The sequence below is a fragment of the Corynebacterium yonathiae genome (assembly GCF_027570195.1).
Taxonomy (GTDB): Bacteria; Actinomycetota; Actinomycetes; order Mycobacteriales; family Mycobacteriaceae; genus Corynebacterium; species Corynebacterium yonathiae.
The window spans coordinates 1-56342 of the sequence record NZ_JAKMUZ010000015.1 but is presented as its reverse complement, the minus strand read 5'-3'; the positions used below and the strand labels follow the sequence as shown (position 1 = coordinate 56342).

Genomic DNA, 56342 nt, shown 5'->3' with positions numbered 1-56342 from the left:
TTTGGGCGAATTTTCCAACCCAACGTCGAGTCAGCTGACCCAGAACGAAGGGAGCCAGCAACAGGAGGCCAATTTCTCCAAATACGGACGTGTCAATGTGGACCCCTCCCCCGGTTCCCATGAGAAGCATAACGAGTGCAGGGGTGATAAATACTCCAACCAAGTTAGAGGTGGACGCTGACACGATTGCGCCTGCAACGTTTCCCTTCGCGATGGAAGTGAAAGCAACCGAAGATTGCACGGTGGAAGGTACAAGTGTGAGAAATAAGATCCCCAGGTACATGTCGTGCGAAATGAATGCGGTAAGTGGCCGCAGCGCTATTCCTATGAGCGGGTAGATCACAAAAGTAAAAGCCAGGATTGTTAGATGTAGGCGCCAATGCTTCAGCCCATTGAGGGCCTCTTGCGTGGAGAGCCTAGCGCCGTACAAAAAGAAAAGTAACGCGATAGCAACGTTTGTTAGCTGGCCAAATACCGTGGCAAAGTCCCCACGGGCTGGTGCAATGACCGCAAGGGTGACCGCCAAGATGATGAGCACTATGAGGGGGTCGGGCTTCTTTAAACTCTGCAGCATTCTAAAAGTTTAAACCCGGCCCCTCCTTCTTCTCGGGAAATACTCGGGGCAAAAATATACCCTCTGTAGTTTCACGTGAAACCACAGAGGGAGGAATGCGCACTAGGCCGTAGTGACATTAGAGCCGTCTTGTTTAACTTCGTATTCTTCCAGGGGATCGCGGCCTGGTCCGGAGATTACGCTTCCATCGCTGAGGTCATAGGAGGTGTTATGTGCGGTGCAGGTGGCCGTCATGCCATCGATCTTGGTGATCGGATTGTGCTGGTGCGGACAGGTCTGGGAATAGGCCTTGAACTCACCTTCTTTCGGCTGAGTAAAAATGACGCCATCTACAATCTTTGCGGATCCGACCGGAATTTCCGTAGCTGCGATTTCCGCGGACGGAGAAGAACCACAGGCCGCTACGTAGGCACCTGCAAAGGTGGTAGCGGTACCAAGCAAGAAGATTCGGCGAGAGCACTTAGTCATGCCCCTAGTCTAGCCGGTCATGCGGGTCCATTGGGCGTCAGCTGTGTGGCCAATCGAATCCAAAGTTTCACGTGAAACACAGAAAGTTAGCTAATCAGATAGCCCTCCCATGTTTCAGGGAGACCACTAGGCGTAGGGGTGAGTTCATAGGTGCCAGATTCAATGCCTAAATCATCAACGATGCTATGTGCTGACTGCCCCTCCGCTACCGGTGTGGGTGTCGCCTCTTTGTGGCCTTGCTCGTTGTAAGCGCCAATGACAAAGGTCGAAGCGGCGATGGCTGCGAGGGCGGTGCTTTTCTTCATATGGATCATTTTGCCTAGCGTAGGTCTTTGATGCTCTTTACTCTCTAGGTTCCCCGGAAGCTTTACGCAATCTCCATCGTTATTAGCAGTAACGCGAATAGCGCGGTAAGTCAATTATTCGCAGAGCCTAGGGTTGCATGGTTCAATATGTTAAAAGGGGTGACGCGATATCGTAAGTGACTGAACAAGAAGATGTAATAAGCCTGACCCATAACGTCACTGTTACTATCGGAAAACATTCAGTGGTCTACGCAAGCGAAGGGGCATAGCTACAAAAATTCCCCCGCTGGATGGGCGTGATTCTTCTCCAGAGGGGGTGGTGGTGCAGCAGACGTTGCTATCTGTCAGATTCTCGTGCGGCGTGACGGAGTGCGTTGACATCGACCTGGGGTGCAGAAGCCGCGGCGGCCTCTTCCCCACCGCAACCCTCGGAACCACAATTGCAGGAATCCCCACAACCTTCTTCATTAGCGTGTGCCTGTTCGTAGAGGAACGCGGCACGAGAGCCGAGGTTGGAACCTACAGAAAGGGCGAGAACTGCCGCCACAAAGGTAAGAGCAGGAAGGAGCCACATCCAGCCCTCTGCGCTAAGTGCAACGATGCCACCGAAGACTAGGCAAACGCCGCTGAGGATCCAGAATGGACCAGCGATGCGGTGGGCGTTATCCCATGCTTCGCGAGATTTGCGGATCTCTTGAAGTCGCAAGCCAATGTAGTTGTTTCCGGGGAGGCGTTTGGTTGCGGCCATGGTACCCACAACGATGAGGAGGACGGCGAGGATTAAGAAGATGATTCCCACTGCGATCATGTACTCAGTTTAACCCTGTAGCGCTGAGATAAAAATTGTGCCTAGGCCGAGTGTTCTGTGGCTGTGTGCGCTCAGGTAGTATGCATTTAAGGTCGGTTGATAGATATTGAATCGACCCCTGTCTCCGCACTGCGTTGTTTCGCCTCGGTCGGCTAGTCCTAGAGGTGGAGCACCTGATCTGATTGTAAGTATATGAATCTCAAGAAACTTTCGGAATCTTTGCTGTTCCGCATTATCGTTGCCATCATCCTTGGCGTGGTGGTCAGCCGATTCGCTCCAGAATGGTTTGGTCGCGTATTCGCCACTTTCAATGGACTATTTAGCAACTTTCTCAACTTCTTTATCCCGGTTCTTATTTTCGCGCTGATCGCTCCGTCCATTGCGGGGCTTGGGCGTGGTGCCGGTAAGTGGCTGGGGGTTACAGCGGGGATATCCTATGGCTCCACTATTGTCGCCGGTCTTCTTGCCTACGTGCTTGCCCACTGGCTCTACCCCACCATGCTTAGCGGTCAGAATCTGATTACTAATGTCTCCGATATTGATGAGGGTGCACTTTCTCCCTACTTCGAGGTGGAGATGGCACCGCCTTTTGAGGTTATGACTGCCCTCTTGTTGTCGTTCTGCATCGGTGTAGCGATGACTACAGTGAAGTCCGATACCTTGTACGCTGTCACCAAGGAATTGGAGAACGTCGTAGTCAAGGTAATCTGGGGCTTTGTTGTGCCGATTTTGCCCTTCTACATCTTTGGCATGTTCTTGGGATTGGGCATGAATGGCAATCTGGGCTCGGTACTTTCGGCCTTTGCCAAGGTTTTGATTTTGGCGGTTGTTATGACCCTGGTCTACCTGGTCTTGCAATACATCATTGCTGGTGCGATTACCGGGAAGAATCCCTTCAAGGCTCTTCGCAATATGCTGCCGGCTTATTTCACGGCTTTGGGAACCTCCTCGTCTGCCGCGACTATTCCGGTGTCTTTGGAGTCCACGCTAAAGAATGGAATTTCCAAGCCGGTAGCTAGCTTTGTCATCCCGCTGTGCGCGACCATTCACTTGTCCGGTTCGATGATTAAGCTGACGCTCTATGCCTTTGCGATCGTGTATATGGCAAACCTCGATATTAGTACCGGTACCGGACTTGGTTTCATCTTCTTGTTGGGAATCATGATGATTGCGGCTCCGGGCGTTCCGGGTGGTGCCGTGATGGTGGCGGCCGGCCTATTGGCAGACATGATGGGCTTTGATGATGGCATGGTGGCGCTCATGATCGCCGCCTACATTGCCATCGACTCGGTCGGCACTGCCGCCAATGTCACCGGCGACGGCGCCATTGCAATGATCGTAGACAAATTCGCAGGGGAAAAGAATGGACCCTCCGAAGAGGAATCTGCAAAAGCAACCGTGTAGAGGCTCTCTAAACCAAACCCCTCGTCAGCTGCCGCGAGCAGACGAGGGGTTTGATTCGTTGTGGGACTATTTTCGGGTCGCCGCCTTCATGCGGGTGACAAACTCAGCGAGTTCTTTGTGCAGCGCAGGGTCCATGGGAGCGCGGCTTGAATTCCCTTCAATCTGGGTGCTCTCTGCAGCCGTTTCACGTGAAACGTGGCGATCGATGATCTTAGTAATGGCTGAGCCAGTAATAGCGCCCTCAGCACCGGCTGCCACCGCATCGCGTACATGCTCGGGTGCTGAAATGCCGAAGCCGAGCAGTACCGGAGGACCATCGAATCTTTTGATGTTTGCTACGACTTCTTCAAGCCCGAGCGTCTCAGATTCCCTCTCCGTACCTGTCACGCCATCGCGCGAAATGGCGTAGATATAGCCGCGCGAGTGGTGAGCAACGCCCTCGAGAGTGCTTGCGGAAGCGCGAGCCGGGGCGATGAAGATTGGATCGATGCCAGCCTTTTCTGCTGCAGCGATAAATGGAGCACCTTCGCGTACGGGGACGTCGGGAAGCAAGATGCTATCCGCACCTGCTTCCGCGAACTCGGAATAGAAGCGGTTGAAGCCGCGCGTGAAAGCCACGTTGCCGTAAATCAACATGCCGATGGGAAGCTCAGGGAATTCTGAGCGAATCGCCCGTACCTGTTCTAGGGCGGAATCTACGGTGGCGCCGGCCGCAAGCGCCCTCAGGTGAGACGCCTGAATGGTTGGCCCATCGGCCACGGGATCAGAAAATGGAACGCCTAGTTCTAATGCGTCAGCACCGGCCGCGACAACGGTGCGCACTATGTCCAGCGCGTCCTCTGGGGTTGGATCGCCCAACATGAGGAAGGGGACGAACGCGCCCTCTCCCCTTTCGTGGAGTGACCGGAATAGGTTCTCGTATCGGTTGCTCATTAGTGCTCCTCCTGCAGCTTAAATTCTGGATGGGCCTCAAGTGTGTGGCGAACATGGTCGATATCTTTGTCGCCACGGCCCGAAAGAGAGACCAAAATGGTTATATCTTCGTCGTTCCGCTTCAATGCGTAAGCAAGGGCATGGGAAGATTCAAGGGCGGGGATGATGCCTTCCCGCTGGGAAAGTAGTTGGAATGCTTCTAATGCCTCGGCGTCCGTAATGCCAACGTATTTTGCCCGTCCGCTGGAGTGTAGGTAAGCATGCTGTGGGCCCACGCCCGGGTAGTCGAGTCCGGCGGAAATGGAATATGATTCTTCCACTTGACCGTCCGTGTTCCGCATGAGGTAGCTTCGTGCGCCGTGGAGGATGCCTACAGTTCCGTTGTTGATGGTGGCGCCGTGCTTGCCAGAGTCCAGTCCTTCACCGCCAGGCTCAGCACCGACAAGTTCCACCTGTTCTTCCTCTATGAAGTCCGCGAACATGCCGATTGCATTGGAACCGCCTCCGACGCAGGCCACCACTACATCCGGAAGACCACCGGTGTGCTCAAGCATCTGCTGCTTAGCTTCCTTGGAAATCACCTTATGAAACTCCCGGACAATCGTGGGGAAAGGATGGGGTCCCGCCGCAGTGCCAAGGAGATAGTGGGATTCATGGAATGTAGCGGTCCAATCGCGGAGCGCTTCATTCACCGCGTCCTTAAGTGTTCCGGATCCGGTATCAACGGCTACGACTTTCGCGTTCATCAGCTCCATACGGAAGACATTGGGTTGCTGTCTCGCGACGTCTTTTGCTCCCATATAGATCACGCACTCGAGCCCCAAGAGAGCACAAGCGAGTGCGGTGGCGGTGCCGTGCTGGCCCGCTCCCGTCTCCGCAATGATGCGAGTCTTTCCCATACGTTTAGCCAAGAGGGCTTGTCCGAGGACTTGGTTCGTCTTATGCGCACCACCGTGTACGAGGTCCTCACGCTTGAGAAAGATTCTTGCCTTGCCGCCTATGTTTTTTGCCTCCGTGAGTGGTGTAGGGCGGCCAAGGTAGTCACGCAAAAGACCGCTGAGCTCTTCGCGAAAAGATGGGTCATTCTGTGCTTCTACAAAAGCCTTCTCAAGTTGGTCGAGGGCGGGAATCAGGGATTCAGGGACGAACTGTCCACCGAATTCACCAAAGTATGCTGGAAGGAGTGTTTCACGTGAAACGGTCATGATCGTGTTCTTTCTATGGGTGTGTATAGCGTCGGATGATGTTGAAAGCTTGGGACACAAGCGAGGCATCCTTTCGGCCGGGTGCGTACTCAAGGCCCGAGTTGAGGTCAAGACCCATGGTGCCTATCGACAGCGCTTCTTCGAGGTTGTCCAACCGGAGTCCGCCGGCGAGGAAGGACTTATCTTTAACCTCAGGGGGAATGGTGTTCCACTCGAACGCGGTTCCTGACCCGCCACTTCCGGAGTCCAGGACTAGTGCGTCTGCTTCTGGGGAAAGGTCAGTCGCCAATGCTGCAAATTCGGGGTCGAGCATATCGACGGCACGCCAGAGGGGTAATCCACCCACGATCCCGCGGACCGCGTGTAGGAATGCTCGCTCCGCTTCCCCACTTCCTTGGAATGGGGCGTGGAGCTGAAGGGCCTTGAGCCCGGGGATTTTGGCTAGGCTCCGGAGTTCTTCGATATCCGAAGAGCGGGTCACGCCAACGTAGTCCAGGCCAGGCTCCGCGGCGATGATCTCTCTCGCGGTTTCACGTGAAACACCACGCGGCGAATCCTGCGCGAAGATAAGTCCTCCATAACGGGCCCCTGCGGCGCGCGCCGCTTGCGCAGCGGAGGCAGACGTCAGACCGCATACTTTATTGGTGCCGTAGACAAGGTCGCGAGCTGCCCGATCGATATCCTCTTGGCGGCTGAGTTGTGAGCCTACAAGGAATGCGTGCACGTGGGAGCCCAGCCGGCGGACGGTGGCGTTGTCGCGGATTCCAGACTCCGATACGATAGTCTTTCCTTCTGAAATATGGGAAGCGAGATGATTGGTGCGCCCTAGGTCGATGCTGAGATCGTGGAGGTTGCGGTTATTGATACCGATGATATCCGCACCTAACTGTAAGGCCCGTTGGACTTCTTTCTCTGTGATGGCTTCAGTCAGGACGTCCAGCTCGAGTTCATCAGCCAGCGCCTTGAGTTCAACGTAGGTGTCATCATCAACGATAGACATCATGAGCAAGATGGCATCAGCGCCGTAGTGGCGTGCGGCGTAAACCTGAATGGGATCAATAATGAAGTCTTTGCACAGCACCGGCAGATGGGTAGATAGCGCGACGGTTTGCAGATGGTCATAGTCGCCGCCAAAGCGCTCAGGCTCGCAAAGCACTGAAATGGCGGAGGCATAGAGTGAGTAGGTGCGGGCGATATCGCCCGGACGGTAGTCCGCGCGAATCAACCCGAGAGATGGTGACGCAGACTTACATTCCATGATGAAACGATTGGTGCCATCGAGTGCTTTGACAAGCGAGCGCTCCGAGGGTGGCACGCTAGCGAGGTCCACATGGGACAACCTTTCACGAATGACCGGCAGATGAGTGCGGCGCTGGGCGACGATCTCTTGGAGCACGGTAGGTAATTTCTTCACCGTCATCAGCCCTCCTCCCCTACTGCATAGTTGGCGTTTTCGTGAATATCGAGCCACTCGTCGACAGCGCCGCCATTTATAAGATCCTTAGCGTGAGCGACTCCTATCGCGATACTCTCGGTAGTCCCGTTGAGGTAAAACATGGCTCCGGCAGTGGCGGCAATGGCATCCACATGGGCGGGCTTACCTCGGCCGGAAAATACCGCGCGGAGAGCTAGGGCATTTGCAGCGCCATCGCCGCCGGCCAGCTCCGCCAGCTCATGGCGCTCAATGCCGAGATCCTCAGGGGTGAGCTGGTAGTTGAAAATTTCACTGTTCCTGAGCTCCCAAGCCTGCGTCGTGCCATGAGTGGCAATCTCATCCGTGCCGGCACCATGGACGACTAAGGCGCGCTCGCGGCCAAGTTCTCGGAAGACCTCCGCAATGAGCTGGCCTTGATCTGGGTTTGCAATGCCCATGATTTGGAGCGATGGGCGTCCTGGAGACAAGAGGGGTCCGAGGGTATTGAATATGGTGGGGATGCCCAGTGCCTTGCGCACCGGTTGCACGTGGGCGATAGCTGGGTTGTAGGCCGGGGCGAACAGGAACGTAAAGTTAGAGGCTTCAAATTGGCGGACCGCTCGGGCGGCATCTAGGTCGAGCGGGATATTAAGGGCTTCGAGAACATCCGCAGATCCAGACTTGGAAGAGACCGAGCGGTTGCCGTGCTTGATCATCTTCACTCCCCCGGCAGCGGCGACGAGCGAGGCACCCGTAGTTATATTGATGGTATTTGCGCCATCGCCGCCAGTACCGGCGGAATCCATGAGACCCTTTCCAGTGATGGGGAATGGATAGCCCACCTTCAAAAAGGCCTTGGCAGCGCCGGCAACGTCTGGGAAGGTTTCGCCACGGGCGCGTATATGGGTGAGCAATGCTGCGATATGAATATCGTCGTAGGCGCCCACGGCCAAGGGGGTAAATACCTCCGTGGCTTCTTCGATGTTTGGGTCTGGGTTGCTGAGAAAGGCTTGCAAGGTTCGCAGGGCCGGTTGATTCATTTTAGTCCTCTTTCTCCATAGTGGGGCGGGAAGATAATTGGTGAATGCAGCGTGCAAGCATGATGGGGCCAGTGGGTGTGAGAATGGACTCTGGGTGGAATTGCACACCTAGGGCCCTCCCGTCGAGCGTCTCTGCGGCCATGGCTACCTCACCAATATCTGAGGAGGTGTGCGCCAGGCAACGCATTCCGCGCGGGAGATCCGTACAGCCGAGCGAGTGGTAGCGCGCGACCGGTATTTGTGTGCCGAGATGACCCGGTTGACCAGGTTCGGTATCGATGGCAAGGCCGTGGAAGACGGGATGCTGAGCCCCGGCTGGCGTGAGAGTCATCGGAACGGATTTCCCGTGTACCGGGCCGCAGGGCGCAACTACCCCACCGTGGTATTCAAGAAGCGCCTGGAAGCCGAGGCAGACGCCGAGAATGGGAGTGGTGCCCAGGGCGGCGTCGATAAGCTCCATCATGCAGCCGGCTTCTCGTGGATGGCCGGGGCCGGGGGAAAGCACGATAATGTCGGGCCGAGCCCCCAATACCTCCTCCACCGCAACGGTATTGCGAAATACGGTGGTATCGAACTCGGCTAGGGCATCGACGAGGTTATAAACAAAGGAATCGTAGTTATCCAGAAGGACAATGTGTGGCGAACTCATCGTTGTACCTCCAATTCGGCACCGTGAGCCACGGCAATGGCATTGAGCACGGCGTAGGCCTTATGTACCGTTTCATCGGCCTCGGCCTGTGGGACGGAATCTTTGACAACACCAGCACCGGCTTGCACCACTGCGGTGCCATCTTGGACGTAGGCGGAGCGGATGACGATGCAGTTATCCATGGCACCATCGCCGCGCAAGTAACCCACTGCCCCGCCGTAGGATCCGCGCCGTGTACCTTCCGTTCGACGCACTAGTTCGGTGGCACGAAGCTTGGGCGCGCCCGTCAGGGTGCCCATGTTCATACAGGCACGATAGGCATCGAGCGCATCGAAATCTGGGTGGAGCGTCGCTGTGACTCGGGAGACCAAATGCATAACACGGGAGTAGCGATCCACCTGCAATAGCTCTGCCACTTGGCGGCTACGAGGAACGGCTACCCGTGCGAGATCATTGCGTGCTAGGTCCACCAGCATCGTGTGCTCCGCAATTTCCTTTTGGTCGGTACGCATTTCTAGTTCATTGCGGATATCAAGTTCATGGTTGATACTGCCGTCCCGGCGCAGACCGCGCGGCCGAGTGCCAGCGATGGGATAGAGCTGCACTTGCCTATCTTCCGGCGTAAACCTGAGGTTGGATTCTGGCGAGGCGCCAAATAGTTCATAGCCGTCACCACGAACGTAAAACATGTAGGGCGAAGGGTTGGTCTCTCGTAGCGCCCGGTAGGCCGCGAGGGCGTTCGGACATTCCAGGGTGAAAGAACGCGCGGGCACTACCTGATAGATATCACCGGCATGGATATTGCGTTGGAGCTTTTCAACGCCCGCGCGAAACGCTGCGTCATCCGTATCAGCCACCGCACGGATCTTGTCTTTCTGTGGTGCGGTGGGGCGTGGAGCCTCTTGCCGCGCCGCTAGGGAATCTAGTTCCGCGTTAAGGCGGCTTTGGTCTATATCCCAGCCTTCTATGCGTGCAGTCCCCTGAAGGTGGTTTACCTCAAGGACCGTTTGGGCAATCAGGAACTCATAGTCCGGGTAGGTATTTGCCCCCGTTTTGACCTCGGGCAGATCTTCGAAGGTGGCCAGGTAATCATAAGCGAATCCGCCTCCTAGGAATGGCAATAACGGAGAGGAATAGGTGGCCTCCAGTTGCAGGAAACGCAGAATGTCAGCGGTAGATTCGGCAAGGAGTCGCTTCCGCTCGTCGGGTTGGGCGGAAGGGGAAAACTCGAATACAGCGGTAGTAGTTTCACGTGAAACTACGCGCTGGCGGAACCGATCGCAGAGGGAAGGAAGGAGAGTCTCCCCCGCTTTTGTGAGGACCTGTACCTCGACCCTGTGGCCGTGGCACGTGACTTTGAGTGCTGCCCTTAGGATAGCGAGGCAGTTGAGGCTTTTCTTAGTCTCAATGTCTGCGCTCTCGAGCAACAGGGAGTCGTGCGATTGCGCGAGGCCGTCAAAAATGGCGGCCGCATCATTACCGTAGGGTATGTCGCGGGTAGCGGTGTATGGCATTGCAGTGCCCTTTCGGTGGGTATGGGGAATGGGGAAACGAAAGTTGAGCTTCCACGAGCAGAGGCACCAAAACGCCAAAAGGCCCGCAGAATGCGAGCCTAAAAATTGGTTGCGAAGAATGGCCCGCGGGTTAAGCGAGCCACCACCAAGTAGTAGTCATGTTCTTCATGTCAGCTACTCTAACCCAGATTTCTATAAAGCGGAAGATATTTCCGAAAAATATTCTCGCGGCGCAAGCTGGCTTTCTAAGAACGCAATTGGTATTCGCACCTGAGGGAAACGAGTGCGGTACTGTTGGATCCATTAAGAAAGAGAAGAAAGGTGATGTAAATGACTTCAAATCCGAGCGAGGTATTGGCAAAGGTTCCTACCAAACTTCTGATTGGGGGCGAGTGGCGAAAGGCATCGTCCGGTGAAACTTTCACGGTGGAAAATCCCGCAACCGGAGAGACCATAGCCACGCTAGAATCTGCAAACTCCGCAGACGCGGTAGCCGCCCTTGACGCTGCTTGTGCGGTGCAAGATGAGTGGGCACGAACCACGCCGCGCGAGCGGGCCAATATCCTCCGCCGGGCCTTCGAGCTGGTGCACGAGCGGGCCGATGAGTTCGCGACGCTGATGACCCTTGAAATGGGAAAGCCCCTTGCCGAATCTCAAGGTGAGGTCACCTATGGCGCTGAGTATCTGCGATGGTTTAGTGAGGAGGCAACGCGTGACTATGGTCGCTACTCCCCCGTTCCGGAGGGCACTTTGCGTATGGTCACACGCCGCAAGCCGGTCGGGCCATGCTTGCTGATTACCCCGTGGAACTTTCCCCTCGCGATGGCAACGCGCAAGGTGGCCCCTGCCGTTGCGGCAGGCTGCACCATGGTCCTGAAACCGGCCAAGCTTACCCCGCTGACTTCGCAGTACTTCGCGCAAACCATGCTCGATGCTGGCCTGCCCAAGGGTGTGCTCAATGTGGTCTCTGGAAGTTCTGCCTCGGCCATTTCGGAGCCTCTGCTTGCCGACGCCCGCCTGCGCAAGCTCTCCTTCACCGGCTCCACCCCGGTGGGAAAGACGCTACTAAAGGGCGCCGCGGATAATGTGCTGCGCACCTCCATGGAGCTGGGCGGTAATGCCCCGTTCATCGTCTTTGAGGATGCGGATATCGATCAAGCTGTAGCGGGAGCCATGGCTGCGAAGATGCGCAATATTGGTGAGGCCTGCACCGCAGCCAACCGTTTCCTAGTGCACGAGTCCGTGGCGGAGGAGTTTACGCAAAAGTTGGCGGCGGAGTTTAATAAGCTCGTCGTGGGCAATGGTTTGGACGAAGGCGTTACATGCGGTCCCCTCGTTGAAGCTAAAGCGCTCGACAATATTGCTGCCCTAGTGGATGACGCAGTGGAAAAGGCCGCCACCGTTATCACCGGTGGCAAACGTGGCGAGGGCGAGGGGCACTTTTATGCCCCCACGATCCTGAGCAATGTTTCACGTGAAACCCGCGTGGCCCAGGAGGAAATCTTCGGCCCAGTTGCGCCCATCCTTACCTTCACCGAGGAGGCGGAAGCCCTAGAGCTAGCAAACGAGACGGAATATGGTCTTGCGTCCTATGTGTTTACGGAAGACTCCGACCGCCTGTGGCGCGTGGCCGACGGCCTCGAATTCGGCCTGATGGGATTCAACGCCGGCGTCATCTCCAACGCCGCTGCCCCATTCGGTGGCGTCAAGCAATCCGGTTTGGGCCGCGAAGGTGGCGCTGAGGGTATTGAGGAATATACCTCAGTTCAATACCTGGGTATCCGCGACCCTTATGCCAATGTCTAGAAGCGCTAGCATTTGACCAAGACGCAAAGGTTGGCTGGGTCCCCTTTGGGACTCGGCCGAGGTCTCATAATATAAACAATGTCAAACACGTGGCATATTTCCCTACCCGAGGCTGTTTAGCCTGCACAAAGCCTCGTTATTACTTCCATTGGAGTACAAAAAGCGGTGCCGAAGAGGGTCAAGAGAGTCTTTTGATTAACCTTTTGAAACCTGCAGAGCGTATAGTTCCTCTCCGTAAAATTTAATTTGTATTTCCTTCATCTGCGAAGCGTGGCCTAATGGCCCGCTCGTGGAGAGGGAATTTTCTTTTTGTTATTTGGAGTGAGTACATGACGTCTACAGAATCTGCAGCGGATAAGCCGCAGCTGATTACGCCCACGTTCGTTCTCGCGTGGGTGGCTAATTTCTGTCAGTTTTTGGTCTTCTACCTGTCCGTGACCACCATGGCCCTCTACGCAGTAGAGAGCTTCGGGGCATCGGATACCGTGGGTGGTTTTGCGTCCAGTGCCTTCGTTTTGGGTGCGACGTGTATGCGCGTCTTTTCTGGCTGGCTCGTGGACCGAGTAGGTCACAAGAAGGCCGCCTTGACCTCCCTAGTCTTCGTCACAGTTGTTGCTGTGGCGTATTTTTTTGCGCAGAACGTTGCCGTTCTCATCGTCGTCCGTTTCCTGCACGGCACGGGGTACGCTTTGACCTCCACCGCGCTTATGGCAGTGGCGCAATCCGTCATTCCGCACGAGCGCCGCGCGGAGGGTACCGGTTACTTCGCCCTCGGCACTACCTTGGCAACGGCCTTCGGCCCAGCCCTTGGCCTGTTCCTGGCAAATAACATCGGCTACAACACGCTTTTCGCTGTAGCGCTAGGCGCTAATGTCGTGTCTTTGGTCCTGGCCTTGGTGCTGCGCTACCCAGCTGAGGTTTCCGCCGAGAAGCCGGCCTTTACTTTGCGCAATGCCGTGCACCCCAACGTGGTTCCCATCGGCCTGTTTATGTTGTTGGTCGGAATCGCCTACTCCGGTGTGGTTACCTATCTCAACGCTTATGCGCGCAAGGAAGACCTTGCGACTGGCGCAGGTCTGTTCTTTATTGGTTATGCGGTAACCATGCTTATCATGCGCTTTGTTTTGGGCCGCATCCAAGACCATAAGGGCGATAACGCCGTGATGTACCTCGGCCTTGCAGCCTTTATTATCGCTCTGCTCCTCATGGGCTTCCCCACCAACGACGTCATGCTGGTGGTTGCAGGCGCCTGCACCGGCTTGGGTTTCGGCACCCTGAGCCCCGCATGCCAGGCCATCTCTGTGCGCTCGGTACCCACCGCACAGATGGGCGCGGGTATCTCCACCATGTTCCTCCTGATGGACCTAGGCATTGGCCTGGCTCCGTTCGGCCTAGGCCCCATTGTCGAAGCAACCGGCTTTGACACCATGTACCTCATCCTTGCGGCCCTCGTAGTCATCGCAGCCATCTACTACTTCTTTGTGCACGGTCGCTTCCCCAAGGCCAAGGGGCACCATCTACACTTCGACGAAGGTAAGTAACACGGCACTCCCCTCTTAGCCTGAAGCATTAAAAGCGCACCAGCCATCGAGGCTGGTGTGCTTTCGCATTAGGTAGACCGTGAGGTTCTAGTTTAAGAGTCTCGAGGCCGGCGATGGCGCTAAGCGCAGGGACGGAAAACTCGCCGAAAAAGAGTTTAGGGTGTACGGCTAGGTGCGAAGCTTATTTTGCTGGTGAGCGGGCAAGCAGTCGGCCTCGATAACGCGCCGTGCAAGGATACGGTCACCCATCTTGGCGGCAAAGGCCATGCGCATGGTGATCTCGTGGTTGGGTGGCGCATCCAAATCGATGCTGTCGCCGGGGCGAATGCGGCCAGGGGAAATGATGCGCAAGTAGGTGCCGCAATCGCCGCGCGCGGTCCAACGCTTGAGCCAGCCGCGCTCCCCTAACCATCCGGCGAAGGTGGCACAAGGCTGGCGGGGCACGGATACCTCAAGTACAGCGGTGCCGATTTGGAGGCGTTGGTTGATGAGTAGAGCGGACAGATCGACACCCTGTGTGGTGAGGTTCTCGCCAAAGCAACCGGAAGCCAGCGGGCGGGAAAGCTCGGATTGCCAGTAATCCAATTCTTCGCGGGCGTAGGCATAGACGGCTTTATCATTGCCGCCATGATGTTGGGTATCGCCAATTATATCGCCGTAGACGCCAGAGCCATCTCCATAATTGGGGCCGGGGGCTGCCAGCTCGATAAAATCCTGAGGTTTCTTGTCGATGCCTGAGAACTCATGCCGCCCGCTCGGATCCGGCCGGCGGACGGCGACATTGGTGGAAATGACCTGCATGCCTGTCACACTAGCTGAGTGTGAGCGCCTCCGCGGTGAGAATATCGCGATAAAACAGCTGCGGAGCGAGGGAGACGGCCTCGGCTAGCTGCGGGAGGGCGCCGTCAAGCGTGGCGGCGAAAGCGGGGTCAGCCAGCTTGCCATTGGCTACACCGCGCGCCGTAATGGCAAAGACATAGGAGATAAACGGCATCCAAGCGGAATCGCCGAGCTCCGAATTGCCATCACCAAAGGCATCCAGCGCTAGCAAAGTGTGCAGGACAGACTTATCCACACCCAGTTGTTGCAGTGTCACGCGCAGCTGCATGGCGGTGCTCCGCAGGTTGGAGATGGTGCCCAGGCGGGTGAGTGCGAGGTCGTTGGCAAAGCACTCGCGTAGTGCTGCGACTCGGTGAGCATCATCGCAGAGCTGATCGCTGTCTGTCGATGGCGTGGGTGCCTCACCCGTGGCACTCATCAGCAGCATTGGGCGGGTGACATCGTCGACGCCGGTGGACGGCACCTGCGCGAGCGAGGTGGAGCCGTGGGCTGCGACGTAGTCATGCGCGGCGTCGGCAAGCGCTGCTAGTAGTGAGGAAGGCTCGCCGGCTGGCTCTTCGCGGCGGAAATCGCGGGAGACCAATCCGGTGCGGACAAAGGCGCGTATGCGCTGGCCCGGCTCAAAGTCCGCGGTCATAAGGGCATCCACGCTGGCGCGCGGATCGGCTTCGATCTCCTTGATGATTCCCTCGAAGGTGTCCTTGGCCTTGGGAGCTAGGCGGCGCATAGCCGCGTAGGTGGGCCACATGCCCTCAGTGTTTTCGGTTTCACCATCTTGGAAGATGATGAGCGCGCTTGCCGGTGGGTACTGCGGCGCGGCTAAGTCGCTGGCCGGTTCGTCCTCTCGGAAATCCACGATGAGGTGGCCGGCATCCAGCAGCTCCTCGGGCAGCTCAAAGCCTTCTTCGGTGGGCTCAAGCGGTTGCGGTTCCCCCGCAGGATTGCCCAGCGGCCAAGCCCAAGCCAGTAGCTCAACCTCTTCTTCGTGCGGCTGCTCGGGGACGAGGATGCCATCCTCGATGGTGGCGCGGGAGACCAACGGCGCCTTACGCACGGTGGCGATGGCGGCATAGATGAGATCGCTGGCTGCAGTGGCTTCATATTCCATGACGCGACGCTCAAAGCTACGCTTTTGGTGCGCTGCGCGCTCCTTTTCCGGCAGACCCTCGAGGTACTCCTCATAGGAGAGCGTGGACCACAAGAGATAAAGCTCCAGCGAGGTCTTTTTCGTCAGCGCAGACTTCAGCGCGCGGTTCGGCACGGAGAGGCTGGTAGCCGCCTCGGTAGAGCCATTGGCCGTGACAAGGTCCTTAATCTTCTGGTTTTTGTCAATGACCACGAATTTTGCTAGCGGCAAAGGCTCTGGCGAGTGGATGGTAAAAAGCGCATCGGCATCGAGCTGATCTGCCAGGATGACCTGCTTATCCAGGTAGTCCACGGGCTCGGCCGCGGTGCGCTTGACGCGGGTACGAATCGTTGCCGGTTCCACCTGGAAGGTCAGCTCATAGCCGGCCTCGCTGCCGATGGTCTCCTCGCGCACGCTCTCGTCCTCACCGAAGACACGCTGGCCTTTTTCCATCTGGATGGATTTACCCGGCGCAGAGGCTAAGGCATAGCTAAAGGGCGAAAGGTTGCCCAAGGCATCAATAAAGCGGAAGTTAGTCCCGCGTGGGCCTTCGTTCTTAGCTCGCATGTGGAGTGATTCCGCAAAATTGAGATACTGGATATCTACCAGTTCCTCGTCCTTGTACAGGGTGAAGCGGTAGCGGCCTACCCAAGGATCTTCGAAGGCGTCTGCCGGGAGCACCTCGTGGATGCCCTCCGGTAGCTCGTCTTCCAGCACGGCCTCTTCTTCCCCACCCATGGGGACATAGGTCAGCTCCATGCTGAGCTCGGTATTGGCGATGACGCGAGGTGACTGGGTATAGACCAGCTCACCATCCAGCCCGTGGGCATTGGGCAGCGACTTGACGGCCATATCCCAGGCAAAGTCAGGGCTGCCAGACACCTTGATGGTGGCGGGCTCTTGTTGCGGTGCCTCCACCGTGAAGGACTGACTCACCTCTAGCGGGAAGATGGACCAACCTTCCCAGGCGCCGTGTGAGCGAGCCTCGCCGGCCTTAGCCTTGGTGAATTCCGTGCCAGCAGGGGCGATGAAGGTATATGAGCCCTTAGGTATCGCTGCGGTGGTATCGAGCGGCCGATGGGTGGAATCCAGCACTAAGCCGCCATTGGCCACGCCAGCGAATTCCAAGGTGTGCTCTTCAAAGGAGACGCTCAGGTGGCTAAAGGGGTGGGGCATGCTGATCCACAGCCCGGGCTCCTCGCCCTCCACGTAGTAGAACTTACGAGTGTCCTCGCTGTCGTCGAGCAGCTGAGCGGACACGGACCACTGGGGATCCTCTGGCTCATAACCTGCGGTTAAGGCTGGTAGGTACAGCTCCAAAGTGTGGGTAGCTGGGGAGAGGCGCAGGTGCGGAATCCCCTGAAATACCGCTGCGTCTGCAAAAGATGAAAGCTGGCTGCGAAACTTCTCCTGGCTCATTTACCCCAGCCTAGATCATTTTCATGCAGATCTGCATTTTGGCTGCGAGCGGGGGAAATGACCCGAAAGCCGGGGGTGAGTCTGGCGGAGATTTTGGGTGCGCGTGCCCAGTAGGACGCGGAATGCGCAGCGAACTACACCGCACCGGCACGCGGCTATTACACTGTGTGACTATGACTACCCAGAGCGATTCCACTTCGTACCGCTATACCCCGGAGCTGGCGAACCAGATCGAGAAGACTTGGCAGCAGTACTGGAAAGATAATGGCACCTTCAACGCCCCGAATCCGGTAGGCGAGCTCGCCACCGAGGCGGGCGAGCTGCCTAAGGAAAAGCTCAATGTGCAGGATATGTTCCCCTACCCCTCCGGTGCAGGCCTGCACGTCGGACATCCATTGGGTTATATCGCTACCGATACCTATGCGCGCTATAACCGTATGCTGGGCAAGAACGTGCTGCATACCTTGGGCTACGATGCCTTCGGCCTGCCGGCCGAGCAGTACGCCATCCAGACCGGTACTCACCCACGGACTACCACCGAGGCGAATATTGAAAACATGCGCCGCCAGCTGAGCATGCTCGGCCTGGGTCATGATCCGCGCCGCTCCGTAGAATCTACGGATCCGGAGTTTTTCAAGTGGACGCAGTGGATTTTCCTACAGATTTATAACTCTTGGTTCGACGAGGAGCAGCAGAAGGCCCGCCCCATTGCGGAGCTCATCAAGGAACTAGAAGCCAATAAGCGCACCACTAAGGACGGCCGCTACTACGAGGACCTCACCGCAGAGGAGAAGGCCGCAGCTATTGATGAATTCCGTTTGGTCTACCTGTCTAATTCCACGGTGAATTGGTGCCCGGGTTTGGGTACCGTGCTGGCAAACGAGGAAGTCACTGCGGAGGGCAAGTCCGAGCGCGGTAACTTCCCTGTCTTCCGCAAGAACCTGTCCCAGTGGATGATGCGCATTACCGCCTACTCCGACCGTCTGCTCGATGATCTGGAACTTTTGGATTGGCCGGAGAAGGTCAAGTCCATGCAGCGCAACTGGATTGGCCGTTCCCGCGGCGCAGAGGTGTCCTTCCCTGCCGAGGGCTACGAAATCGAGGTCTTCACCACCCGCCCCGATACGCTTTTCGGCGCCGAGTACGTGGTGCTGGCCCCAGAGCATGAGCTTGTCGACGCCCTCCTCTCCCCCATCCCTTATGACGATGACATAGACGAGCGTTGGACCTACGGTCACGATGATCCCAAGGAGGCCGTGGAGTCCTACCGCACCGATATTGCCGCCAAGTCTGATCTAGAGCGCCAAGAGAACAAGGAAAAGACCGGTGTCTTCCTCGGGACTTATGCCACCAACCCGGTCTCCGGCAAGAAGGTCCCGATCTTTATCGCGGACTATGTGCTAACCGGTTATGGCACCGGCGCGATCATGGCAGTTCCGGCGCACGATACCCGCGACTATGAGTTTGCTCAGGCCTTCGGCCTTCCCATTACGGAAGTTGTCTCGGGCGGAAACGTAGAGGAAAAGGCCTGGACCGAGGACGGCGCCCTGGTTAATTCTGCCAATGACAAGGGGCTAGATCTCAACGGACTGAACAAGTCCGAGGCCATTGCCAAGGCCATTGAATGGCTGGAAAAGGACGGATCAGGCCGCGAGAAGGTGCAGTACAAGCTGCGCGACTGGCTCTTCGCCCGCCAGCGCTATTGGGGAGAGCCCTTCCCCATTGTCTATGACAAGGATGGCTCTGCTCATGCCCTGCCAGAATCTATGCTGCCGGTAGAGCTGCCGGAGGTAGAGGACTATAAGCCCGTTTCCTTCGATCCGGAGGATAAGGATTCCGAGCCACAACCGCCGCTGGCCAAGGTACGCGACTGGGTCGAGGTAGAACTTGACCTGGGTGACGGTCCGAAGACCTACTTCCGCGACACCAACGTTATGCCACAGTGGGCAGGTTCTTCCTGGTACCAGCTGCGTTACATCGATCCCCGCAATGATGAGGCATTCTGCGATATCGAAAACGAGTGCTATTGGACGGGCCCGCGCCCAGAGCAGCATGGCCCGCAGGACACAGGTGGCGTCGACCTCTACGTCGGCGGTGTTGAGCACGCCGTGCTGCACCTGCTTTATTCCCGCTTCTGGCACAAAGTGCTCTTTGACTTGGGGTTTGTCAGCTCCCAGGAGCCTTATCGCCGTCTGTACAACCAGGGGTATATCCAGGCCTATGCCTATACTGATTCCCGCGGTGTATATGTGCCGGCCGCTGAGGTAGAGGAAAAGGACGGCAAGTTCTACTACAACGGCGAAGAGGTCAATCAGGAGTACGGCAAGATGGGCAAGTCCCTCAAGAATGCCGTGGCTCCGGACGATATTTGCCGCGACTTTGGTGCCGATACCCTGCGTGTGTATGAAATGTCCATGGGCCCGTTGGATACCTCCCGCCCGTGGGCTACCAAGGACGTTGTCGGCTCCCAACGCTTCCTGCAGCGTCTCTGGCGTCTCGCCGTCAACGAGGACACCGGAGAACTGGCCACTACCGACGCAGATTTGAGCGAGGAGGATCTCAAGCAGCTACACCGCACCATCGCGGGCGTGCGCGATGATTACGAGAACCTGCGGCTTAATACCGTGGTGGCCAAGCTCATCGAGTACGTCAACTACCTGACCAAGACCTATCGCACTGAGGCCCCGCGCGCCGCTGTTGAGCCAATTGCACAGTTGGTCTCCCCCATCGCCCCGCATATCGCAGAGGAGCTGTGGCAGCGCTTTGGACACAATGAGACCATCACGTACCAGCCCTTCCCCACTTTTGAGGAAAAGTACCTGGTAGATGATGAAATCGAGGTACCGGTCCAGATCAACGGCAAGGTCAAAGCCCGCATCAATATTGCCGCCGACGCGGACCAGGATGCGGTCTTCGAGGTTGCCCTCGCCGATGCCAAGATTGCCGAACTGACCAGCGGAAAGAACGTAGTGAAGAAGATCTACGTGCCGGGCCGCATGGTCAACCTCGTGGTCAAGTAGTTACTCGGCCCAAAACTCCGTGGCGCACAGCGCAATGCCGTGCGCCCGGATGCCCTGGCCGGCCTCCATCTTCTCGCCCACAATGAGCGGGAGGCCGTCGAGGTCGCATGTCCAAAATTCCCCCATGCCCAGCTGATTGCAGTGCTTGGCGACGCCCCCAATAGTCCCCGCTACTTCTACCTGCGGGTTCACCATGCTGGGTTTAAAATTCCGGTAAAAGCGCTCGGTAGCAGGTGAAGCCAAAGAAAACTCCTCCGGGTCCCCTACCTTGTAGTTTAAAGCCACCACCGCCGGCTGCAGCTTTCCTTGGAGCTTTTCTCCTCCAACTGGGTTGCCTGCCGGCAGGGCAAAGGGCGCATCCACCAACGCCGCAAACCGCAGATCGCCGGTCTCCACAATGCCGATATAGGGCGTTGCTCTATATATCGTCCCTGGAGTTTCTTCCCCGCTTCGATACGAAGGCACTGCGGCCCACTCCCCTTCGTACTCCATAGCCGTGACCGCCATGCCGGAGGGATCGGCGTGGAATAGAACTCGATCAAATCCGGGCGCTTCCCACATTTCGCGGTCTGTAGGTAGCTCCGTGATGAGCTCCTCCAGGTCCATAAAGTCGAAACCGCACGTGCCAAATAGCTTATCCATGTCCGCCATTTTAAACGCTTGTCATGTCTGCGCCGGTGCGCCGACTGCAATCGGGGGTTAATCTTCACCCAGAAACCTTGCTTCACTATTTAATTTTCCCTTGGATACTATGGCACCTTTTATGGTCGAAGAGACCTGTGGATAAGTGTGCAAAAGGAAAATAACTATAGTTTTGAATACAAATGGGTGGGTTAATAAAAACATGGTCGAGGTATACACACATCATTTTGAAGTATTAGGGGTTGTTGGATCAACTGAAAGAGACCCAATGAGTTGCTAGATCAACTGTGCTGTATAAACTACTAAATAGAGACCAACTGAAGGGGTAAATCGATGCGTGTGGACCAGAGTGTGGCATGGGGCGATTTTGTTGCTATGCAGCAAGCGCTCCATGCACAACTATCCGCACAGATGCAGAATGGATCGAATTTGAGCGAAGCAGACTACGCGGTATTGGCCGTGCTGCATCGCCGCCGTAGAATCCATACGCGACCACATGAATTGGCGGCGGAACTCCAGTGGGAAAAGTCCCGCCTGCATCGTCAGTTAGTGCGCATGGAGTCCCGAAAATTAATTTCCAGGCGCGAAGCTCCAGAGCTAGGAACTCGCGCTATTGAAGTCACAGTGACGGAAAGGGGAAGCACTGCTTTCAGTACGGCAATCGCGCGCCACACCGCCGCGATTGATGAGATCGTGGTGTCCACCCTTAGTGATGAAGACCTACAAACTTTGGGCAGGATTTCGCGTAAGCTACTGCGCGGGCTAGCTACCAAAGAGGTGGCGTCGGAAAGCTAGGCCTTAGCACGTACCCGCGCATGCAAAAAGGGCACCCGCCAAAATGGCGGGTGCCGTAAAAGATTGACTAGGGGTGGCCTAGGAAATCTTGAGGACGGTGCGTCCGTGGTGGGTTCCTTCGAGGAGGGTTTTGGATTCCTCAACTACGTCAGACAGTGGAATCGTATTGGTTAGGGACTTGAGGATGGATAGGTCCAATTTCTGAGCCAGCAGCTGCCAAGCGTTTTGGCGGTAGTGCAGTGGGGCGTCTACGGAGTTAACGCCTGCTAAGTGCACATTGCGCAGAATGAATGGCAAAACGGTGGTGGGCAGGTCCGGGCCTGCAGCCATACCGGTGGAGGCGACGGTGCCGCCCCAGACGATCCGAGCCAAAACATTAGCCAAAACGTGGGATCCGGAGGTATCAATCGCACCGGCGTAGGTAGCCTTTTGCAGAGGCTTTCCGGCCTCGGCAAACTCAGCGCGGTCCACAACAGTGTGGGCGCCGAGCTCGTGGAGATATTGGGAGTAGTCGTCCGGGCGGCCGGTCATGGCGTGGACCTCGTAGCCGGCATTGGACAGCAGGTTCACAGCAATGGAACCAACGCCACCGGTGGCACCGGTGACCAAGACGGGGCCTTCGGGAAGCTCGCGCAGAGAATTGACGCACAGCGCGGCGGTGTAGCCCGCGGTGCCGACGGCAGCAGCCTGCTCTGCAGTGAAGTCGGCGGGGAGCGCGACAGTAGCCTGCGAATTGACGCGCTGCTTCGGAGTGTAGCCACCGTGGCGGAATTCACCCAGACCATCACCGAAGGAAGCTACCAAAGTGCCAACCGGAAGACGCTCAACGCTGGATTCGGCAACGGTGCCGACTACGTCGATGCCTGGTACCAGTGGACTAGTGCGCATGACGCCGCGGTCACCAGCAATGGCCATGGCATCCTTGTAGTTCAGAGAAGAATAAGAAACATCAACGGTAAGGTCGCCCTCGCCAAGGAACTCTCCTTCTTCAAAGGAGGTCCTTACGGATTTATCTTCGTTGCGAGTAACAAGTAGCGTGCTCATGCTCACCATCGTACGTGAGTTGTGATGCAGAGTTTTAACAGTGAATCTCCCGGGAATCTTTCAGGCTCGCTTGTTAACTTGAACAACATGACGATGACCACGGCATCCACCCGCATCTCGCGCCAGATTGGTGCGCCGGGCGCGCCCGCCAAACGCACGCTGTGGCGCAACGCTGCCTTAGCTTGCGTGGTCGTTTTAATAGCTATCGCCGTAGCTACGGTGGGTAAGCCGTTTATTGAAATCCCCGGCCTGATTGATGCCTCTGCGCATGCCCGCCGCAGTTTAGATCTGCAGATGTTCAACGGCTTTAATAACCCTCATCCGTGGTGGGGCCCCTAGACTAATACCTTTGGCAATATTGCGCTGTTTATACCTCTCGGCGCGTGCTTGGTGGTGATGGGGCAAAATTCGCGGCACGTCCGCTTCGGCCGGGGAGGAACCATCCTCTCCGCAGTGGGGCTCAGCTTGGGTATCGAAATTACCCAGTACCTATTTTCGCTAGGGTTTAGTGACATCGACGATGTGGTTTTTAATACTGTCGGCGCGTCTCTGGGGGCGTTTCTAACTAGCCGCTGTAGTGCAAAGGCACAGCTGCGAGCTGTGCGCGTCATTGGCTGGGCTGCGGCGCTAAGCTTGGCTGCTCTCGCTGCCGCCGTAGTGGCCGGTGTGATTGTCTAACTTCCTAGAGTGACGCGGTGGCCAAAGTTAAACATATCGAGGGAATCTCCCTCCTCGAGGCACTCAAACATTCCGAGAGGAGCGGTCGGAACTATGCCGGTGACCTGCGAAACCCCGTAATCGTTGATTAGTGTCGGCGCCAGCGGGGTAGAGGGGCCGAGAACCACATTGAAAGACTCGCGGGAGAGTTCGAGCAGACGGGGAGCCGTTTTATTTACGAAAGCGGAGCCGGTAATGAAGACATAATCGCACTCGGGCAGGATATATTCGGCAGCGGAGTCGGGGTAGTCGCCCTCATTCAGTGAGCGCTCTAACATATAAAAATCGCCCGCCTGACTGAGCTCCTTGGGTGCGAAAGGGAAGTGGCCGATGACTGCCACCTTTTTACCAGCGACGGCATCGCGGAAGGGATCGAAGATATGGGGCCAGGGGGCGTCGGCAAGCGCAAAGCCATACTCATCGGCCACAGAAGGCGTGGCGTAATAAGAATTAAGCGCGGCCATGCCGAAGGAAGCCTCCGAGAAATTCCAACTCTTAGCCAGTTGCGCGATGGCGCGAAGGGGGACCCCGGAGTATTCAGCACGCATCTGAGCTGGGCGAGAGGAAGCGGACATGGTCATGGCAATGCCGCAGCTGGGGCTTTCGGTGTAGATGCGGGTCCACCGTGGGCTTTGGGCAGCGCGGGAGACCACTATGTCACGGGGAATGGCGTCGATGAGGTCATCGTAGAGATCCCAGGCAGACATGTATAAACCAGCTTTCCCTAGTTGCTTCGCACTCTTTGTGTGAAGGCAGTGTAGTCGAATTAGCTTGGACTAACCTATAGCTTTAGTCACATATATTCGCTACGGCGTGTGCTGTCTGCTTGGCAAAAGGGCTTACACCTGTAATAGTTGCGGAGCCGGGTCCGGTCCAGGTGCCGTAGCCCACGAGGAATAGGCCGTCGACGGTGGGGGAGGTGCCGTCAAGAAGCCCGCGGATAGGCCGGAGGGCAGGCCGGAAGCCGGTACACCAGATGAGGTGGTCTGTGTTGACCTCATCGAGGGAAGAAAACATTGGAGTGGCCTGCAAGAGACCGGAATCCCGCGCCCTCAGAACCGGCGGGACCATCACAATATCGCCCAGGTTCGAATCCGCGCCGGGATCTGGTTCGCCGTGCAGCATTGCGTTGAGCCGGGCGCGATTGCGCTGAAACAGGACTCGACCATCAACATCATCGGGCATCCACCGCGGGGAGCTGCGGGTATACCAGGTGGTTTCCACACCGGAGAGAAGAAGCTCCGCCGCGATTTGGGCACCGGAATTGGCCGCGCCCACGACCGCCACGGTAGATCCGGCAAAGTCCGTGGGGCCTGGATAGAAGGCGGAATGCCATTGCCTTCCGCCAAAAGTACCGGGGTAGTAGGGGATAAAGGGAGCGGACCACGTGCCCGTGGCTGCCACGACTGTGCGCGCGGTCAGCTGCTCTTTACCGGCAAAGACATGGAAACAAGCGCCGTCATGGGTAACTTCATCTACCGTGACTGGCCGGCGGATGGGCAGTTCATAACGCTGCTCATAGCGGGCAAAATAATCAATAACGTGGCTGGCCGGCGGAAAGCTCTCGTGATGGGGCATGGGCCATCCGGGCAGGTTGGAGGAGGCGGAATTGCTAAAGAGCGTAAGTGAGGGCCAGGTATGGCGCCACGCTGCGCCGGGGCCGGATTCAGCATCCAGAAGGACAAAATCTAGGCCCTTTTTGCGCAAGTAATAGCCCACCGCAAGACCCGCCTGGCCGGCACCGATGACTATGCAGTCCAACATCAAATAAGCTTTCTCTCTCGCGCCACGGTCACTGCGGCGGTGCGGGTTTCCACGCCCAATTTTTGGAAAATGTGGATGAGGTGGGTCTTGACCGTGGCCTCGGAAATGAAAAGCTGCTTGGCTAGTTCCTTATTGGAGGAACCGCTAGATAACGCCCGCAGGATTTCCAACTCGCGCGCGGAGAGCGATTCTTGCGGCTGGCCCACACGCTGGGCGAGGAGATCCACCACCTCCGGTGCTAGGGTGCGGCGGTGCGCGGCGGTATTGAGGACGGCTTCGTGCAACGCCTGCTCAGGGGAGTCCTTGAGTAGGTAGCCCAGCGCGCCGGCTTCCACGGCGGCGAGGATATCAGCCTGCGTGTCATAGGTGGTCAAGATGAGCACGGGCGGGCCGCCGGCGTCTACTACGCGTTTGGTGGCTGCTATGCCGTCCATGCCGGGCATCTGGATATCGCAGACCACAGCGTCTACCTGCGGGGCATCCGCAGTAAAAAGCTTATCCACATCCGCGCCGGTAGAGCCTTCCATGACTACCTCGACATCGGAGAAGGTATTGAGGATGGCGCGCAGGCCGGCGCGGACAACTGGGTGGTCATCGATCAGCATGACATTAACCATTGTTTCGCTCCTCCAGCGGGATACGGACGGCCAAGGCGGTGCCCTCGCCTGATTCTAGGTTCATGGTGCCACCCACGCCCTCGACGCGGCCACGCAGGCCGGAAAGCCCGAAGCCATGATCCGCGCTCTCGGGTCCCGGCGAGGCGGATAGTCCGCGTCCATTATCAACGACGTCCAAGGTCACCGCATCTTCGAAGAGGCCGAGTGTGACCACCGCGCGCGAGGCGTGAGCGTGTTTGATCACGTTATTGAGACCCTCTTGTGCGGCTCGAATAATGACCTCTTTAATCCGGGCAGGCACCTTGCCGCTGCCGGAAACCACCAGTTCAAAGGTGGTGTCTTTTCCTAAGGCCTTCACGCGGCTGCGCATCTGGGACAGCAGGGAATTGAGCTGGGTTTCTAGTCGTTCATCGGGCCCGGCGAGCTCACGGACGAAGCGGCGGGCCTCGGCCAGATTCTCGCTGGCAACTTCCTCGATGACTGCCAGCTGTTCTTCCTTAGTTTCTGGATCAGTGGTGCCACGGGCCGCACGGGAGAGCAGCAAGATAGAACTGAGGCCTTGTGCGACGGTGTCATGAATCTCGCGGGAGAGCCGCTCACGCTCCTCCAGACGGCCGGCTTGGTGTTCGCTTGCGGCCAGCTCGGCTTGGGTTTCGCGCAGCTGCTTGGCGATGTCCCTGTGGTGCGCCGCCTCCGCCTGCAGCCGCCGCTGGATGAAAAAAACCGCGGTTGCAAAGGCGGTACCGATAAGCGGTCCTACAGCCGCAGCGATGGACCAGCCCTCGGGATGTAACCAGGCGGGGATGAAAGCGGCCGCCGCCCACAGTATGGCGATGGAGACCAACCCAGGCACAGTGGGCAAGGCGCGCAGAAAGACAAAAATAAGTGGGAACTCCAGCCACATGAAATCCTGCGCGTGGACCATCAAGCCCAGCCACAGGAGGCAAAGTCCACCCAGCCACAGCCACGTGGGCAACCAGCGTTGCGCGGCGTATACCACGGCGAGTACAACGGCTAAGCCAATAACGCGGGCATCGAGCCGGTTATCCACATATGCGCGCGCTACGCCGAAGACCAGCAGAAACGTGAACATGGCGTGCAAACCATAGACCCATAATTTTTGTCCTTTAAACACAACCACCCAGGATATCCGTGCAAGGGTGGACAGTGAATCAACCACTTGGTTGACCACAGGTTCAGCGAGCTGGCCGATTACTTCTGACCTGCATAAAGCGAACATAGAAGTATGTTCCTAGCAATCAGAGAAATCACCACAGCGCGCGGCCGCTTCGCGCTCATTGGCGGCACGGTTGCGCTCATTACCCTTTTGCTCGTGATGCTCTCCGGCCTGACGGAGGGCCTGTCCAAGCAAAATACTTCCGCTTTGGAGTCCCTGGAAAAGGAGTACCCATATATTTCCTTCTCCACCGATGACCCCTCCTTTAGCGAATCCGAGATGCACGCTGGCGATATCGCCAGCGACGGTATCCCCCTAGGCGCGGCGCAGACCAAGCTGGAGGGTCACGGCGGCGTTGCTGTCCTCAGCTTACCGGCCGGCACCCAGGTTCCGGGCACCGATAAGACCATTCCGGAGCAGGGCGTGCTCCTGTCAGATTCCATTGATGCGGCCGATACCGTCACCCTAGGTGGCGCCGACTTCTCGGTGGAGGGCACCGTCCCGGAGACTATGTACTCCCACTCTGAGGTGGTGTGGGCCTCTACGGAGTCCTGGCAGCAGATTAGCCACGCCCCGAAAGGCATCATCGGCACCGCTGCACTGTATAAATACGAGGTTCCCGGATCCGTCAAAGTGTCCAAGTCCTTCGCCGGCCTGGCGGCCTATCAGTCTGAGCGCGGCTCGCTGCTTACCATGCAGGGCTTCTTGTACGGCATCTCCGCGCTGGTCACCGTCGCTTTCTTGACCGTTTGGACCATCCAGCGCACCCGTGACCTGTCCATCTTGCGCGCGCTCGGCGCCACCGTGCGCTACCTGTTGCGCGATGCCCTGGCGCAAGCCGCCATCATCCTGGCTGCCGGCACCATTGCGGGTGCCGTCGTTGGTTGGGGGCTCGGCGCGCTTGCCTCCGGCACCGTACCCTTCGATGTTTCCCCACGCACCATCGTTGTTCCCGCGATTGGCATTTGGGCCCTCGGCATGGCCGGCGCCCTTGTTGCTACCCGCCGCGTAGCTAAAGCCAACCCACTCGATGCTCTTGGAGGAAATGCTTAACATGTCCACCATTCTTGATATTCGCAATGCCACCGTGACCTACCAGGACGGCGAGACAACCACTACCGCGCTTGCCGACGCCTCCCTTAAGGCCGAGTCCAATACCCTGACCGCCATCGTGGGCGAGTCCGGTTCTGGTAAATCCACGCTACTATCCGTAGCCGCTGGGCTTATCACCCCGGATTCCGGTTCCGTACAGGTGGATGGCACCCGGTCCATCATCTTTCAGCAGGCCAACTTGCTGTCCGCGCTCAATGTGCGCGACCAACTATTGATTATGGATCACATCGCTGGCAGCAAGCTGCGCCCACAGCGCGCCGATGAGCTATTGGATTTTGTGGGCCTGGCAGGTATGGGAAACCGCCGCATGGGCCAGATGTCAGGCGGCCAGCGCCAGCGCGTCAATATTGCCCGTGCGCTCATGGAGCAGCCAGACCTGCTGCTGGCGGATGAGCCTACCTCTGCGCTCGATTCTCACCTTTCTCAGGAGATCATCCGCCTTTTGCGCGATGTCACCCAGGAGATGAATACCGCTACCGTGCTGGTGACCCACGACCGATCCCTGCTGACCTTCGCTGACCGCGTGGTTGAGGTCAAAGACGGTCACGTTTCCGAGCAGGAAAAAGTTTCCGCGCTCAGCTAACGCCGCATCACCAGCAACCGTGCGATTGCATGGGGCACCGCCGCGGCAATCTGGGAGGCAGAGCAAATCCCGAAGCCGTCCGGGGTGTGGGCGGCAATAGCGGCAGCGTGTTGGTGTATGGCTGCGGCGTGCAAGATCTCCGTAATGATCTCCTTCGCATCCACCTCAGCGATATTCAGCTGGGCTAGCGTGGCGCCAAGGATGCCAGAAAGTACGTCACCGGAGCCGGCGGTAGCTGCATAGGAGTGCCCCGCGTTCATGCCATAAATTTCCTGACCGGGGGCCGTGACCGTGGTGATCCGGCCCTTGTGCAGGATAAAACAGTCGAGCGCTAAGGCAAGCTCCTGCAGGCGAATGCCTAAGCCCTCCGAAAGATGGAGTGCGCGGCCAAGCGTAGCCGTATATAGCCGCTCAAATTCCCCGGCATGTGGGGTAAGGACCGCGCAAGGATGATCGCGCACAAGTTCGCGCAGATCCTCATTTGTGGCGAGAACCGTGAGCGCATCCGCATCGATAACTGTAGGCAGCTTGCGGGCCAACACACCCCGCAATTCCGCTGCCGCTTCCGGCCCGGTTCCTCGCCCTGGGCCTACTACCCAGGCTTGGGCGTGGACCTTTTCTTCAGCGCTTGCATGGGGCACTACCTCTGGCAGGCTTGCGACCACAGAGTCATTACCCACGACGCGGACCATGGAAGGCGTGGCGCGCACCGCGCCCGTGGCGGCGAGTATGCCTGCGCCGGGAAAGGTACTGCTGCCAGCGCATACCGCGGTAACCCCGCCGGTGTACTTGGTGCTTTTTGCCCCCGGCGTCGGATCCAGGATTGGCCCCGTGCAGCCCACCGGCTTTGGGGCGGAAACCTGGCCTTGGTCACCCGTGAGTACCGGCTCGGGTGGCCACTGATAGGGCAAGGGGATGGTGGGTTCATTGGCGATATGGCCCACCGGTTCTGCGGTGGCAGACAGCTCTTCCGCAAAGGAGCGCGGGGCGCCAGGCAGGAGCAGATCGCAGAGCACCACCTCGCCGCATTCCGGGGCAAAGACGTGTCCGGCACGGGCCCAGCCAAAGCTAATGGTCACGTCCGCTTCCACCGCATCGGTCGCAGCCACACCAGTATCGGCGTTAATCCCGGAGGGAATATCCACCGCTAGGACTGGAATTGCACGCTTTTTGGCTTCGGCATAGGCGCTGAGCGGGGCACCGGAAAGGCCGCGGGTGGAGGCGAGGCCGGCGACGGCGTCGATAAGCAGATCGGCATCCCCCAGACTGTGCACAATGGTCCCACCGGCCGCGGTAAACGCCTGCAGTGCGGTTTCGTGGGCGCTATTCGCGGCGAGGATGGCCTCCACTGAATAACCGTCCTTAGCCAGGAAAGCGCCAGCGTAGAGGCCATCGCCGCCATTGCCACCCGGACCGGCGAGGATCGTCACACGCCGCTGGTGGCCCAGCATGGCTGCGGCCGTGGCTGCTACGCCGCGCGCGGCCAGGCGCATGAGCTCATCGTCGTAGTTTTGTTGAGCTAGAAGGGAATGCTCCGCCGCGCGGACGGCAGCAACGCTATAGGCATGTCGCATGCCCGCCAGGATAGGCCTTTAAAGCGCAGGTTGACAGGTCGGACACCAAAATAGGTTGCGCCCCTCCATGACTCTTTCGGCCACCGGGGTGCCGCACACATAGCAGGGCAGGCCGGCGCGGCGATAGACGTAGACCTCCCCGCCATGGTCGTCTTTGCGTGGTTCGCGCCCCATGGCCTCGGGAGAATGTTCGGGCCGCACCGTATCGATGCGGCCGTGCTCCACCCCGTACTCCATCAGATCCACCAGGTCGGCCCACGTGGCGTCAAAGGTTTCACGGGAAACGTCTCGGCCCGGCAGGAAAGGGGAGAGGCCATGGCGAAAGAGGGTTTCCGCGCGGTAAATATTGCCCACGCCGGCATAGAGGTGCTGGTCCATCATGAGCGAGCCGATGCTGCGCCGCGACCTGTGCACCTTGGCCCATAAAGCCTCCACATCGGCGTCCGCGCGCAGCGGGTCTTGGCCCACCTTGCCCAATTGTGCGCGGTAGTCCTCCTCAGTAAGGAGGCGGCAAAACTGGGGTCCGCGCAGGTTGGCGGCCTCTGTGCCATTATCAATGCGCACCCGAATCTGTCCGCCGGTTTCCTCGCGGGGCTCGAAGCGCAGCTTGCCGATGAGCCCTAAGTGAATATAGAGAATATGCCGTGGATTCTGGGCGGTGAAGTGTACAAAAAGGTGCTTACCGTAGGTCTCGGCCAGCTCGATGCGCTCGCCATCGAGAAGCTCGGCCTCCGCAGCGAAGCGTCCCTGCGGGCTGGTCACCCTTAGCGGCATGTCGCGATAATCCGCGTTGAATTTATTGGCTAGGCGATGGATGACGTGACCTTCAGGCATAGAATTCAGTCTAACCGGGAAGAATTTTCGGCCAAACCTGGCGCTAACCAGCTCACTTATTCGGGAGGTGACAATAGCGTAAACTCGAAATGCGGAATGATTTAACTCAGGGGAAGGCTTTCAAATCATGACGCACAAAATCGGCTTTGACCGCGAGAAATACATCGAGCTGCAGTCAAAGCACATCCACGCCCGCCGCGAGGAAATTGGCGGAAAACTCTACTTGGAGATGGGCGGCAAACTTTTTGACGATATGCATGCCTCCCGCGTGCTGCCCGGCTTCACCCCGGACAATAAAATAGCGATGCTGGAGCGCATCAAAGAGGACGTAGAGATCCTCATTTGCATCAACGCGAAGGACATCTCCCGCCAGAAGGTGCGCGCTGACCTAGGCATCCTTTATGAAGATGACCTGCTGCGTCTTGTGGATGTATTCCGCAGCCGCGGATTCTTGGTGGAAAACATCGTCATGACCCAGCTGGAGGAGGGTAACTCCCAGGCCGAGGCCTTCATTGAAAAGGCAGAACGCCTTGGCCTCAAGGTGGCCCGCCACCGCGTTATCCCTGGTTACCCCACCAATACAGACCTTATCGTGTCCGAAGAGGGCTTTGGCCGCAATGAATTCGCGGAAACCTCCCGCGATCTTGTCGTTGTCACCGCGCCGGGACCTGGTTCCGGCAAGCTGGCCACCGCGCTCTCGCAGGTTTACCACGAGCACCAGCGCGGCAATAATGCCGGCTACGCCAAGTTTGAAACTTTCCCTATCTGGAATCTTCCCCTCGAACACCCCGTGAATTTGGCCTATGAGGCCGCCACGGTGGATCTCAACGATTCCAATATTATTGACCACTTCCACCTATCCGCCCATGGTGAATCCACCGTGAACTATAACCGCGATGTGGAAGCATTCCCGCTGCTGCGCACGTTGTTGGAAAAGCTCACCGGCGCCACTCCTTACCAGTCTCCGACGGACATGGGAGTGAATATGGCTGGGTTCTGCATTACTGACGACGCCGTGTGCTGCGCTGCCGCCCAGCAAGAAATCATCCGCCGCTACTTTAAAGCGCAGGTGGAAGAGGCTCGCGCTGGCCTGGGTACCGAACAATCTGAGCGTGCCGCAGTCATCATGGCTAAGGCCGGCATCAAGGTAGAAGATCGCCCCGTGGTGGCTCCTGCTCGCCAGCGTGCGGAAGAAACGGGTGAGCCAGCCTCTGCTATGCAGCTGCACGACGGCACCATGATCACCGGCCGTACCGCGCCCCTGTTGGGTTGCTCGGCTGCGATGTTGCTGAATGCACTGAAACATTTGGCAGGCATCGATGACGATATCCACTTGCTTTCCCCCGAATCTATCGAGCCGATTCAAACGCTTAAGACCAAGCACCTAGGTTCCAAGAATCCACGCCTGCATACCGACGAGGTACTCATCGCTCTGTCCGTGTCTGCAGCGAAGGATGACAATGCTCGCAAGGCACTGGAACAGATCAAGGAGCTTGCCGGGTGCGACGTCCACACCACCACCATCTTGGGTTCGGTGGATGAGGGAATCTTCCGCAACCTTGGCGTGCTCGTGACCTCTGATCCCGTCTTTGCCCGCAAGAAAGCGCTGTATCAAAAGCGCTAGGTTCTGCGTATTAGAGGGTCGGCCCTTTCAGCCCCGTGCTGGAGGGGCCGCAGTCTTATAAAGAAGAACTACAAGATTGGGGATCTATCCTGCTGCAGGCCTAAGATTGGGGCGTGACTATTGGCAAAGTTCTCCTGTATTACTGCTTTACCCCCATCGAAGATCCCACTGCAATCATGCTGTGGCAGCGCACCCTGTGCGAGTCCCTGGGGCTCAAGGGGCGCATCCTCATCTCCGAGCATGGCATCAACGGCACCGTTGGCGGCGATATGGAAGCCTGCAAGCGCTACGTTCGCCAGACCAAGGAATACCCAGGCTTTAAGCGCATGCAGTTCAAGTGGTCCGAGGGCGGAGCGGATGACTTCCCACGCCTTTCGGTCAAGGTGCGCGATGAAATTGTGGCCTTTGGCGCGCCGGGTGAGCTGAAGGTGGATGAAAATGGTGTCGTCGGTGGCGGTGTGCACCTCAAACCAGAAGAAGTCAATAAGCTGGTAGAAGAACGTGGCGAGGAAGTCGTCTTCTTTGATGGACGCAACGCCATGGAGGCAGAGATTGGCAAGTTTAAAAATGCCGTCGTGCCCGATGTGAAAACCACGCATGACTTCATCGAGGAAATTGAGTCCGGCAAGTACGACTGGATGAAAGATAAGCCGGTGGTGTCCTATTGCACCGGCGGTATTCGCTGCGAGATCCTGTCTTCGTTGATGAAGAATCGTGGTTTCAAAGAGGTCTACCAGATTGATGGCGGCATCGTGCGCTATGGCGAAAAGTACGGCAATGATGGCCTGTGGGAAGGCTCAATGTACGTCTTTGATAAGCGCATGCACCATGAGTTTGGCCAAGGGCTCCAGGACCCAGGTTTTATCCAGCTGGGCCATTGCGTGCACTGTGGCAAAGGCACGAATACCTTCCACAACTGCATCAATGAAGATACCTGCCGCCAGCAGGTGCTCATCTGTGATGACTGCATCCAGCATGTAGAAACGCAGCACTGCGGCCGGCCAGATTGCGCCGAGGTAGCAGCGCAGCTAGCCAAGCAGGAGAGCTAATCGCGCGCCGTTTCCTTGTGGAAGCAGCTCCACCACCACTGTTGCCACGTGGCGGTGTGCGGGTTGCCGGGCGGATAGATGATGCCGGTAGGTGTGTGTAGTTCGGTCACCGGGCTGATGCCGTGCAGCGAGTTGAGGAACCACACGGGGCATTCGGCGGCGAGCTCCAGGGTGAGCGGGCGTGTTTCGGTCCGTATGCCTAGGGCCGCGGCGCGCCGGGTGACCTGGTGCAGCGTGATGCTGGGCAGCGCAGTCCCGGTGGGGAGGACAAGAGTCTCCCCGTCCCAGGCGACGAGCGCGCCGGTGGTGGTCTCCACCATGGCACCGGAGGAATCCACGATGGCGGTGTCATCGGTGCCGTCTACCTGGTATTTGGTGCGGTAGTGTGCCAGCGCTGGGAAATCGGGGCCCTTGACTAAAGGTTGTGAGCGCGGGTCGGGTGCCAGCGCATAGGTTAGCCGGGTGACTGGGCGCGCTGGGGGAGCAGGGCGAATATCAAGGCGCAGTTCTCCGGCGGTTAGCGAGATGCGGGGAAAAAGATCGCCAGGGGCGAAGCGCTGCCGCATCGCGGGCACGAACCCGGCGGGAAGCGGCCCCGCCACCGACTCGAAGCGCTGGAGGTGAAGGCGAAGGGCGTTTGAGTAGGTGTCGCCAAGCATCCGCCAAGAATCCGCAACGTCAAAGGGGCCGGGATGGGGTTGGCCGGGAATAAAGCTGCCTTCGTGCCAGAGATGGGTGTTCATTGCCATGCCCTCAACACGGACTGCGCCTTGAGGTTGCGCTCTTCTAGCTCGGCGGCGGGTTCCGAATCCAAAACGATGGCCCCGCCGGCCCCGATAGTGACCTCACCGTCCGCGCGTACGGCCGTGCGGATGACAACGCTGAGGTCGGCTTGCCCATCGAAGCCTAGATAGCCCACCACGCCGGAGTAGACCCCGCGAGGGCCGGTCTCGAGCTGATCGATGATTTCGCAGGTGCGCAGCTTCGGCGCACCCGTCATCGAGCCGGGAGGAAAGGCAGCGCGGAGGGCATCGACCGCAGTGGCATTGGCGCGCAGCTGTCCGGTAATGGTGGATACCAATTGATGAACCGTGGCATAGCTTTCTACCTGCATCAACTTCGGTACGCGCACACTTCCGGGCTCGCATACCCGGGAAAGGTCATTGCGCAGCAGGTCGACGATCATGAGGTTTTCGGCGCGTGTTTTCGGGTCCGTGGTCAGCAACGCGGGATCTTGGTCGGCGGAGATAGTGCCCTTAATTGGTTTGGCCTCCACCTCCCGGCCGCGCACGGTGAGGAAGCGCTCAGGCGAGGCGCTGCAGACTTCCACGCCGTCGAAGACGAGGTGCGCGGCATAGGGGGCGGGATTGTGCGAGCGCAGTTGGGAATAGAGCTCCCCCTCGGCCGCGGCCGAGTAGGTATCGGTTAGGCAGATCTCGTAGCTCTCGCCGGCGTGTAGGAACCCTTGGGCGCGCTTAATCCGCTCCAGGTAGCCGGGGCTGTGCCAGGAGCCCGCGCTTAGCGACGCCCCGCTGCCCTCCCCGGCGTCCTGTGGCCCATCTGCTTCCAAGGCGGCTTCTAAGCGGTCAAGCAGGTGATCAGCGCCGTCGCCAGCCAGGCAGCACAGATGCGCGGTTTCTTGCTGGTGGTCATAGACGATAAAGGACTGCGGCCGCACAAAATAAGCATCTGGGTAAGGGGAGCGGTGGCTGAGCTCAATGGGCAGGGTCAATTGGGCGCACTCATAGCCCAGGTAGCCGATAAGCCCGCCGCTAAAGGGGAGGTCCGGTGCATCGATGATACGGGTGGCGAGCTCGCGATCGAGGAGGGTGAGGATATCGGGGGCGTCACCAAGCCGATAGCGGAAAGAGCGACTCAACGCGCCAGCAGTATCGCCGAGGATGGAGTAGCGCCCGCGCGGATCCGCGGAGTCGAGGAAGAAAGCATCTTCTCCCTCGGCGCGCAGGGTGGCAAAGACCCGCGGGCAGTCCACCGCGCCGGGCACCTCGCGGTGGAGCAGGCGGAACCCACCCAGGAAGTTGCGCATAATATCCCGGCCGTGCTGGGTGAGCACCGACTCCGGGTGGAATTGCACGCCCCAGTGCGGCAAACCATCGACCTTGAGCGCTTGAATGATGCCATCCTCGCTGCGCGCATGAACAGTGAATCCGGGTGCCTCTTCTAGGTGCAGCGAGTGGTAGCGCACTACCTCGAAGTTTTGCGGAATTCCGGCAAAGATCCCCTTGCCCGAGTGGCTAAGGGTGGAGACAAAACCGTGGCGCGGTTGCGGCGCGCGAGACACCTGGGCGCCGGCCAACAGGCCCAGCCCTTGGTGGCCAAGGCATACGCCCAGCACCGGTATCTTGGCCGCTGCTGCGGCAGCGATGATGGCTCGGGCAGTGCCGAAGTCCTCCTCCCGTTCAGGCGTTCCTGGCCCAGGAGAGATGACCACGTGAGAAAATTCGCCAGCACGCACGCGCTCGGCCAGACCTTCTGCCTCGCCGGCAGCAATAACGAGTGGGTGGCGGCCGTCTACCTCTGCAATGAGGTGAGCCAGGTTGAAGGTATAAGAATCGTAGTTATCAAGCAGGAGGATCATAGGGAGGGGGTTCTATGCGGCAGCCGAGTCCATGAGAAATAGCTGGATATCGGTGATGGTCCACAGCATGAAATTGCAGGCCATCACCCAGAAAATGGCCATCCAACTGCGCCAGCGCAGATAGCGGTGTAGCTTGCGCACCATGATGATGGCGCAGCCAATCATGCCGCAGAAGGGGATGATCGGGGTAGTAAGGCTAAAGAAGGTACGTTGTCCATCGGTGCAGAGCCACGTGGCGCTGCCATCCTCGCATAAGGGACCCCCGGCAAGCCTAGTGATGAGAGCTACCGCAAAACCATAAAGCGCCGACAAAACAAGGACGCCGAGCATGTACCAGACGGCCTGCCGGGTGGAGCGGCGGTTGGCAGCGGCAACCTCCAAGGGATCTGGCTCATCGGCCAGCTCATCAAAGCTCCGCGGTTCCGGGCGGCGCAGATTGGCGTAGTCCGCATCAGAAGTGAGATCGTTTTCGGGATGCTCGGGTCGCAGGCTCATGCCCCAATCTTAACCGCAGGATGGGTGGACCAAGATGGGCACCCGAATATGTGGCAGTAGCTCTGTAGCAGTAGAGCCCAAGAATACGCGGGCGATGGGGCCTTGCGGGGTGGAGGCCATAAGCATGAGATCGCCCTTTTTCCACTTGAGCGAATCTACCGCACCGCCCCAGCCCGCGCCGGACCCAATTTCAGAGGTGACATCCAGCTCGGGGAATTTCTCCTGAATGCAATCGCGGGCGCGGTCCAGCATGGCAAGGGAATCCTCGAGCCATTCCGCCGCCAGCTCGAGCGCCATATCGTGCTTATCCTTAGAAGGGGTATTGAGCAGTCCCTTTGCCGAAAAGGCCAGCAGGCGCAGCGGCAGGTTCCAGCGATTGGCCAGCTCGGCCGCGGCGAGCATCTCATGATCCTCGCGCGGGCTGCGTTCGGTGATGGCGAAGTTAAAGCGGGTGACACCGTGCTTGGACAGCTTTACCTTGCGAGGCACCAAGCCCAACGGCTGAGGAGAATAATGCAGCAAGGTATCGGCCGTAGAGCCGGCGAAGAAACGCCCCTTGGGTGCGGCCTGGTTAGGCCCCAAAATGATGAGGTCTGCCTCGAATTTCTTGGCCATTTCCGTCAGTAGCTGGGGGCGCGAAGGGCCGTCGACCAATAGGGAGGGTTTCTCATCCCAGCAGCTACGCGGCACGCCGGCCTTATCGAGGGCGGCACGGGTAGCGGCGGCACAGGCCTCCTGTTGTCCTTTAAACCATTTTTTATATTTTCCACCGAGCTTGCTAAGGGACGTAGTAGTCCACGGCTGGAACACAGTAGAAATGACTCGCACTTGGGTATCGGCGGTACGGGAAAGCCACGCGGCGCAGTCCAGTGCCTCGGTGCCGGAGGAGGAAGGACTCCAAGAAATGAGAATGCGAAGAGGTTTATCGGCCGAGCCCTTGTTCAAGGCTGGGAAATGCCCATCGGAAGATTCAGTTACCATACTGTACGAACTAGTGAGAGATTACGGTTTTCGCTTCTCTCAATTATCACGTTAAGCCCAAGAAAAATGAAATCACTGCGGGCGAAACTAGTGCTGTTCGCCGTTCATTGTGGGGCGATAGACATCAGCCAGCTTGGAGATGACGGTGGCAACCTCGTTAGCGGTGTCCAAATCCTTCGGCTCTAGCCACCGCATGATCTCAGCCAAGGCCGAGGCGCGCTGTTGCGAGACGATGGCGAGTTCGGATTCGCCCAATTGCGTCAGTGCTACTAGGACGCCGCGGCGGTCTTCTTCATCGCGGTGGCGTTCCACGTAGCCGCGGCGCTCTAGCTGATAGAGCGCATTGGAGGCGGTGGGCATGCGGATAAGCTCTGCCTGCGCGATGGTGGAGACGCGGGATGGGCCGCGCATACGCAGCTGGTTCATGATGGAGACCTGGGAGGTGGTCAAAGAAGAGCCCTCCGCCGTGCGCTGGAAAATAAGGATGAGCTTATTGAGCGCCGGTTGGATTGAACGCGCGACCTCGACAGCATCCTCGTATGTAGACGGGGATTGAGTGAGGTCCTTCTCCTCATGTTGCTGCGTCATAGAAAACGATTGTATAGCTCGTTTTCCCTGCGCGGTAGTTCGGTGGCTAAAAATTAGCTTCCGGCAATAAAATCTTCTAGCTCTGCGCGTGCCACGTCATCGGCCTTTTGGACCGGTGGGGACTTCATCAGGTAGGACGAGGCGGGAAGCACTGGGCCGGCAACCCCGCGGTCGAGAGCAATCTTGGCGGCGCGCACCGCATCGATGATGATGCCCGCAGAGTTAGGGGAGTCCCAGACCTCCAGCTTGTATTCCAAGTTCAGCGGTACTTCGCCGAAGGCGGAGCCTTCTAAGCGGACATAGGCCCACTTGCGATCATCGAGCCATTCCACGTAATCGGAGGGGCCGATGTGTACATTGCGGTCCTCGCGCTTGCCGGCGATGGGGGAGTTGTGCAGATTCGAGGTTACGGCCTGGGTCTTGGAAATCTTCTTGGATTCGAGGCGCTCGCGTTCGAGCATATTTTTAAAGTCCATGTTGCCGCCCACATTGAGCTGCATGGTGCGCTCCAAGCGCACGCCGCGGTCTTCGAAGAGCTTCGCCATGACGCGGTGGGTAATGGTGGCGCCCACCTGAGACTTAATATCATCGCCCACGATGGGCAGGCCGGCGTCCTCGAATTTTTTCGCCCATTCCGGATCAGAGGCAATAAAGACCGGAAGGGCGTTGACAAAGGCGCAACCGGCATCGATGGCCGCTTGGGCGTAGAACTTATCGGCTTCCTCAGAGCCCACCGGCAGGTAGGAAACTACGACATCGGCGCCGGATTCGCGGAGTATAGCGGGGACGTCGGCAAGCGGGGCTTCTGATTCCGCGATGGATTCTTGGTAGTAACGCCCCAAGCCATCCAGGGTAGGCCCGCGCTGCACGGTAACGCCCAGCTCCGGGACTTCCGTAATGGAGATGGTGCAATTGCGGGAGCTGCGCGTGGCCTCCGCAAGGTCCTTGCCCACCTTGTCCGCATCCACGTCAAAAGCGGCGACGAATTCCAAATCGCCTACGTGGTACGGGCCAAACTGGGTATGCATCAATCCGGGAATGTCTGCATCGGCCGCGGCGTTGCGATAAAACTCCACGCCCTCAATAAGGGACGTGGCGCAGTTGCCGACGCCCACGATGGCGACCTTTACTTTTTCGGACACGGTCTACTCCTTTAACTCCATGAGTTGTGGCTGTCAGTGACTGCGTAAGAGTAAGCCAAAAATTATGCCCTACGGTGGCATAACACCATGTGGATCGATCAAGAAGAGGTAATTAGGATAAGCCGGGTGAGTTCTATTGCCTATAAGCATGTGCTCTCCCACGAGTGGGAGCGCGCCCACCATCTCCGCGAATTTCGCGCCGGGCAGCTCACCCGGGAGGATGTGTGCGATGCCGATTTTTTGCTGCGTGCCGCAGCCGAGCACCACGGGCGCACAATGGACAAGGAATGCCCCGTCTGCGGCGAGCCTTTGCGGCTCACACGCTGGGTCTATGGCGAAAATCTCGGCCGCCGCGCGGGGAGCGCCCGCAGTGACAAAGAAATAGCGGAGTTCGTGGCCGAGGGCTTGGAGTTTACGGTGCACGAGGTAGAGGTATGCCGCCAGTGCCGATGGAACCATTTGTTGCGTTCTGCTACTGCATTTAACGCGTGTTAGTTTCCGGCGCACCGCCTTAGGCAGTAAGCTGCAATTATTTAGTTTGTGATCAGGGATGAATGAGGACACGAATCAGTGACCGAAAAGGAATCTACCGGCAAGTCCACTAAGGTGGCGCGCCCCAGCAAAAAGCAGGCGAAGAAGAAGCACCGCATTTGGCCGTGGGTCGTTTTGGCCTTCCTTCTGGTCTTTGTGGCACTGCCCGCAGGACTTTTTGCCTACGCATACTCGCAATACTCCGTTCCGGAGCCGAAGGACCTAGCAAATAACCAGGTCTCTACCATCTATGCAGGCGATAACCAGACCCAGCTCGCCCGCTTGGTGCCGCCGGAAGGCAACCGTACCCACGTGAAGCTGGATGAAATCCCGGACTACGTGCAGGACTCCGTGCTTGCCGCGGAGGACCGCGATTTTTGGGATAACTCTGGTTTCTCCTTTACCGGCCTTGGCCGCGCCGTGGTGGGTAAGGTAACGGGTAACGAAGATGCTGGTGGCGGTTCCACCATCACCCAGCAGTATGTAAAGAACACGCTGGTAGGAAACGAATACTCCTACGTGCGAAAGCTTCGCGAGCTCATTTACTCGGTGAAGATGACCAATGAGTGGGATAAGAAGGACATTCTTAACGCCTACCTCAACACCGTCTACTTCGGCCGCAATGCTTATGGCATTCAGGCAGCCTCCAACGCCTACTTTGATAAGGACGCCAAGGACCTCTCGCCGGAGGAAGGCGCCATGCTCGCCGGCCTTATTCAGTCCCCGTCCGGCCTTGACCCGCGTGTGAATCAGGAGGGCTCCGAGGATCGGTGGAATTACGTCCTCGATGGCCTTGTGGACATGGGTGACCTCACCCAGGAACAGCGCGATGGCATGGTCTTCCCAGAGACCCGTGACCCAGCTGAGTACTCCGCTTATACTGAGGCCCCAGGCGCTAATGGCCACATCAAGGATCAGGTCATCCGCGAGTTGGAAAAGGTAGGCATCACCGAAAATGAGGTGTCCACCGGCGGTCTGCGCATCACCACCACCATCGATATGAATGTGCAGAACAACACCATCCAGGCAGTCGATGACCAGATGGCTCCGCTGCAGGACGATGCTCGTGCGGCTTCCGTCACCATCGACCCGAAGACCGGTGCGGTCCGTGGGTACTTCGGTGGCCACGATTCCAATGGCTGGGACTACGCCAACTCCCCGCTACAGACCGGTTCTACCTTCAAGATCATGACCCTTGCTGCCGCGTTGCAGCAGGGTATTAGCCTAGATACCAATTACTCTTCTGCCCCGTACCAGCTGCCGGGCTCTGACGTTGTTAATAACGTGGGCGGTGGCTGCGGCGTGTGCAACCTGCGCGAGGCTACCAAGCAGTCACTGAATACCTCCTTCCTCCGCCTGCAGGCGGACCTCAAGCACGGCACGCAGGACACCGCCGATATGGCGCACGCCCTTGGCGTGGCTAAGTCCCTGCCGGGCATTGAAAAGACGCTGACGGAAAAGGGCAAGCAGCCATTCGAGGGCATCGCCCTGGGCCAGTACCAGTCCCGCCCGCTCGATATGGCTACCGCGATGTCCACTCTGGCTAACCAGGGCGTGTGGCATAACCCGCACTTTGTACAGCGCGTAGAAAACGCCGCCGGCGACGTGCTGTACGAGCACCCTGAAGATGAAGGCGAGCGCCGCGTATCGTCCAATGTGGCCAATAACGTCATTGAAGCTATGGAGCCAGTGGCTGCCTGGTCCAATGGTGCCCTTGCCGGTGGCCGCGTTTCTGCCGCTAAGACTGGTACCACCCAGATGGGCGATACCGGCAATAACAAGGATGCCTGGATGGTTGGTGCCACCCCGCAGTTGGCTACCGCCGTGTGGGTAGGTACCGCGGATAATACCTCCGCCATCTTCGATCAATACGGCGGCATCATGTACGGCGCCGGCGCGCCGACCAAGATTTGGAAGGCCGTACTGGATAACTCCCTGGCCAACTCCGAGTTCCAGAACTTCCCGGCCGCCTACCCAATAGGCTTCGGCAATACGGGCGCCGGAACGGCCGCCCCGGCCTACGACCCAAGCTGGGATAGCGGTACTGGAGATACGCAGTACTATGAGACCCCGGCTGAGGAAGCGGCTCCGGAGGAGGAGACCAAGCCGGCTCAGCCAGAGAAGAAGCCAGAGAGCCCGAAGCCAGCCCCGAACCCGCAGCGCGGTAATAACGGCAATAATGGCAACAGCGGCAACAGCGGAAACGGCAATAAGGCACCGGCCCAGCCCGAGACCCCGTCGTTGGATGACCTCATCGGCCCCGATGGTGACCTAGCAGACCTTCTAGGGTAGGCGGCAGTGATAGTGAATCCGCACCAGCGCATTCCCGCCTCTTCAGAACCTATGGCCCGCGGGGTAATTGAATTCCTCGGCGGGCCAATGGGCCGTTTTGCCGGTGTTCGGCGTACTCAATGGTGGACCCCGCTGCGCGCCATCATCGCCGTCGGGTGGGTATTTCTGGCTTGCGGATTCCTTTCCAAAGCCAATTGTGCCGGCGGTACCCGCGGTGATGACGGGAGCATTAGCCTAAATTGGGCGGGCAACCGCCAATACACCTCTTTTTGTTATAACGACATCATCCCGCTCTACGGAGGCCGTGGTTTAGATGAAGGTGGCTTTCCCTATGCCTTTTCATGGCAGGAGGGTGACCTGACTCGTTATATGGAATACCCGGTCCTCGCAGGCTTATTCCAAGGATTGATGGGGTGGATTGCCCGCAATACCTATTCGCTCGTGGAGTCGGCCGGCATTCCTGAGGCTGGATGGTATTTCGGCCTGACCGCCTTGGTCATGTCCTGCATCTGGGTAGGCGTGCTTTATATGGTCTACCTGTTGGTGGGCAACCGCACGTGGGACACCATCCTGGTAGCGGCCAGCCCCCTTATTATTATCCACGCCTTTAGCAACTGGGATATCCCCTCCATCGCCTTCGCCGTGGGCGCGCTTCTGGCCGCCGCGCGCAAGCGGCCGGTGCTAGCGGGTGTCCTTATCGGCCTTGGCACCTCCTTCAAGCTGTGGCCGCTCTACCTCTTGGGGGCATTCCTCGTCTTGGCGGTGCGCAATCGCCGCTGGCCGCAATTTTTCCAAACCTTACTTGGCGCGGCCGTTGCTTGGATTGCGGTCAACGTGCCGGTGGCAATGAAATACCCGGATGCGTGGCGCGAATTTTTCCGTCTCAACCAAGAGCGCGGTGCGGAGTGGACCACCATCTATTCGGTGCTCAGCCGCAATACTGGCATAAGTTTTAGCACAGATTTTCTCAATACCTTCAGTTTGGTGGCGTTTTTGGCTCTTTGCGCAGCGATTGCGGTGCTAGGTCTGCGCAGCGCGCGGACGCCGCGCATGGCAGAGCTGGTCTACCTCATCGTGGCTGCCTTTTTATTGGTCAATAAGGTGTGGTCGCCGCAGTATTCGCTGTGGCTAGTAGTCCCCGCAGCACTTGCCCTACCGCGCTGGCGTTTGGTCTTTAGCTGGGCGCTTGTCGACGCCCTTGTATGGCCCCTACTCATGTGGCACATGTTGGGCACGGATAATAAGGGCATTCCGCATGAGCTGCTTGACCTCGCTATTATCGCCCGCGACGTCCTCATTATCACCATGGCCGTCCTCATCATTCGCCAGATGTGCGGTAAGACCACGGACAAGGTGCGCGATGCGCACGGCGGCCGTGACCCACTGGCAGGAGCATTCGCATGATCGTTACATATATCGGGATGGCCTCCATCTTCTTGGGCTTTCTCTGCGTAATGGGAGCTTTTTGGCTCTTTCATAACCGCGAGGATCGGCGCGGTCCCATTACCTTGGGGATTCTGGCCATCCTTTTCCTGACTATCATTCCGGCTACGGCGGCTGTGTTTTTCGCCGCAACCACCACTGGTTAGATTTCTCTTCGCCGGTCACTTGCGGTACTGTAGTGGGGTTGCTTGACGCAACGTACCCTCCTGCTGCATCCGCAAAGGTGATGCAGCCGAAAACTACTAGACCATAGGAGGTGATGAGGTCCGTGCGTCACTACGAAGTCATGATCATTCTGGATCCTAATCAGGATGAGCGCACCGTAACCCCGTCCCTGGATAAGTTCCTCGAAATCGTCCGCCAGGATGGCGGCAAGGTTGAGAACCTTGATGTATGGGGCAAGCGTCGTCTTGCATACCCCATCAACAAGAAGGAAGAGGGCATTTATGCCGTCGTCAACCTGGAGTGCGAGCACACTTCGGTTGCCGAGCTCGACCGCCGTCTGAACCTGAACGACACCATCCTGCGTACCAAGGTTCTGCGCACCGACAGCAAGTAGCGGATACTGGGATCAAGCACAATCCACGTAACCGATAAGGAGTAAAGACATGGCACAGGGAGATACCAATATTACGGTGGTGGGCAACATCGTTGCTGACCCCGAGCTGCGCTTCACCCCAGCGGGTGCGGCAGTAGCTAACTTCCGCGTCGCCTCCACCCCTCGTCGCTATAACTCGCAGACGAATCAGTGGGAAGACGGCGAAGCTATGTTCCTGACCTGCAACGTATGGCGTCAGGCGGCGGAAAACGTCGCTGAGACCATGTCCAAGGGCATGCGCGTCATCGTGACCGGCCGCTTGAAGCAGCGTTCCTTCCAGACCCGTGAGGGCGATAACCGCACCGTATTCGAGATTGACGTCGACGAAGTTGGCCCATCTCTGCGTTACGCCACCGCTCAGGTAAACCGCAACCCTCGTGAGGGCGGCAATAACTTTGGAGGCGGCCAGCAGCGCTCGAATAACAATAATCAGGGTGGTTTTGGAGGCGGCCAGCAACAACAGCAGCCGCAGCAGAACCAGGCTCCTTCTGAAGATCCGTGGAACTCCGCACCACCTGCCGGTGGATTCGGAGGCGCTGATTCTGAACCTCCGTTCTAAGTCTGTCACCCGCAACTATTCAACTAACTCAATTGAAAGGCAGGGATCATGAAGCTGATCCTCACCGCTGCCGTTGAGAACCTCGGCGCCGCTGGCGAAATTGTTGAGGTTAAGGACGGCTACGGACGTAACTACCTGCTTCCTCGTGGCCTGGCCATCGTGGCTACCCGCGGTGCAGAGAAGCAGATTGAGGGCATCAAGCGCGCCCAGGAAGCTCGCGAGATTCGCGACCTGGATCACGCACGTGAGGTCCGCAACCAGCTCGAGCAGCTAACGGATGTCAAGGTAGAGGTCAAGACCTCCGAATCCGGTAAGCTCTTCGGTTCCGTTCAAGCAGAAGACATTGTCAACGCCGTCTCCAAGGCCGGTGGCCCCAAGCTGGATAAGCGCATCGTTGTGCTTCCTAAGGGTCTGGTCAAGAAGACCGGCAACTACCAGGTCGAGCTGAAGCTGCACGCTGATGTTATCGGCAAGGTGAACTTCTCGGTCGTTGCTGCCTAACTAGGCGCACGACGGTCCATAAAGACCCAAAGACAACAGCAACGCTTTAGGCCTCAAGTTCCTGCTATGTGAGGTGGCAGGTTCTTGAGGCCTCTAGCGCGTTTTCACCCCCTTGTGGATAACTGTGGAATTCTGTGGATAACTCCGGCGCGCATTAACTTCGTGTTTACGTGCAGGTCGCATAATTAACTCGCAGGTCAGCGGCCTTATCCACGATTGATGTGCCTATTTTCACACCCTCTAAAACGTGCCCTGAGCAGGCATTTTAATTTATGCAGGTCACGAAGTTTTTGAGTTATCCACAAGTGTGTGCAGGGAAAATGTGGGAGATGATTATAGCGACCAGCAGTTTCCACAACCGCCTGTGGATAACTCTGGAAGTTATACCCAGGGGGTGGCGTCTGGGAGCTAGACTAAACTGAAATTCCGTCAGGCTCGCACGCTCGAATAGCTACAAGGGGGAAGAGATGACCAACGCCAGTTTTGACGATGAACACCTGCCACCGGAGCCGCCGCCGGAGGAGGAACCGGCCCCACGCCGTCGCTTTCAGCAGGAAGAGCCAAAGCGCTATGGAGAATTCCGCCAGCCACCAGCAGACCGAGAAGCGGAGCAAGGTGTTCTTGGCGCAATGCTGCTTAGCCCCCATACGGTAATGGAAGTCATCGAAGAGCTGGAGCCAGAAGATTTCTACTATCCGGCTCATACGCTGATTTACCGTGCCATGCTGGATCTTTATTCCGAGGGCAAGGACGTCGATGCCGTCATTTTGGCCTCCCAGCTGGACCGCTTCAATAACCTTGAGCGCGTTGGCGGTGCGCCGTACCTGCACACGCTCTTGGCCACGGTGCCCACAGCAGCGAACGCTCGCTACTACGCCGAAATCGTGGCGGAGAAGGCCGTGTTGCGCAAGCTGGTTGATGCCGGTACCCGCGTAGTACAGCTTGGATTTTCTGGCACTGAGGACGCAGAGATCGAGTCCGTCCTGGACCGCGCCCAGCAGGAAGTCTTTGCCGTCGCCCAGCGCAAAACTGCAGAGGACTACCGAGTCTTGGGTGACCTTATTGACCCCACCATTGATGAGCTGGCCGCTTTGCAACAGGCCGGCGGCGTGGAGCTGGGCGTGCCAACTGGGTTCATTGATCTAGATAAGCTGACTAACGGTTTGCATGCAGGGCAGATGGTCATCGTCGCCGCTCGCCCTGGTGTGGGTAAATCGACTCTAGCCATGGATTTCATGCGTTCCTGTTCTTTGCAGCACGGTAAGTCTTCGGTGATTTTCTCTCTCGAGATGTCAGCCTCAGAGATTGTTATGCGCCTACTCTCGGCGGAATCAGAGGTGAAGTTGGCCGATATGCGCGGTGGACGTGTATCCACTGAGGATTGGGCGAAGATAGATGAGACTCTCAACCGGGTTCAAGATGCCCCGCTGTTTATTGATGATTCGCCGAACCTTACCATGATGGAGATCCGCTCCAAAGCCCGCCGCCTAAAGCAGCAGCACGGGCTGGATCTTATTGTTTTGGACTATCTACAGCTGATGTCTTCCGGCAAGAAGGTCGAATCCCGTCAGCAAGAGGTCTCTGAGTTCTCCCGTCAGCTCAAGCTTCTGGCCAAGGAGCTTGAGGTCCCTCTCATTGCGATTTCGCAGTTGAACCGTGGTCCCGAGGCGCGTACAGACAAAAAGCCGCAGCTTGCTGACCTGCGTGAGTCCGGCTCTTTGGAGCAGGACGCCGATATGGTCATGCTGCTGTATCGCCCAGACTCCCAGGATCGCGATAATGAGCGCGCCGGTGAGGCGGATATTATCTTAGCCAAGCATCGTGGTGGCCCCATTGACACTGTCCAAGTGGCGCACCAGCTGCACTACTCCAAGTTCGTCAATATGGCCCACGGATAAATTACAGGTCCACTACCGCGTTGGGATCGCCCAAACGTGGGCCGAGGATGACCAATACCAAGAAAACCACCGCCGCGGCAAGGGCTAACCAGCGCCACACAGGGAAAAGACGTTCGCCGCACAGGCGTGCCAATACAGCCCCGATGAGTGCGCCCACGGTGTTAAATATGAGGTCATCAATATCCGTTCGCCCAAGCGCAAACGCATATTGGCAAACCTCCAGCACTAGGCTCAGGCCAAATCCCCACGCCGCAGTGGTTTTAATGGAACGGCACAGACTAAACACCAGCATTCCAAACGGGATAAAGAAGGCTGTGTTTCCCGCGTACTCAAATAGCGGACCAAACCAGCTGCCGCCGGAGAATTCATCCAGCGGCACCCAGCGCAGTTCTCGCGCACGCTGATTTTCCGGCTTCCACAAATAGCCGATTTGGTAGAAAGGCTTGAGCGTGGTCAATGCGACCATAACGGCCGTCCACGCGGCGAGGGAGAGCCTACTGAGCAAGCGCTATTCCTTTCTGCTCGGGCAGACTGAAGGCGGCGGCAGCCGCAATGGCAAACGCGGCGGCGAATACAATAAATAACCAGGTCGTCCCACCCACAGCAAGCAGTGGCGGGACAATTAGTGGCGCCGCAATAGATGCTAGCCTACCGAAGCCTGCTGCCGCTCCCGTACCACGCCCTCGCAATGAAGTGGGATACAGCTCCGGACCGATGGCATAGAGGGCTCCCCAGGCGCCGAGGTTGAAGAAGGAGAGCAGACAACCAGCAAGGATGATCAATGCTTCCGTAGCTGCAGCTCCATATAGGCCGGCTGCTGCTGCCGAGCCGAGCAGGAATACCGCGAGGGTTACCCGCCTGCCCCAGAGCTCGATGAGCCAAGCTGCCACCGCGTAGCCAGGAAGCTGGGCAAGGGTGATAATGAGGGTAAAACTAAACGACTTCACTAGGGAGAAACCGTCGGCTACTAGCAGAGAGGGAATCCAGATGAAGGCGCCATAGTAGGAGAGGTTTACACAGAACCAAATGGTCCACAGCGCTGCGGTCCTCCTTCGTAGCTGCGGACTCCAGATAGACGCTGCGGGGGAAGGTGTGGGGTCTGGGAGGGCATCGTCCAGCGGGCGATTTTCCGCCGCGGCTTCGAAACTGGAAACGATAGCTTCGGCCTCATCATGGCGGCCCTTGGACTCAAGAAAGCGCACAGATTCTGGTAGACCGCGGCGCACATAGATTGAATACGCGGCTGGCAGCATGCCTAGGGCCAGGGCCCAGCGCCAACCGGATTCAGATGTGCTCACCACGAAAGTGCCGATGATAGCCGCAAGGATCCATCCCAATGCCCAGAATGCCTCGAGAATGACTACCATCCTTCCGCGGACCCGCCGAGGCGCGAATTCGGATATGAGTGTGGAGGCAACTGGTAGCTCGGCTCCGAGGCCCAGCCCAACGATGAATCGGAAGAAGATGAGAACCGCTAGTCCCCCAGCTAGCGCGGATGCCCCTGTTGCCAAGCCGTAGATAAGCAAGGTGAGAGAAAAGACATTGCGGCGGCCGAATTTATCTGCCAGCAACCCGCCAAAGGTTGCACCGAGCGCCATGCCAAGGAAGCCTGCCGAGGCCAACCAGGAGGTCTGGTTGGCACCTAGATCCCAGTGAACGGCAAGGGCGGCCATGATGAAGGAGATTAACCCGACATCCATAGCATCAAGCGCCCATCCAAGGCCGGAACCTAGGAGTAGGCGCTTGTGCTTAGAGGTGACGGGAAGGCGATCGAGACGTTCGGTGCGGCTGAGCATGCGATAATCCTATCGCCGAACAGAAAAACCTTTCAAGCGTAGTGAGTTGGTAACCACAAATACTGAGCTCAGTGCCATAGCCAGTCCGGCGAGCAGGGGGTTGAGCCATCCCAGTGCGGCAACAGGGATAAGCAGTACGTTATACGCAAAGGCCCAGAAAAGGTTGCCCTTGATAATTGCTAGGGTGTGGCGCGAAAGCCGAATGGCGTCAGCGGCGCAGCGTAGATCGCCATTCATCAGGGTGATATCGGAGGCTTCAATGGCGACGTCGGTACCCGCGCCCATGGCAAGCCCAAGGTCCGCCTGAGCAAGGGCGGCGGCGTCGTTAATGCCGTCGCCTACCATCGCCACGGTATGCCCGGAGCTTTGCAGTTCCTCGATGCTATCTACCTTGTCTTCTGGGAGGACCTCGGCTCTGACGTGCTCGATTCCCACCTCGGCGGCCACGGCGCGCGCGGCCCCAGCGTTATCGCCGGTCAGAAGGTAAGGGGTAAGGCCTAGCTCCTTCATTTGGGCCACAGCCGCCGCCGAGCTGGGCTTGATGGCATCGCGGACTTCAATGAATCCGGCAGGTTGGCCGTTCACGGAGACAACTACCGGCGTGGCACCGGAATCCTGTGCCTCGCGGAATGGTACTTCTAAGTCACCCAAGGGGCCTTGCGGCTTGCCGACGCCCACCCGAGCCCCCTCCACAGTTCCTTCCACGCCGCCTGAAACTACGGCGAAATCGGTGGCTGGTTTCACCGACCGTTCCCGGGCGATAGCGCGGCCGATGGGGTGTTCGGAATTGTGCTCCACGGCCGCGGCCAGCTCGAGCACGTCACCATGGACGGCGGTGACAGACATCTCTCCGGCCGTGACTGTGCCGGTTTTATCCAAGACGATGGTGTCGACTTGCCGGGTAGATTCCAGAATCTCTGGGCCCTTAATGACAAGCCCAAGTTGAGCCCCGCGGCCGGTGCCGACGAGGATAGCGGTGGGCGTCGCCAAGCCCATAGCGCATGGGCAAGCCACAATGAGGACGGAGACCGCGGCAATGAAGGCTGGTGCCACACCACCGAAGAAGAGATGAACAACCAGCGTAAGTGCGGCTACCGCAATTACCACAGGGACAAAGACCTGTGCGATACGGTCCACGAGGCGTTGCACTGGAGCTTTGGAGGTTTGGGCATCCGTTACCAATTGGGCCATCTGGGAGAGAACAGTGTCCTCGCCGACCTTGGTCGCGCGCACCTCAATGCGGCCCGAAGCGTTGATGGTCGCACCAGTGACCGCATCGCCAGTACCGACCTCAACGGGGACTGGCTCGCCGGTAATCATAGAAGTATCGACGGCAGAGTTGCCCGCGACCACGATGCCATCGGTAGCGATCTTCTCTCCGGGGCGAACTACAAAGACATCGCCTACCTGCAGCTCTGCAATGGGCACGCGGTGCTCGCCCTCCGCGTCTAGCACCGAAGCTTCCTTAGCTCCTAGAGAGAGCAGCTCCCGCAGCGCCTCCGAAGACTGGCCCTTGGCCCGTGCCTCGAACCAGCGGCCGAGCAGCAGGAACGTAATTACCATGCCTACGGACTCAAAATAGATATGATCCATGTGCGCTGCATTTGCGTCTAGGGTCATATGCATCTTCATGCCCGGCTCGCCCGCGTTGCCGAAAAACAGCGCCCACAGCGACCAGAAGTAGGCCGCAGTGGTTCCCATAGTGATAAGCGTGTCCATGGTGAAAGAGCCATGCTTAAGGTTTGTCCACGTTGCTGTGTGGAAAGGCGCGCCACCAAAAATGTAGACGATGGTAGCGATGATGGCGCAGGCCCATTGCCAATTCTGAAATTGCAGAGCCGGCCACATCGACACCACCATGAGCGGTAGCGATAGAGCGCCGGAGACAATGGTCCGGCGCAGCAAGGCGTCGCCACCGTCCTTCTTGGGCTGGGGCTCCTCCGCCTTCTTCTCGGACATATCGAAGGCACCGTAACCTGCGCCCTCAACCACCGAAATGAGCTCCTGCGGACTAACCGCCTGGGAGTCATACTCGATGGCCGCTGCCTCGGTGGCAAAGTTGACGCTGGCGCTTACCCCCTCGAGCTTGTTGAGCTTGCGCTCGACGCGGGAGGAGCAGGAAGTGCACGTCATGCCCGTGACGCCAAGGTCCAAGTGGGACATGGTGGCGCCTACTTTAGGGTGTAGCCGGCCTCTGCTACGGCGGCGGCTACCTGCTCGTCGGTGAAATCAGTTCCGGTAACCGTGACGGCGCCGGTGGTGTGGTCTGCAGTGACTTCACTAACGCCGGAAATCTCGCCGACTTCCTCCTTTACCGACATCTCGCAATGTCCGCAGGTCATGCCCTCTACGGTGTAGTTCTTAGTGTTCATGATGTTCCTTCCTGTGGTTGATTTCTGTACCGATTTTATACCCCCCAGGGGTATATGACAAGGATATTTCATGTACGTTGGGGAATAAAGCAATCCGCAAAGGAGTTAGAACAACCATGGCTACTATCGATGTCACCGAAGAAAACTTTGAAGAAACCGTTACCGGCGAGGGCATTACGCTCGTAGACGCTTGGGCCGATTGGTGTGGACCGTGCAAGCGCTTTGCACCGGTTTTTGAAAAGGCCTCCGAAGAGCACACGGATGCTACCTTTGCCAAGCTGGATACCGAGGCTAACCAGGGCCTTGCATCCGCACTGGAGATTCAGTCCATTCCAACGCTGATGATCTTCCGCGATGGCATCTTGGTATTCCGTGAGGCTGGCGCGCTGCCCCCTGCGGCATTGGAGGACCTGCTGAAGCAGGTTAAGGAACTCGATATGGCAGAGGTTCGCCGCCAGGTAGAAGAGCAGAACGCACAGGGCTAAACTTCCCCTATCTTCCTGGGCGCTTTCTGGTGAGTATCGCTAAACTCGCTAGAAAGCGTCTTTTTATGTCCAAAGGAGAAGATAATGGCTAACCCCTTCAGCAAGGGCTGGAAGTACATGATGAGTTCCTTCGATCAGAAGATTGATGAGAACGCTGATCCGAAGGTGCAGATCCAGCAGGCCGTCCAGGCCGCCAAGGAGCAGCACCAGCAGATTTCTGATCATGCAGCGGAAATCATCGGCCATAAGTCCCAGCTGGAGATGCAGATGAACCGCCTGGTTAAGTCTCAGCAGGACTACCAGTCTCAAACCCAGCGTGCGTTGGAGCTGGCGGATTCTGCGGAGGATCCGCAAAAAGCTTCCGAATATAACCAGGCTGCGGAAGTGGTTGCCTCCCAGCTGGTAGCAGTGGAGCAGGAGCTGGAAGACGTCAAGCAGCAGTACGCCGCCGCAGAGCAGGCTGCCGCGCAGGCTAAGAGCCAGCAGCAGCAGTCTGAGGCGCGCTTGAAGGAACAACTAGCGCAGGTTAGCCAGCTGGAGGCCCAGGCGGACCAGGCGGCTATGCAAGAAAAGAACGCCCAGGCTATTGATTCCATGAATCAGCTCAACCCGGACGATTCCGTACCTACTCTTGATTCTGTGCGTGCCAAGATTGAAAAGCGCTACGCCGATGCCCTTGGCGCCCAAGAATTGCAGCACGCCACCGGCGGCGATCGCATTAATGAGATCCAAGCCGCCGGCAATGACATGAAGGCGACTGCGCGCCTTGATGCCATCCGGGCGGATCTTAAAAAGAAGAAAGAGCTCGAATCCGGCGATTAATTCTGCCGACGAACATTAATCAAAACCCCACGAATCCCTGAGTGGAATCCATCGCGCAGGTTCACGCGCTGGGTTTCGGTCAGGGTATATTCGTGCAGGGTTTCGCAGGCAAACTGCAACAGCGGGCGGTCGATCTCTGGGGGGAGCCCGCCGCCTGAAAGTAGATGTGCCTGATCTCGCTGCTCGGTGCTAGCAGCGTTATCGAACCACCACGAGGCGTATTGCTGGCCCACGTCGAATGGGGATTGGAAGCCGGCCGAGCTCCATACTTCTTCCGGCAGCGGTACATACTTAGAGCGCAGCTTGCGCCGCGGTGCCATCATGGACGGCTTGGGCGCCGGCTTCTCCGCCGGAGAGTCCTCCTCGGCGGGGGAACCCTCTGCGGCATCCGCCTTGGGAGGAGCCGGCTTGGGCGTCGGGGCCGGGGTGGGCTTTTCTGTGGCGCCAAAGGCTGCCTCCACCTCTGAGGGCTCGCCGCATTCATCCGGTTCGGGCATTTCCTCGGCCTCTTTATGCCCATTTTCGCGCACCACTGGAGGAAGCGGGCCTTCTAGGACCTGCAATTCCATAGCGTCTGCGAAGTCCTCGCGAGGGTCCAAGATGGTGGTGGAATCGCAGGCATGGCGCAGTGCGGAGGACATGGAGTCCCAGCCAAACCCATAAAGATGTACGCGGATGCCATTGTCTACGGCTGCTTGTGCGCCGGGAATCATGTCGGCATCGCCGCTGACGAGGACAAAGTCGGTGAATTGTCCCTTCATAGCGGCGATGACCATGTCCGCTACGAGGCGGGTATCTACGGCTTTTTGGGTGCGGCGCTCACCCCATTCGATGAGCTGACCGGTGCGCAGCTGCACGCCTTCGCAGGTGCGCAGGGCGCGCTGGTAGCGGTGTGGGCCGGTATCGGGAATGCCGTCGTACCAGTATTGGCGCTGGATTGGGGTCCCAAGTTGGTTCTCGATCATCCCGCCCATGGTGCTGACCACCTCGGGCAGATCGATTTCTAGCTGTGCGCGGGCACCCGTTTCCCACGAGTTATAAAAGCTAGCGAGCAAGTAAGAGGTATCGACAAAGACGAGTGTGCGTTCAAGCATGGCTCCTAAGTTCCGTTCTAATTGTTCTAAATAAAATTCTTTGTGGTTTCCAGTGTGCCCCATTAGTCACAAAACGTCGATAACCTTGGGCAAAATCCCAGCGCAGTGGCAGCAAAAAAGTTTTCTCTTCGGAAGTATTGCAGGGGTGGAGTGTTGCCGATATGGTTGGTTACACAAGTAACCAACCAACGAACCGAGGGTCAATGGATAATTCCACGCAACCACTCTTCCGTCAGATTGCTTCTCTGGTGGAGGACGCCATCGTGGATGGCACCTTGGGCGAAGGGGACAGGGCTCCTTCCACTAACGAGCTTGCTGATTTTCACAACATCAACCCAGCCACTGCCCGCAAGGGCATAAGCCTGTTGGTGGATATCGGGGTGCTGGATAAGCGCCGCGGCATCGGCATGTTCGTGGCAGAAGGCGCCCTGAAAACGATCTGGGAGCGCCGCCGCGCCGATTTCGCGGCGGAATACATGGCACCGCTTGTCGACGAAGCCGTTCGCTTAGGTTACAACCGGGCCCAACTCCACGACCTATTTGATCGCGTTGCAGAAAGCCGAGGAATGTACTCATGATTAAAACACGAGAATTCACTTTTGCTGATGGCCTCACGCACGGCTTAGTTGGCCCCAATGGCATTGGCAAGACCACGCTCCTGCGCAAGATTGCCGGACAAATCCAATCTGGCGGTATTACGGTCTTCGGCGAGGAACCCTTTGACAAGCAGTCGGTTCTCAACCGGGTCATTTTGATGGGGATTGATAACCCGCTGCCGGATTCCTGGGGCATCGGAAAGCTGGGCGTTATTGGTAAGGCGCGCTGGTCGCGCTGGGATGAGGAGCGCTTCAATGAGCTGCTGGTTCGCTTCGACGTGCCGGCCAAGGCCTATTCTGCCCTGTCCCGCGGGCAAAAGTCTGCGGTGGGATTTATCTTCGCCGTTGCTTCTGGCTGCGAGGTCATGCTTCTCGACGAGCCCTATCTGGGCCTCGATACTCAGCGCCGGGAGCTTTTCTATCAGGTGCTGCGCGAGGAGCACGGCCGCACAATTGTCGTCTCTACCCATCACCTCAATGAGGTAGCAGGTCTCCTCGACACCGTTTCGCTGATGGGGGATAACCCAATTTCCGGTCCTATCGATGACTTCATCGAGGGAATTCTTGAGCTCACCGGCCCATCTGAGGCTCTCACCGCAGCGGTCACAGAGCTCGACCTCCGCGTACTTAGTAGGGAAACCACAGGCTTGGGGGACCGCGTGCTTATCGACGCCCGCTCTACCGCCGCCGACCCCATCTTCCGCACGGCCCAGGACTACGGTCTGCGCGTCACTGAGGTCTCCTTGGAGCGCGCAGTTCTGGCATTGGAGGAGAAAGCATGAAACTCCTGTGGTACCTAGGCGATTGGTGGCGCTGGTCTTTTTTCCTTTTCGCTTTGCTGGTCATGCCCGTCATGGCGCAGGAAACGTGGAAGGTGCTCCCGGTGATCTTTTCCTTGTCGCTAATACTTTCCCTGACACCAGACTTTAAGAAGTATCAGCTAGTCGGCCTAGGCTCGAAAATCTGGAATGAGCATCGCCGCATTCTCGTTGCCCTGTGTACATTAGCGTCAGCTATCGGCGCCCTTACCGTGCAGTTGTGGTGGGCATTGCCCATTTATACCCTCGCAGCGGCGTGGGCCATGTACCGCAGGGCTACTCCTAAACGGGCCGGGTACACCACGACCGGTTCCCAACCCTCAAACGGATTTGGATGGTTCCCCCGCACCTTGGCTGGGCAAGCAATTTATCGCCCCCAGGTCAAGGCGTGGGGTGCTGCGTGTCTGGCTCCTGCGATCGGTCTTGCTCTCTACAGGTATGAGGATCAAATCCCAGTCCTAGGCTTCCTAGGAAGTTTCTGTTGGGCACTGACAGCGGTAGCGCTCGCTGCGGCTTTGCAAAGCTTGCGGGTATCCCTTCGTGGATACACGGTGCTTGGTGGTAGCCGTACCGTCTGGGCCCGCCACACTGCAGTGCTCGGACTGATCCCTGTCGTCGTCGCCTTAACCTTCAGCGCAGTACTAGCGAAAGACGGTGAACTCGTTGCGGCCGTCGCGCTGCCTAGTGCCACCTGCGCCCCAGTAGTGGCCAGTCTGGAATTTCTGGGAAAGAAGAATTGGCACCTATTCGCCTTCTATGCGGTGCTCATCGCCGGGATGGCCCTTCTGTGTACTCAGGTGGCGGTTCCCGCGGTTGTCCAGCTTTTCTTGGCGGTGGCCTTCTATGCGGCCTGGGCATTGACGTTCCCCGCCTACATTCGCCGAGCGAACGCGCACCGAGGGGGAATGAGCGCTTGGATGGGCATAAATTAAACCGCTTAAAAGAAGGGTTGGCCTGGGGATTTGTGTTTGTTTAAGTCGCTGTGTAACTTAATACGAGTCAGCGCGACCGACAGCGCCCCACAGGAACAGAAAAGTTCCTGGCTGAAGCGGCGATAGGAAAACAGGCCCTGACAAAACAAAATTCTTTTTGCTCACAACGAGCTACATGCCAAAGTGTGTGTGGTTGTTGTG

55 protein-coding genes (1 of these 55 running past the window's edge) are annotated in these 56342 nt (G+C 58.0%); 24 read left to right on the top strand and 31 right to left on the bottom strand.

Features of this window, described 5'->3' with window-relative positions; genetic code table 11:
• The 4 genes from L8V22_RS08605 to L8V22_RS08590 form a co-directional block, all read right to left on the bottom strand.
• Positions 1 to 574: the 5' portion of a bile acid:sodium symporter family protein gene (locus tag L8V22_RS08605; protein WP_269966463.1), read on the bottom strand. Its footprint begins 392 nt before the window's first position; only the first 574 of its 966 coding nucleotides appear in the window; its start codon is at positions 572 to 574; the stop codon falls past the left edge of the window.
• A 102-nt stretch (positions 575 to 676) separates the two neighbouring features.
• Positions 677 to 1042 carry a Rieske (2Fe-2S) protein gene (locus tag L8V22_RS08600; RefSeq protein ID WP_238801547.1) on the bottom strand — a complete coding sequence of 122 codons (366 nt, stop codon included), beginning with the start codon at positions 1040 to 1042 and terminating at the stop codon, positions 677 to 679.
• Positions 1043 to 1128: 86 nt separating this feature from the next.
• Positions 1129 to 1347, bottom strand: coding sequence for a hypothetical protein (locus L8V22_RS08595; RefSeq protein ID WP_238801546.1), 219 nt, complete (start codon positions 1345 to 1347; stop codon positions 1129 to 1131).
• Positions 1348 to 1684: 337 nt separating this feature from the next.
• Positions 1685 to 2155 (bottom strand): SdpI family protein, encoded by a 471-nt coding sequence (locus L8V22_RS08590; protein WP_238801545.1) that lies wholly within the window; start codon positions 2153 to 2155, stop codon positions 1685 to 1687.
• A gap of 192 nt (positions 2156 to 2347) precedes the next feature.
• Here L8V22_RS08590 and L8V22_RS08585 point away from each other — a divergent pair, with 192 nt between their 5' ends.
• A complete protein-coding gene (locus L8V22_RS08585; protein WP_238801544.1) occupies positions 2348 to 3559 on the top strand; it encodes a dicarboxylate/amino acid:cation symporter in 1212 nt (403 codons plus the stop codon).
• 66 nt (positions 3560 to 3625) lie between these two features.
• On the opposite strand, the gene trpA is transcribed toward L8V22_RS08585, so the two are convergent.
• The 6 genes from trpA to L8V22_RS08555 are packed head-to-tail and all read right to left on the bottom strand — an operon-like array spanning position 3626 to position 10314.
• Positions 3626 to 4492, bottom strand: a complete 867-nt coding sequence (gene trpA, locus L8V22_RS08580) for a tryptophan synthase subunit alpha (RefSeq protein ID WP_238801543.1) — start codon at positions 4490 to 4492, stop codon at positions 3626 to 3628.
• Positions 4492 to 5697 carry a tryptophan synthase subunit beta gene (trpB, locus tag L8V22_RS08575; RefSeq protein ID WP_238801542.1) on the bottom strand — a complete coding sequence of 402 codons (1206 nt, stop codon included), beginning with the start codon at positions 5695 to 5697 and terminating at the stop codon, positions 4492 to 4494. Before trpB ends, trpA begins: the two co-directional genes overlap by 1 nt.
• Before the next feature lie 13 nt (positions 5698 to 5710).
• Positions 5711 to 7117 (bottom strand): bifunctional indole-3-glycerol-phosphate synthase TrpC/phosphoribosylanthranilate isomerase TrpF, encoded by a 1407-nt coding sequence (trpCF, locus tag L8V22_RS08570; protein ID WP_238801541.1) that lies wholly within the window; start codon positions 7115 to 7117, stop codon positions 5711 to 5713.
• Positions 7117 to 8151, bottom strand: a complete 1035-nt coding sequence (gene trpD / locus L8V22_RS08565) for an anthranilate phosphoribosyltransferase (protein WP_238801540.1) — start codon at positions 8149 to 8151, stop codon at positions 7117 to 7119. The genes trpCF and trpD overlap by 1 nt, the downstream gene beginning before the upstream one ends.
• 1 nt (position 8152) lies before the next feature.
• The gene (locus L8V22_RS08560; protein WP_238801539.1) at positions 8153 to 8800 is read right to left on the bottom strand and encodes an anthranilate synthase component II; all 648 of its coding nucleotides are present in this window, start codon (positions 8798 to 8800) and stop codon (positions 8153 to 8155) included.
• Positions 8797 to 10314: an anthranilate synthase component 1 gene (locus L8V22_RS08555; protein WP_238801538.1), complete on the bottom strand. Its 1518-nt coding sequence runs from the start codon at positions 10312 to 10314 to the stop codon at positions 8797 to 8799. The genes L8V22_RS08560 and L8V22_RS08555 overlap by 4 nt, the downstream gene beginning before the upstream one ends.
• Positions 10315 to 10644: 330 nt before the next feature.
• Between L8V22_RS08555 and L8V22_RS08550 the strand changes: the two genes are divergently transcribed.
• Positions 10645 to 12120, top strand: coding sequence for an NAD-dependent succinate-semialdehyde dehydrogenase (locus L8V22_RS08550; RefSeq protein ID WP_238801537.1), 1476 nt, complete (start codon positions 10645 to 10647; stop codon positions 12118 to 12120).
• Positions 12121 to 12449: 329 nt separating this feature from the next.
• Complete coding sequence (locus L8V22_RS08545; RefSeq protein ID WP_238801536.1) at positions 12450 to 13661, top strand: MFS transporter; 1212 nt, start codon at positions 12450 to 12452, stop codon at positions 13659 to 13661.
• Positions 13662 to 13829: 168 nt separating this feature from the next.
• Here L8V22_RS08545 and L8V22_RS08540 read toward each other — a convergent pair whose 3' ends face one another.
• Together L8V22_RS08540 and L8V22_RS08535 are read right to left on the bottom strand one after the other, a co-directional pair.
• Positions 13830 to 14462, bottom strand: a complete 633-nt coding sequence (locus L8V22_RS08540) for an MOSC domain-containing protein (protein WP_238801535.1) — start codon at positions 14460 to 14462, stop codon at positions 13830 to 13832.
• Positions 14463 to 14472: 10 nt separating this feature from the next.
• Positions 14473 to 17046: a hypothetical protein gene (locus tag L8V22_RS08535; protein WP_238801534.1), complete on the bottom strand. Its 2574-nt coding sequence runs from the start codon at positions 17044 to 17046 to the stop codon at positions 14473 to 14475.
• A gap of 173 nt (positions 17047 to 17219) precedes the next feature.
• Between L8V22_RS08535 and leuS the strand changes: the two genes are divergently transcribed.
• Positions 17220 to 20066, top strand: coding sequence for a leucine--tRNA ligase (gene leuS / locus L8V22_RS08530; RefSeq protein ID WP_238801533.1), 2847 nt, complete (start codon positions 17220 to 17222; stop codon positions 20064 to 20066).
• Here the strand turns inward: leuS and L8V22_RS08525 are convergent, their stop codons facing one another.
• The gene (locus tag L8V22_RS08525) at positions 20067 to 20708 is read right to left on the bottom strand and encodes a hypothetical protein (protein WP_238801532.1); all 642 of its coding nucleotides are present in this window, start codon (positions 20706 to 20708) and stop codon (positions 20067 to 20069) included.
• A gap of 333 nt (positions 20709 to 21041) precedes the next feature.
• Between L8V22_RS08525 and L8V22_RS08520 the strand changes: the two genes are divergently transcribed.
• The gene (locus L8V22_RS08520) at positions 21042 to 21503 is read left to right on the top strand and encodes a MarR family winged helix-turn-helix transcriptional regulator (RefSeq protein WP_238801531.1); all 462 of its coding nucleotides are present in this window, start codon (positions 21042 to 21044) and stop codon (positions 21501 to 21503) included.
• Positions 21504 to 21581: 78 nt separating this feature from the next.
• Here the strand turns inward: L8V22_RS08520 and L8V22_RS08515 are convergent, their stop codons facing one another.
• On the bottom strand, positions 21582 to 22556 hold the full coding sequence (locus tag L8V22_RS08515) for an MDR family oxidoreductase (RefSeq protein WP_338028271.1): 975 nt from the start codon (positions 22554 to 22556) through the stop codon (positions 21582 to 21584).
• 78 nt (positions 22557 to 22634) lie between these two features.
• Between L8V22_RS08515 and L8V22_RS08510 the strand changes: the two genes are divergently transcribed.
• Together L8V22_RS08510 and L8V22_RS08505 are read left to right on the top strand one after the other, a co-directional pair.
• Entirely contained in the window at positions 22635 to 22886 is a 252-nt protein-coding gene (locus L8V22_RS08510) for a hypothetical protein (protein ID WP_238801529.1), read from the top strand.
• Between the two features lie 18 nt (positions 22887 to 22904).
• Positions 22905 to 23225 (top strand): VanZ family protein, encoded by a 321-nt coding sequence (locus tag L8V22_RS08505; protein WP_269966464.1) that lies wholly within the window; start codon positions 22905 to 22907, stop codon positions 23223 to 23225.
• Here the strand turns inward: L8V22_RS08505 and L8V22_RS08500 are convergent.
• The 4 genes from L8V22_RS08500 to L8V22_RS08485 all read right to left on the bottom strand — a co-directional run bounded on the left by L8V22_RS08500 (position 23222) and on the right by L8V22_RS08485 (position 26738).
• The gene (locus L8V22_RS08500; protein ID WP_238801527.1) at positions 23222 to 23971 is read right to left on the bottom strand and encodes a DUF364 domain-containing protein; all 750 of its coding nucleotides are present in this window, start codon (positions 23969 to 23971) and stop codon (positions 23222 to 23224) included. The two genes, L8V22_RS08505 and L8V22_RS08500, sit on opposite strands and share 4 nt — an antisense overlap.
• Before the next feature lie 82 nt (positions 23972 to 24053).
• The gene (locus L8V22_RS08495) at positions 24054 to 25028 is read right to left on the bottom strand and encodes an NAD(P)-binding domain-containing protein (RefSeq protein ID WP_238801526.1); all 975 of its coding nucleotides are present in this window, start codon (positions 25026 to 25028) and stop codon (positions 24054 to 24056) included.
• Entirely contained in the window at positions 25028 to 25645 is a 618-nt protein-coding gene (locus L8V22_RS08490; protein WP_238801525.1) for a response regulator, read from the bottom strand. The genes L8V22_RS08495 and L8V22_RS08490 overlap by 1 nt, the downstream gene beginning before the upstream one ends.
• Complete coding sequence (locus L8V22_RS08485; RefSeq protein WP_238801524.1) at positions 25638 to 26738, bottom strand: sensor histidine kinase; 1101 nt, start codon at positions 26736 to 26738, stop codon at positions 25638 to 25640. The genes L8V22_RS08490 and L8V22_RS08485 overlap by 8 nt, the downstream gene beginning before the upstream one ends.
• Positions 26739 to 26891: 153 nt before the next feature.
• On the opposite strand from L8V22_RS08485, the gene L8V22_RS08480 reads away from it, so the two are divergent.
• Both L8V22_RS08480 and L8V22_RS08475 read left to right on the top strand, forming a co-directional pair.
• On the top strand, positions 26892 to 27875 hold the full coding sequence (locus L8V22_RS08480) for an ABC transporter permease (protein WP_238801523.1): 984 nt from the start codon (positions 26892 to 26894) through the stop codon (positions 27873 to 27875).
• 1 nt (position 27876) lies between these two features.
• The gene (locus tag L8V22_RS08475) at positions 27877 to 28518 is read left to right on the top strand and encodes an ABC transporter ATP-binding protein (protein WP_238801522.1); all 642 of its coding nucleotides are present in this window, start codon (positions 27877 to 27879) and stop codon (positions 28516 to 28518) included.
• Here the strand turns inward: L8V22_RS08475 and L8V22_RS08470 are convergent.
• Together L8V22_RS08470 and L8V22_RS08465 are read right to left on the bottom strand one after the other, a co-directional pair.
• Positions 28515 to 30092 (bottom strand): bifunctional ADP-dependent NAD(P)H-hydrate dehydratase/NAD(P)H-hydrate epimerase, encoded by a 1578-nt coding sequence (locus L8V22_RS08470; RefSeq protein ID WP_238801521.1) that lies wholly within the window; start codon positions 30090 to 30092, stop codon positions 28515 to 28517. The genes L8V22_RS08475 and L8V22_RS08470 overlap by 4 nt on opposite strands.
• Before the next feature lie 18 nt (positions 30093 to 30110).
• On the bottom strand, positions 30111 to 30926 hold the full coding sequence (locus L8V22_RS08465) for an Fpg/Nei family DNA glycosylase (RefSeq protein WP_238801520.1): 816 nt from the start codon (positions 30924 to 30926) through the stop codon (positions 30111 to 30113).
• A gap of 127 nt (positions 30927 to 31053) precedes the next feature.
• Between L8V22_RS08465 and L8V22_RS08460 the strand changes: the two genes are divergently transcribed.
• Both L8V22_RS08460 and trhO read left to right on the top strand, forming a co-directional pair.
• On the top strand, positions 31054 to 32550 hold the full coding sequence (locus L8V22_RS08460; protein ID WP_238801519.1) for a DUF1846 domain-containing protein: 1497 nt from the start codon (positions 31054 to 31056) through the stop codon (positions 32548 to 32550).
• A 113-nt stretch (positions 32551 to 32663) separates the two neighbouring features.
• The gene (gene trhO / locus L8V22_RS08455; RefSeq protein ID WP_005326978.1) at positions 32664 to 33599 is read left to right on the top strand and encodes an oxygen-dependent tRNA uridine(34) hydroxylase TrhO; all 936 of its coding nucleotides are present in this window, start codon (positions 32664 to 32666) and stop codon (positions 33597 to 33599) included.
• On the opposite strand, the gene L8V22_RS08450 is transcribed toward trhO, so the two are convergent.
• The 6 genes from L8V22_RS08450 to L8V22_RS08425 all read right to left on the bottom strand — a co-directional run bounded on the left by L8V22_RS08450 (position 33596) and on the right by L8V22_RS08425 (position 39404).
• Positions 33596 to 34342, bottom strand: a complete 747-nt coding sequence (locus tag L8V22_RS08450; protein ID WP_238801518.1) for an aminotransferase class IV — start codon at positions 34340 to 34342, stop codon at positions 33596 to 33598. The genes trhO and L8V22_RS08450 overlap by 4 nt on opposite strands.
• On the bottom strand, positions 34339 to 36198 hold the full coding sequence (locus tag L8V22_RS08445) for a chorismate-binding protein (protein WP_238801517.1): 1860 nt from the start codon (positions 36196 to 36198) through the stop codon (positions 34339 to 34341). The genes L8V22_RS08450 and L8V22_RS08445 overlap by 4 nt, the downstream gene beginning before the upstream one ends.
• 12 nt (positions 36199 to 36210) lie before the next feature.
• Entirely contained in the window at positions 36211 to 36693 is a 483-nt protein-coding gene (locus tag L8V22_RS08440) for a hypothetical protein (RefSeq protein ID WP_238801516.1), read from the bottom strand.
• Between the two features lie 9 nt (positions 36694 to 36702).
• Complete coding sequence (locus tag L8V22_RS08435; RefSeq protein ID WP_238801515.1) at positions 36703 to 37674, bottom strand: universal stress protein; 972 nt, start codon at positions 37672 to 37674, stop codon at positions 36703 to 36705.
• Positions 37675 to 37761: 87 nt separating this feature from the next.
• Positions 37762 to 38262 (bottom strand): MarR family winged helix-turn-helix transcriptional regulator, encoded by a 501-nt coding sequence (locus tag L8V22_RS08430; RefSeq protein ID WP_238801514.1) that lies wholly within the window; start codon positions 38260 to 38262, stop codon positions 37762 to 37764.
• Between the two features lie 53 nt (positions 38263 to 38315).
• A complete protein-coding gene (locus tag L8V22_RS08425) occupies positions 38316 to 39404 on the bottom strand; it encodes an inositol-3-phosphate synthase (protein ID WP_238801513.1) in 1089 nt (362 codons plus the stop codon).
• Between the two features lie 87 nt (positions 39405 to 39491).
• Here L8V22_RS08425 and L8V22_RS08420 point away from each other — a divergent pair, with 87 nt between their 5' ends.
• The 8 genes from L8V22_RS08420 (at position 39492) to dnaB (ending at position 47226) form a co-directional block, all read left to right on the top strand.
• Positions 39492 to 39899 (top strand): DUF5318 family protein, encoded by a 408-nt coding sequence (locus L8V22_RS08420; protein WP_238801512.1) that lies wholly within the window; start codon positions 39492 to 39494, stop codon positions 39897 to 39899.
• A 75-nt stretch (positions 39900 to 39974) separates the two neighbouring features.
• The gene (locus L8V22_RS08415; RefSeq protein WP_269966462.1) at positions 39975 to 42227 is read left to right on the top strand and encodes a transglycosylase domain-containing protein; all 2253 of its coding nucleotides are present in this window, start codon (positions 39975 to 39977) and stop codon (positions 42225 to 42227) included.
• 51 nt (positions 42228 to 42278) lie between these two features.
• Entirely contained in the window at positions 42279 to 43631 is a 1353-nt protein-coding gene (locus tag L8V22_RS08410) for a glycosyltransferase family 87 protein (RefSeq protein ID WP_255711830.1), read from the top strand.
• A complete protein-coding gene (locus tag L8V22_RS08405) occupies positions 43628 to 43816 on the top strand; it encodes a hypothetical protein (RefSeq protein WP_238801509.1) in 189 nt (62 codons plus the stop codon). The genes L8V22_RS08410 and L8V22_RS08405 overlap by 4 nt, the downstream gene beginning before the upstream one ends.
• Before the next feature lie 122 nt (positions 43817 to 43938).
• Positions 43939 to 44229, top strand: a complete 291-nt coding sequence (gene rpsF, locus L8V22_RS08400; protein WP_023020134.1) for a 30S ribosomal protein S6 — start codon at positions 43939 to 43941, stop codon at positions 44227 to 44229.
• Positions 44230 to 44278: 49 nt separating this feature from the next.
• The gene (locus L8V22_RS08395) at positions 44279 to 44827 is read left to right on the top strand and encodes a single-stranded DNA-binding protein (protein ID WP_238801508.1); all 549 of its coding nucleotides are present in this window, start codon (positions 44279 to 44281) and stop codon (positions 44825 to 44827) included.
• Positions 44828 to 44875: 48 nt separating this feature from the next.
• Positions 44876 to 45328, top strand: a complete 453-nt coding sequence (gene rplI / locus L8V22_RS08390) for a 50S ribosomal protein L9 (protein WP_005325949.1) — start codon at positions 44876 to 44878, stop codon at positions 45326 to 45328.
• A gap of 467 nt (positions 45329 to 45795) precedes the next feature.
• On the top strand, positions 45796 to 47226 hold the full coding sequence (dnaB, locus tag L8V22_RS08385; protein ID WP_023020131.1) for a replicative DNA helicase: 1431 nt from the start codon (positions 45796 to 45798) through the stop codon (positions 47224 to 47226).
• Between the two features lies 1 nt (position 47227).
• Here dnaB and L8V22_RS08380 read toward each other — a convergent pair whose 3' ends face one another.
• The 4 genes from L8V22_RS08380 to L8V22_RS08365 are packed head-to-tail and all read right to left on the bottom strand — an operon-like array spanning position 47228 to position 51394.
• On the bottom strand, positions 47228 to 47731 hold the full coding sequence (locus tag L8V22_RS08380; RefSeq protein WP_420839981.1) for a VanZ family protein: 504 nt from the start codon (positions 47729 to 47731) through the stop codon (positions 47228 to 47230).
• The gene (locus L8V22_RS08375) at positions 47721 to 49022 is read right to left on the bottom strand and encodes an MFS transporter (RefSeq protein ID WP_238801507.1); all 1302 of its coding nucleotides are present in this window, start codon (positions 49020 to 49022) and stop codon (positions 47721 to 47723) included. The genes L8V22_RS08380 and L8V22_RS08375 overlap by 11 nt, the downstream gene beginning before the upstream one ends.
• Before the next feature lie 9 nt (positions 49023 to 49031).
• On the bottom strand, positions 49032 to 51185 hold the full coding sequence (locus L8V22_RS08370; RefSeq protein ID WP_238801506.1) for a heavy metal translocating P-type ATPase: 2154 nt from the start codon (positions 51183 to 51185) through the stop codon (positions 49032 to 49034).
• Positions 51186 to 51193: 8 nt separating this feature from the next.
• Entirely contained in the window at positions 51194 to 51394 is a 201-nt protein-coding gene (locus L8V22_RS08365) for a heavy-metal-associated domain-containing protein (RefSeq protein WP_269966461.1), read from the bottom strand.
• 92 nt (positions 51395 to 51486) lie between these two features.
• Between L8V22_RS08365 and trxA the strand changes: the two genes are divergently transcribed.
• Both trxA and L8V22_RS08355 read left to right on the top strand, forming a co-directional pair.
• Positions 51487 to 51879: a thioredoxin gene (gene trxA, locus L8V22_RS08360; RefSeq protein WP_420839987.1), complete on the top strand. Its 393-nt coding sequence runs from the start codon at positions 51487 to 51489 to the stop codon at positions 51877 to 51879.
• 84 nt (positions 51880 to 51963) lie between these two features.
• A complete protein-coding gene (locus L8V22_RS08355; protein WP_005325958.1) occupies positions 51964 to 52701 on the top strand; it encodes a PspA/IM30 family protein in 738 nt (245 codons plus the stop codon).
• Here L8V22_RS08355 and L8V22_RS08350 read toward each other — a convergent pair.
• The gene (locus L8V22_RS08350) at positions 52698 to 53795 is read right to left on the bottom strand and encodes an NYN domain-containing protein (RefSeq protein ID WP_238801505.1); all 1098 of its coding nucleotides are present in this window, start codon (positions 53793 to 53795) and stop codon (positions 52698 to 52700) included. The two genes, L8V22_RS08355 and L8V22_RS08350, sit on opposite strands and share 4 nt — an antisense overlap.
• A gap of 203 nt (positions 53796 to 53998) precedes the next feature.
• On the opposite strand from L8V22_RS08350, the gene L8V22_RS08345 reads away from it, so the two are divergent.
• From L8V22_RS08345 to L8V22_RS08335, 3 genes are read left to right on the top strand one after another with little or no spacing between them, the layout of a single operon-like run.
• Positions 53999 to 54373, top strand: coding sequence for a GntR family transcriptional regulator (locus L8V22_RS08345; RefSeq protein ID WP_238801504.1), 375 nt, complete (start codon positions 53999 to 54001; stop codon positions 54371 to 54373).
• Positions 54370 to 55173 carry an AAA family ATPase gene (locus L8V22_RS08340; protein WP_238801503.1) on the top strand — a complete coding sequence of 268 codons (804 nt, stop codon included), beginning with the start codon at positions 54370 to 54372 and terminating at the stop codon, positions 55171 to 55173. Before L8V22_RS08345 ends, L8V22_RS08340 begins: the two co-directional genes overlap by 4 nt.
• Complete coding sequence (locus L8V22_RS08335; protein ID WP_238801502.1) at positions 55170 to 56141, top strand: beta-carotene 15,15'-monooxygenase; 972 nt, start codon at positions 55170 to 55172, stop codon at positions 56139 to 56141. The genes L8V22_RS08340 and L8V22_RS08335 overlap by 4 nt, the downstream gene beginning before the upstream one ends.
• Positions 56142 to 56342: the final 201 nt, after the last annotated feature.

Coding starts and splice junctions, on each gene's coding strand:
- L8V22_RS08600 (WP_238801547.1), bottom strand. CDS start 1,042: ATGACTAAGTGCTCTCGCCGAATCTTCTTGCTTGGTACCGCTACCACC.
- L8V22_RS08595 (WP_238801546.1), bottom strand. CDS start 1,347: ATGAAGAAAAGCACCGCCCTCGCAGCCATCGCCGCTTCGACCTTTGTC.
- L8V22_RS08590 (WP_238801545.1), bottom strand. CDS start 2,155: ATGATCGCAGTGGGAATCATCTTCTTAATCCTCGCCGTCCTCCTCATC.
- L8V22_RS08585 (WP_238801544.1), top strand. CDS start 2,348: ATGAATCTCAAGAAACTTTCGGAATCTTTGCTGTTCCGCATTATCGTT.
- trpA (WP_238801543.1), bottom strand. CDS start 4,492: ATGAGCAACCGATACGAGAACCTATTCCGGTCACTCCACGAAAGGGGA.
- trpB (WP_238801542.1), bottom strand. CDS start 5,697: ATGACCGTTTCACGTGAAACACTCCTTCCAGCATACTTTGGTGAATTC.
- trpCF (WP_238801541.1), bottom strand. CDS start 7,117: ATGACGGTGAAGAAATTACCTACCGTGCTCCAAGAGATCGTCGCCCAG.
- trpD (WP_238801540.1), bottom strand. CDS start 8,151: ATGAATCAACCGGCCCTGCGAACCTTGCAAGCCTTTCTCAGCAACCCA.
- L8V22_RS08560 (WP_238801539.1), bottom strand. CDS start 8,800: ATGAGTTCGCCACACATTGTCCTTCTGGATAACTACGATTCCTTTGTT.
- L8V22_RS08555 (WP_238801538.1), bottom strand. CDS start 10,314: ATGCCATACACCGCTACCCGCGACATACCCTACGGTAATGATGCGGCC.
- L8V22_RS08550 (WP_238801537.1), top strand. CDS start 10,645: ATGACTTCAAATCCGAGCGAGGTATTGGCAAAGGTTCCTACCAAACTT.
- L8V22_RS08545 (WP_238801536.1), top strand. CDS start 12,450: ATGACGTCTACAGAATCTGCAGCGGATAAGCCGCAGCTGATTACGCCC.
- L8V22_RS08540 (WP_238801535.1), bottom strand. CDS start 14,462: ATGCAGGTCATTTCCACCAATGTCGCCGTCCGCCGGCCGGATCCGAGC.
- L8V22_RS08535 (WP_238801534.1), bottom strand. CDS start 17,046: ATGAGCCAGGAGAAGTTTCGCAGCCAGCTTTCATCTTTTGCAGACGCA.
- leuS (WP_238801533.1), top strand. CDS start 17,220: ATGACTACCCAGAGCGATTCCACTTCGTACCGCTATACCCCGGAGCTG.
- L8V22_RS08525 (WP_238801532.1), bottom strand. CDS start 20,708: ATGGATAAGCTATTTGGCACGTGCGGTTTCGACTTTATGGACCTGGAG.
- L8V22_RS08520 (WP_238801531.1), top strand. CDS start 21,042: ATGCGTGTGGACCAGAGTGTGGCATGGGGCGATTTTGTTGCTATGCAG.
- L8V22_RS08515 (WP_338028271.1), bottom strand. CDS start 22,556: ATGGTGAGCATGAGCACGCTACTTGTTACTCGCAACGAAGATAAATCC.
- L8V22_RS08510 (WP_238801529.1), top strand. CDS start 22,635: ATGACGATGACCACGGCATCCACCCGCATCTCGCGCCAGATTGGTGCG.
- L8V22_RS08500 (WP_238801527.1), bottom strand. CDS start 23,971: ATGTCTGCCTGGGATCTCTACGATGACCTCATCGACGCCATTCCCCGT.
- L8V22_RS08495 (WP_238801526.1), bottom strand. CDS start 25,028: ATGTTGGACTGCATAGTCATCGGTGCCGGCCAGGCGGGTCTTGCGGTG.
- L8V22_RS08490 (WP_238801525.1), bottom strand. CDS start 25,645: ATGGTTAATGTCATGCTGATCGATGACCACCCAGTTGTCCGCGCCGGC.
- L8V22_RS08485 (WP_238801524.1), bottom strand. CDS start 26,738: ATGTTCACGTTTCTGCTGGTCTTCGGCGTAGCGCGCGCATATGTGGAT.
- L8V22_RS08480 (WP_238801523.1), top strand. CDS start 26,892: ATGTTCCTAGCAATCAGAGAAATCACCACAGCGCGCGGCCGCTTCGCG.
- L8V22_RS08475 (WP_238801522.1), top strand. CDS start 27,877: ATGTCCACCATTCTTGATATTCGCAATGCCACCGTGACCTACCAGGAC.
- L8V22_RS08470 (WP_238801521.1), bottom strand. CDS start 30,092: ATGCGACATGCCTATAGCGTTGCTGCCGTCCGCGCGGCGGAGCATTCC.
- L8V22_RS08465 (WP_238801520.1), bottom strand. CDS start 30,926: ATGCCTGAAGGTCACGTCATCCATCGCCTAGCCAATAAATTCAACGCG.
- L8V22_RS08460 (WP_238801519.1), top strand. CDS start 31,054: ATGACGCACAAAATCGGCTTTGACCGCGAGAAATACATCGAGCTGCAG.
- L8V22_RS08450 (WP_238801518.1), bottom strand. CDS start 34,342: ATGAACACCCATCTCTGGCACGAAGGCAGCTTTATTCCCGGCCAACCC.
- L8V22_RS08445 (WP_238801517.1), bottom strand. CDS start 36,198: ATGATCCTCCTGCTTGATAACTACGATTCTTATACCTTCAACCTGGCT.
- L8V22_RS08440 (WP_238801516.1), bottom strand. CDS start 36,693: ATGAGCCTGCGACCCGAGCATCCCGAAAACGATCTCACTTCTGATGCG.
- L8V22_RS08435 (WP_238801515.1), bottom strand. CDS start 37,674: ATGGTAACTGAATCTTCCGATGGGCATTTCCCAGCCTTGAACAAGGGC.
- L8V22_RS08430 (WP_238801514.1), bottom strand. CDS start 38,262: ATGACGCAGCAACATGAGGAGAAGGACCTCACTCAATCCCCGTCTACA.
- L8V22_RS08420 (WP_238801512.1), top strand. CDS start 39,492: ATGTGGATCGATCAAGAAGAGGTAATTAGGATAAGCCGGGTGAGTTCT.
- L8V22_RS08410 (WP_255711830.1), top strand. CDS start 42,279: ATGGCCCGCGGGGTAATTGAATTCCTCGGCGGGCCAATGGGCCGTTTT.
- L8V22_RS08405 (WP_238801509.1), top strand. CDS start 43,628: ATGATCGTTACATATATCGGGATGGCCTCCATCTTCTTGGGCTTTCTC.
- L8V22_RS08395 (WP_238801508.1), top strand. CDS start 44,279: ATGGCACAGGGAGATACCAATATTACGGTGGTGGGCAACATCGTTGCT.
- rplI (WP_005325949.1), top strand. CDS start 44,876: ATGAAGCTGATCCTCACCGCTGCCGTTGAGAACCTCGGCGCCGCTGGC.
- dnaB (WP_023020131.1), top strand. CDS start 45,796: ATGACCAACGCCAGTTTTGACGATGAACACCTGCCACCGGAGCCGCCG.
- L8V22_RS08375 (WP_238801507.1), bottom strand. CDS start 49,022: ATGCTCAGCCGCACCGAACGTCTCGATCGCCTTCCCGTCACCTCTAAG.
- L8V22_RS08370 (WP_238801506.1), bottom strand. CDS start 51,185: ATGTCCCACTTGGACCTTGGCGTCACGGGCATGACGTGCACTTCCTGC.
- L8V22_RS08365 (WP_269966461.1), bottom strand. CDS start 51,394: ATGAACACTAAGAACTACACCGTAGAGGGCATGACCTGCGGACATTGC.
- L8V22_RS08355 (WP_005325958.1), top strand. CDS start 51,964: ATGGCTAACCCCTTCAGCAAGGGCTGGAAGTACATGATGAGTTCCTTC.
- L8V22_RS08350 (WP_238801505.1), bottom strand. CDS start 53,795: ATGCTTGAACGCACACTCGTCTTTGTCGATACCTCTTACTTGCTCGCT.
- L8V22_RS08345 (WP_238801504.1), top strand. CDS start 53,999: ATGGATAATTCCACGCAACCACTCTTCCGTCAGATTGCTTCTCTGGTG.
- L8V22_RS08340 (WP_238801503.1), top strand. CDS start 54,370: ATGATTAAAACACGAGAATTCACTTTTGCTGATGGCCTCACGCACGGC.
- L8V22_RS08335 (WP_238801502.1), top strand. CDS start 55,170: ATGAAACTCCTGTGGTACCTAGGCGATTGGTGGCGCTGGTCTTTTTTC.